This is a genomic window from bacterium, assembly GCA_035549195.1.
Classification (GTDB): domain Bacteria; phylum Oederibacteriota; class Muellerivitia; order Muellerivitales; family Muellerivitaceae; genus DASZRK01.
This window is the reverse complement of sequence record DASZRK010000040.1, coordinates 57672-111913: the sequence shown is the minus strand read 5'-3', so window position 1 is coordinate 111913 and position 54242 is coordinate 57672. Positions and strand designations below refer to the sequence as shown.

Sequence of the window (54242 nt, the reverse complement as noted above, 5' to 3'; positions counted from 1 at the left end):
CTCTTCCTTTTACAATGGGACCGTTCGGTCAAGGGAAGGGGTTGGGCGGGCCGGGATGGTTTCGTGAAGGCGCTTTCCATGGGTGCGGACGCGGTGGTGGAGATGGACGCCGACCTTTCCCACCAGCCCCGATTCATCCCGTCGATGCTCGAACCCCTGGAGAAAAAGCAAGCCGATGTGGTCATTGGGAGCCGCTACATGGAAGGGGGCAAGGATATGGACCGGCCGTTCCACCGGCAATGGACCAGCAATTTCGCCCGTTATTACCTGAAGTTCGTGCTGGGTCTTTCCCCCAGGGATCCCACCTCGGGGTTCCGGGCCTTTTCCAAGGCCGCCCTCAAGGCCATCCAAGTGGGGACCCTCCAGGCTCGGGACCCTTTCACGGTCTCGGAGATCCTTTACCGCTGCCGCTTGGCCGGATTAAGGTTGAAGGAAGTTCCCATCGAATTTATCGACCGCACCCGGGGGGAATCGAAGCTAGGCCTTTCCACCCTCCTGAAATACCTGGGCCGGGCCCTGTTGCTGCGGCTCAGTTACGATCCTTTGACCCGGACCTAAACCAACCCATCCGCTGCCGACCTTTTTCCCTGTTCTTTGGACCATGTCGGATCAGTGGGGCCTGCGGGCCGCGACATAATATTGAGCTCCCAAGGGAAGCCAGGCCAAGGACCTGTCCAAAGCCCGAAAGAGAGCCGGGCGCAGGGGCGTGAATAGGATGTACCGTTTTTCTAGGATCTCGCCGCTTTTACCCAACAAGGAACCAACCTGCCCCATTCTCAGCAAGATCGCGTCATGGTCCATTTCACAACGGGAGACGGCGACTCGGGTCAAGGGATTCAAGGGATTATGCTCATAGATGACCATAAGCCCCCCTTTCCGGGTGACCCTGCCCATCTCCTCCGTGAACCGCTGGAGACCGTCGGGTTTGACGTGATGCATGACGCAAATGGCGAAGGTCACATCCATGGATCCGGATGGAAAAGGTAGCCTGTCCCCATTGTAATGACGGTAGGTGGCTTTGGGATTGAGGGCTTTCGCCTTGCGGACGATACCCGGACTTACGTCCACCCCGTAAAGCCTATTGAACCGCCCGGTCAGATGGCGGTCCGTGATCCCGATACCGCAACCCACGTCCAGGATCCTCAGGCCCGAGGGATCCCCTACCAATCGACGGGTCAAATCCAATAGGGAGTCCACCTTGACCTTGGTGAAAAATTCAAGGTCCTGTCCAATGAAAGAAATGGACTCCTTGATCTCCTGACGATAGGTGTCCTTATGGCGTTCGAAATCCGTTCGGACCGGAAGGGTGCGTTTGGCGGGCATTCTTTTTCCCAAAATGGAATCGGATCGGGCAACTGGAATTCGGGCAATCTTATCACAGCCGGTCTGTTTTGACGGTGAAAGGTATTTTCGTTCCATTCCCGGACCGCTCATCCGTTCTCACGGGAGGGATTGTATTTGTGATAAAATCCAACGATTTACCAATAGGGCCTCATATCATCGGAAAACAAGCGCCCATCCCCCGCGAACCAAGGAGGTTCCATGCTCCGCCTGAAACTCGGCTTGCCCATTCTTTTCCTTTTCACTTCCTTCTTCGGGTCGGATTCGATCGTTTGGTCCGATCCGGCCCCCATGGAATACTTCAACAGCCTGGTCGCGGGTGGATTTGAGGCCGGATACCGGGACGGGGCGTTCCAGCGGGCACGGTTCAATAACCCCTCGGGACTCGCGTTCGATCCCGAGGGAGAAAGACTTTTTGTGGCGGACACGGACAACTCCAGGGTCCGCGTGGTTCTCTTGGACCGGAAGAACGAGGTCCAGACCTTGGTCGGGACCGGGACCTCCGGGAACATCGATGGACCCTTCGATAAAGCAAACCTCAATTCGCCCGGCCGGCTGGTGTTCGCTCCACCCGATCGACTTGTGGTTTACGACCGGGGGAGCCTTCATTTGCGGGTCTTGGACCTCCGGGCCAGGACCGTCACCACCCTTCCGGGTGACTTTCGTATCTGGGACCTGCTGTACGATTCCAAGACCGATTGCCTCTATTTCACTGAACCCGACCAGAAGGACCTCATTCGTCTCGAGCTCAAGACCTCGATGGCCGCTACGATCCTGCGGGACGACCCCAAGATCCCATCCCCCATGGCCCTCGCCGCTGGCCCGGACGGCCTCTTCGTGGCCGACCGGGATGGGTCAATGGTCTTTCGGATGAAGTGGAAGGACCTTCCCTTTCCGCTGGCCACCCCCGTGATCCCCGAAACCTTCGGGCAGGCGCATCTGGTCCAAGAGATGGCTTTTTCCGGCGGTTCGCTTTATGCGCTCCAAATAGGCGAAGAACCCTTGGTCAAGATCGGTGATCCGACCGTCCCCGTTACCCTGGCCACCGCATGGGATTTCACCATCGACAACCGCAATCAAGGGTTCGAGCCATTCCTGGCCTTCACGACCAATAATCCCGTTGGTTTCATCGCCTCACCGACCGAGGACAGGAAATTCTATCTTTCAAAACCCTTCAATCACATCGTTCGCAATGGCGTCGTCTCGTTCAAGGATTATGATTTTGGCCCCTATTGGAAATCTTTCACCAACTCGGAACCGGGCACCGTGGTCATGGATTACCTTTATCCTCCCCAGAAGCCCAAAAACACTTTCCGCATCCTATTGGCGGGGGACTCTCGGACCTATGTGGGGCCCCGGAACGTCCCCGGTCCCCCATACGATTTCAACCTGACCTACCAAGCTTTTTTGGGGACATTCCGCAATGACACCATGGGAAAGCAATTGGAGTTCTTCTTGAACACGGAAGCGGCTCTTCGGGGAATTTCGACGCGGTTCGAGGTCCTGGAATGGAACCGAAAGGACCGGAACTTAAGCAGCTACGCCCCTTATGAGATCCCGCCCATCGTAAAACGGTACGGTATCGACATGGTCCTGGCCTTGGTCAGTTGGTCCGCTTATGAGGACTATTTCATCCACCCCATGACCGCGGAGGGAATTCCTGCGGAGGATGTCGAACCCGAATACCTCCTGAAGCCCTTGGCTCAGCGGATACCACCCGGAATTGCAAAGGATTTCTACGACCGTTTCTTGAAATCGGGCGGTCGGATCACCGACAAGGCCGCTTTCCCGATGGATCGGGACGATCAATGGACGATCTATAAGAACGGGGATCAAACGATGAAGGACGATATGACCGAAATGGCCGGAAAACGTCTTGAAATGATGGCCCAACGATATTCCTCTTCTCCCACACTCCTGGGGGGGTCACCCAAGACCGTCCTTTTTTTCGTCCCCTATACGCCTTTTCCGGATAGCGCGGTCCCCTTTTGGCAGGCCGTCAGCGACCGGTACGGCTTCCCGTTCTTGGACCTGAGCGATGGATACCAAGCCCTTCGGATCGGCTATTATCCCGACATCACCCAATGTTGTAGCGGTCATTACACCGCCTATGGGGATCGGTTGATCGGTTATCTATTGAGCCATTATTTGGTGGAGGACAAGATGATCCCCTTCCACCCCCCGGCCGTTCGACCAAAGACCGATCCTTCCGAATAGCCCGACCTTCCTTCACCTGCCGGGTTCTTCCGGCAAATAATGGTTCCTGGCCAGCTCCTCCCGCAGGATCAGGCTAAAAAAATCCATGCCGTTCTCGGTGAAATGCCCCCCTTCGGCCGCGTTTTCCTTGATCGGCCAAAAACCCAGTTCGAGAGCGGTGAAATCGTCGCACAAGTCCAAGTAAGGGACCTTCGCGCTCTTGATCATTTCCGCATAAAAATCCCGGGTAGGGCCCTCCTCGAAATTGCTGATGGGATAGAACCAGAAGGCCAGACGGGGAGCGGTCCCATCGGTACGTTCCCCCGCAATCCTATCGCGCAGGAGTTCCACCGGCTTGCGCATGATCCCCATGAGCCGGGGGCGCACCTCTGGATCGCCCAGCATCCCACGCCAATCGAAGCTCCAATGGGCGGCGTCATCCTCATGCAGCAGACCGTGGTTCCGGCATAATTGGGTAAAATCCTGTATCCCGCCCGCCTGGGCCTTTTCCTTATTCGGCCGCAGGACGTATTCGGGGTCGAAAACATCGGTAGGGAGCCCCTCCTTCCCCATGGGTGAGATGAAATAGGGGTCGAAAAAATTGAACCCGCCGTCCTGGAGGATCACCACCAGGTCTATCCCGTAGTGGCGTACCAGGGGCGGAACAACATAATTAGCCCAAATGTCCAAGTTATTCCCTCCGTGATGCATGGCCCCGTTGAGCACCTCGAAATGCCGGGAGCCCCCTTCCAACGCCGCCTGGGCGTTCAGGGAGATCTCCAGTTTCTTGCAGACGCCCAGCATCAAGTTCTCCTGCTCTCCATCATGGCCCGCCCCCTCAAAGCGGCGCCCATCAGCCTCCCAATAGAGATAGCACCTCCCCACCAAGAGTATGCGGAAGGTATGAGGTGGCTTCACGGCGGGGTATTCGAAATCATGGATATGGGCCTGGTTCCAATAATCCTCACCATGGGCCGGGTCGAAATAGGCTTGGTTGAGGTCTCGGAAGGCACCCACCAAGGAGTGTGAGGTGTTGGACACGAAGAAGCGGCCAGGGGAACGGGAATCGGAGAGGAAGCCCAAGGGGTCAAGTCCCGTATCGTTCTGGAAAAGGGGTGATATCGCCCCCAGGGAAGGGTTCAACATCGGCTTTCCCCAAACCGAAAGGAATGTAACGGGCTTCGGATTAGGAAAGACCCGCACCACCGGCGCGGAAGGTTCCGACTGAAGGGCGTAAAGGGAGTCCCCCGAACCGGCCAAGGCCAACGCGTTCTGGACCAGGCCAACGGGCGTCAAGGCCAGTACGGGAGCCTGCCCCTCCCGGGCACCCAAAGCGACCTGGAAGACCTGCGTCTGTCCTTGGCCAGCCACGAAAAGTCCTTTCGTGCCGCCAAAAAGGGCCGCAGGATGTGGAATACGCGGATCCCCATCCAGGAGGGTCATGGCTTTCCTCATCCCCGGATCATAACAACGCAGTTGGCCCGCTCTGGGCTCGGTCCAAAAGATACGGGTATCCCCGGGAACACAAGCCATGTTCCAGGGAAGGTCGGTGATGAGGGGTATCGATACCCCTCCGGGAATCGCCGGGGCCACTTGCAGGGTAGAAACTTTCTGGGCGGCAATGTCAATGCGGCGAAAAAGATGGTTTCCCCGGTCATTGACGAGGAGGCTGCCATCGGGAAAAGCCAACAGGCCGCAGGGAGCGTAAAAAGTGGCGGTAGCGAAGGGTCCATCCAACGCCCCAGGGGATGCGCCCCCCGTGAGGGTCCTTACTTCATTGGAATGGTCCAAGGATATCTCGCGGATCCGGTTGTTCTGCCGGTCCGCGACGTAGAGTATGGAGCCGTCGGGGCTCATGGCCATCCCCAGGGGATCATGGAACTGCGCCGAATAGAAAGCGCCGTCAGCGAATCCAGGTTGGCCGTTGCCCGCCACCAGGTCCTGGAATTGGACCATGGGCCCCAAGGCCCAGAGGGGCGAGACCAGTGACCAAATAAGGATTGGACGGAGATTTTTCATGGGGCCTCTTGCCAGACCCAGCCGAACGGGCTTCTCTCATCCGGCCTTGGGATTAGGGCACTTCCTCGAACGCGGTGCAAGGCATGACTTCTCTTGACCCGCCTGGAGGTATCCAGTAAAGGGAAAGGCTAGAGAGGTTATTGCCGCTCCGCCAAGCCCTGAGGTCCAGGGCGTGGAGCCCCGGGGCCAGGCTGATCCGGGACTGCCTCTCACCGATCGGCTTTCCGTCGATGCGCAATTCCGCCTGACCGTCCATCTGGACGAAGAATTTGTATTCCCCTCCCCTCGGAGCTCGGAATTTTCCCGTCCAACGCCCCGCGTTCGTGGCGGCTGAGAAATCGTTCCCATTGGTGAAGTTGACGATAGGATCGTATTCCGCCAAAAAAGGCATTTCGTCCCAGACCGGACCCCGGAAATACTCCCCTTTGAGCCCCCGAAAGGGAGGAAGGTTGGTGAAGGACCCCGGGGTGACGGGCGAACCAAGGCCTTTTGCGTCGATCTGCTCGATCTTCAAGTCCGGAATGGTCCCTGCGGGCACGTCCATCTCGAACTTCACCGGATAATAGCCACGGATCATCCAACGATTTTCCGCCGCGGCCTTCTTGCCGACCTGGAAGGAGGTCCGAAACGGCGCTTCGACCTTCCATGAATATCGGCCCGGAACGGGAATATAGATCTGACCCCATAGGGCGGCACGATAGGGTCCTTTCGGAAGTCCTGAAGGGAAAGAAACGACCTGCCCCTCGGTCTTCCCCTCAACGGGCCGGTCATATCGGACCTTCAGGCCCCGTTCCTTGGCCACGGCGTCGGCCTCGACATGGTAGAAGGATTCCGCCGTGTTCCCTAATGGGTCCACCAAATAGCGGTCCCGCCCTTCCGGATAGAAATACTTCAACATGGGCACATAACCCGATCGCCCTTCTTCCATCGCGTAATAAAGGCCTCGGGATGTATCCGGGCCATGTGAGATCAAGGCTTCGGGGAACAACATGGAGTGGATATGATCCAATTGGCCGTAACCCAGGAAGTCGATGGTGTAATAATTGTAGTAGCGTGGCGACACGTAGTAATCATACGCCGCCCCGTTCCTCGCGACGATCCGGCCCACCTCGGTCTCCTGGGGCGCATACTCATGCCATCCTCCAAAACTTCGGGCCTGATCATGGAAATACACCTTGAAGTTCTGGGCGGTCATCCACCCAAGGAAGGGCGCCACCAGGGCCAGGAAGATCCATTCCCCCCGCAAACCCCAGGTTTCCCTCATCCTTCCCCAAATGGCTTCCAAAGGGGACGCCACCAGGAACGCGATGAAGGGTGTCAGCGCAAAAAGGCGGTTCGCGTGGGCGGCATCGATGGAAAGGATGCAAGGAAGGCTCATGATGAAGAACCCCGCCAGCACATAAAAAGACGGCCTTCTTCCTACTCTGGCCAGGCAATAGGCCAGTCCCAAGATGAAAAGAGTGCCGGAAACATCGTCCAACATCCGCTGGTCTTGGAGGTTGTGCCTGGCGTTGGGGTCCCCCAGGCGGTTGAACATGATCGCTGTGCGGGAAAGGACCTCCCAAAAGGGCTTCCAACTATGCTCCAGGTGGACGCGGGTGAAAATGGATAGTTCGGTTTCCCGGGTCTGGGGATTGCCCAACACAGGAAGGATCAGGAAGATCCCCGCCACCGCGAACAGAACGATATATCTCCATTTCTTGCGGATGGCAGCCCGATCCGCGATCACCTCATAGAACGCCCAGGCCAGGACCAGCAAGGGGAAGACCTTGTAGGCCTGATACGTGTAGAAACCGGCGGCGAAGAATCCGGTCGCCAATAAAGTGGCCATCAAGGTATCGCGGTCCTTCGAAGCCTTCAGGGCATAAACCATCCATCCCAGAAGCCCCAGGGCACCCACTACCGCGGCCACCGCCAGCGTCACGGATCGGGGCTTAAGGGTCCAAAAAAGGGACTGGAAGGCGAAGGGGAAGACCCCAACGACGAAAAAGAAGGCCGCAACCATGGCCACCTTGTGGAACAAAACCTGGTCCGCGTCGCGTTCCCGGCGAATGGCGTAAAGAAGAAAAGCGATCGTTCCGAACATATAGAGGGTCATCTGGACCGTGGGAAAACCATTCCTGGAAAAATTAATGTTCCATCGCATGACCGCAAGGATGAAAAGGGAAAGGAGAGCCATCCGGGGTCCGGCCAACTGCCGGAAGGTCCAATAGACCAAGGGAAAGCCAAGAAGTCCCAAAAAAGCGTAGAAAAGCTTCAGGCTGACTTCACCGGCCCCGAAGATCCCGAACCAAAAAGCCAGTTGATAGAGGGCCAAGGAGTAGGCATGGAAGATATCTTCCACATAGAAGGGCCGCCATCCCTCGTGCAGAATTCGCTGGGCCGAATAGCCCTGGAACCCCTGGTCAATGAAAAGTCCGGAAGGGATCGTGTCGATCTGATAGGCCCTGAGGAATGCCGCGATCAGCAGAACGGTTCCCAACAAACCCAGTTCCACCCTCCAGGGCAAAGAAAAGGGTTTGGAACCTTCACGCTTCCAGGGCCGGAAAGATCCCAGGAAGAGTGCCGACGCCGCCAAGAAAAACCAGGAACCTACGGCTAAAGTGGATCCGTTACCCGTCTGGACCCAAAAGGACTGACCGATACCGGCCAGGGCCAAGCCAAGGACGGCTCCCACGATCCGGGCAAGGCTGGCTGGCTTCAAGGCTCGCCATGGCGGCGAATGGCGTGAGGCTTTCCCGATCCGGGAAGACCTTGGGGAACGCCCATCCTTCCGGATCTTTCCAAGGGCGACCGGCAGGATTCCTTGAAGGTAGAAGGAAAGGCCCAAAAGCACCGCAACCACCGAAAAGGAGAAACCCATGATCATCCGGCCACGGAACAATTGCAGTTGACCGGCCGTGAAAAGGGCGAGGCACAAACCCAACCAAGCGTAAGCGACGGCAACACTCTCCAATAAGGATCCGGACTTTTTGCCGGCCAAGGTTTTCTTTCTCGTGGACGCCATTTCGACTCCCCTTTTTAAGGAAGACTTTCCGTCACAGCCATCCCGCTTTGAGACGCCAGCACATCCTCCAAAGATATCTCCACCCCCGTCAGGAAGGGATCGCCCATTGGGGACTGATAGACGGTCCAGACGGCCTTCGGATAGGTCTTTTGGATGCGGGCCTTTCCGCCGTCCGACAACCTCCATGGTTCGAAGACCAACATGACGTTCCGCTTTGCCTCAAAGGGGATTGGGATCGGAGGATCCATCCCATAGATCTTGAACCGGGCCCCACCCTTCGTCAGGAAATAAACGGCCGAGGAAAGGCAGTCCGATTCGACCATCAACTGGTCTTGGGGATAATGGTCGTTTAGGATCTTGGCTTCCTGGATGTACTTCAGTCCCCTCTCCCCCCAAGTGGAGCGATCCTTGGAAAAATGTCCGAAGATGACGTTCAAATTAAGGGCCATTGCCAGGACCAAGCCGGCGGAGGCGGACCAACCGAGCCAGTTCCAGCGGGGCTTGGGGAACAATCGATAGAAACCTGCCAACCAATCGAACCCGTTTCCGACCGCCAAAAAGACGAAAGGGATGATCGCGGAAAGTCTCACCGAGTGGACATAGGCCATCGGCGAATCATAATGTCCCAAGGCATTGGCGGAAAGACCCATGAAAAGGCCGGGCAACAACACCCAGGAGAGGGACTTCCGCAGATTGAACAAGCAGGTCCCAATGCCCAACATGGCCAAAGCACCCGTATAGGGGTCCAGGAAAGGATCGAAATAAGCGAACCGTGTATCTACTTGGGTGTTGGGGGCCCAGAGGGTCGTCAAGGTCCAAAAATAGGAGACCGGAAGGAAAAAATAGTTCCCGGTTTCCTTGGCGTGGGCCGCGATCCAATCCGCATGCACCCTTCCCCAGACCTCTCCTGGATATTGGGTCGCGTGGATCAGATAAGGTCCGACCAGCCACAAAAAAGCGAACAGGACCAGGAAAAGTTGCTTCCAATAACCCTTCAGGAAATCCCATCCCTTCACGGCCGAATAGCCCAAGATGGTCAGGGCCATCATGACCGGAATGCTCCGCCCGTTGACGTAGTTCATGACACACATCGCCGCGAAGAGGCCCGCCAAGGCAAAATAGACCCTCCGTCCCGTCCGGAACCCGTTTTCCAGGGTATAAAAAGCGCCTACCTCCGCGAAGAACAGGATGCTGTTGTGGAAGGTGGAAAGGCTGAAATAAAGGAACCACCAAGAGGCGGCCATCAGCAAGGAAGCTACCAAAGCGGCCGCCTGTCCCATCCAGAAACGACACCATTTGAAGAAAAAGAAGATCGCCCCCAGGGAAAAGAAGGCCGAAACAGAACGGGCCACCCAGCACTCGGGCCCCAATATCTTGAAGGCCGCTCCCACGATGTAATCGGGAAAGGTCGGAGTCCCTCCCCATCCGGTAACGAAGGGGGACCGTATCAACCCACCGAAGGCCACCTCAAAGGCGTCCGAAAGGTTGTTCGCTTCGTCGGCTTGGAGACCCGTTACATGGGTCCCGACGAAAGGAAGACGCATCAGGGCGGCCAGGAGCAGGACGATCGCAAGCAAGGCGCCCTCGGGGGCCGAGAAACGGAACGAACGGTCGGGGGAAGTGGCGCAACGACTCTGCACCCTGAAGGCCCAGACAAAGGTCCCGATAGCCAAGCTCCAACCAATGAGGGCTTGGCCCACATGAAGCATCCAGATCGAACCCGCCAATAATCCCAGGAGTCCCCACGGCGCGACGGACGCCCCTCCACGGGAGGGGGCCCCGGCCTTTCGGGCGCTCGGTAAAAAATTCCGGATCGGGGCTTGGACCGGAAAAGACAGGTAGATAAGGAAGGCCGCCAAAACCTGACAAGGGGCGCCGATCCCCCAGTTCGGATGGAAGCCGGAAATCAGGTGGATCCCGCACCAGGAAAGGATCAGTCCGGCCGGAAGGGCATAGCGTGCGGGCAAACGACCATTCCACCGCCCTGGAACGGGTGAAATTCTTTCCCCCGCCCGGGGACCGGATCGGGTGGTGGCCGCTTTCTTTTTCGGTGTCCGGCTCGTTTTCGGCATGCGCGTTCCTTCCAAGACGGCGAGGACCTAACGGTCCAGGATTTTATCCCTTTTTCAACGGGCCACGGGAGTGGAAAGCTCGTCCAATTCCCGGTCCCAACCCTCTTCCAAGGAACGGACCCGAACGGCCGGGAAGGAATGCTCCAAAGTGAACGCCGTCAAGAGCTCGACCGCATGCGGTCCCGCCGAGAGTTCCAACCTGGATTTTCTTTCGAGATCCCCGACGGCCCTCTGCATTTCCAGCACCTTCTTGCCATCCAGCCACAATTGGGTGTTGCAACTGGTCCGGAAACGGATCTCATAGGTACCAGGACGGGTCACCATCCAAGTTCCGTCGATCCGTCCCGTGTTTTCTCCCCGCACAAAGGAAGGGGGCAACGAATCGTTCCAACGGGCCGACCGATCCTCGAATCGGATCATGCCGCGTCCCAGTCCGAGTCCCATATAGAAACGCCTCCACCAGTAGGAAGCCGGAGTATATCGGACATAGAAATAATCCCTGGGATCCCTTTTCAATCGGTCGAAGGGAACGGTGATCCACTTCAAGGAAGTGATGGGCCATTCACTTTTCCTTTCATGCCAGGTCCCGCCGGGAAATGCCCGTTCCAATTTTTCACGGATGGGATCATCCCCACCCCAAATGATCACGGCCAAATCCTTACCCCGGGTCCCCTCCACCAGGTCGATCGGATTCGAAGCCAAGGATAGATGGGCGTCCCTCCCCTCGCAGACCAGATCCAGGGTCCCTTCGCCAAAATGCCCTTCATTGGGGGTCAAATAGACCCGATCCTGGGGTAAAGGCGGGGTATTGAGGACATCTTGGGCCAAAGCATCCGGCCAGCGCATGGCCATCCATTGCTCGAGGATCCGATAATTCGCCACCAGGGTCCAACCCGCCCAAAGGATGAATAGGGCGGTCCCCCAGGCCCTTCCATGGGCCAAGGGCGAGGAACGGAAGACCTGCCAAAGACGGTAAGCGCCCCAGGCAGCGATCAGGTAGAGAGGTAGGAGGGCGGCCATGAGCCGGTTCGAATGAGCCCCATGGGTGACAAAAAAAGAAGCATAACCGACCCAGAAAAGCCCCAGGACGCAGGCCTGGATCAGCCGGGGTCGCCCCACGAAAGCGGCCAAGGCCACTGTTCCGAAGGCTGGGACGAAAAGATCCATATAAGAATCCCCCTTCATGGGCGGCAGGTTCCAAAAGGGGTTCTCGGGATCATAGCTGAAGATCATCTGGAAACCCGTCCAGATGTTGTGGAGGACGTATTTCCAAGCCTCCCACTGGGTCAGGCCAAAGCGCGGATGGAAGATCACCATTTCATTTGGATGATCCGAATAACCAGGCTGGGACCAAAGGGGCATCAGGAGCAAGGCCGTCAAGAGGGCGCCCGAAGCCCATTTCCATATCGGTTCCCTGCCACGGCCATCCAAACCGACCTTGACATAGAGTCCGACCAAGACCAGGACAAGAAGAATGAAACCCCCTCCGTGCCCGAAGAACTGGACCCAACCCCATTCATGGGGAAGGGTGCGATTGACGTAAAAAAAGGCGAAGCTCCAGGCGATCATGACGGCCCAAGCCAAAGCCACGGGCAACGGCCCTTGGGGCCGTGTCTGGGGCCGGACCATTGACCAGAGCCACACTCCCCCGATCAGGACCGGCGTCCAAAGCCGGAAGGCCACATAGATATAGGAACCCAGTACAAGGGCTCCGCCCCATTGGAGAAAATGGCGGAGCTTGGGGTCCTTGAGTAGCCGGAAAAGGAAGAGGACCGCCAAGGCGCAGGCCAGGACATCGGCGTGAAAACCGAAATTGATCTTCGAGATCTGGATAAGGGTCTTGCTCAAGGCTCCCATGGCCATCAGGATCAATCCCGCACGGCGCCCGCCCGCCTCTTTTCCCAACAGGTAGAAAGACCAGAGGATGAGCAGGTCCACAGCCACGGATGAGAGGCGCATGGCCACGATCGCCGTGGTCTTGGGCGCCAAAGACCAAAGGGCGGCCGAAAAATAGGCGAAAAGGGGTTCCCGGGTACCGTAGGGCAATAGGACCGGCCGATCCCCCGCCACCATGATCTGAAGGGCCTCATTGGCGTATATCCAATGGTCGTTGTCGTAACAACCCGTCTGACGATGCAGATCGTAGAGCCTCAACAATGCTCCCACACCGAGGATCAGGAAGAAGATCGGCCGGCTCCACCTTGATCCCAGATCCGGCTCATGGGACGCCTCCGTGACTTGGCGAAGGAAATAGACCAATCCCACGAAGCCCATCAAGAAGAAAGGATAGAAGGGAAGATGGGCGAACCATTCGGCATAAGGGAACACGAATTTCGCATTCGGAAGGGAAAGAAGGGCCAAGAGGACAAGAGCCCAGGAGACCAGGATCCCTCCAAAGATCCCGGCGCTCAGCTTTTTATCCGTTCTCATCGACCGGGCGGTCTTTAGCTTATTACGGGCATGGACAGAACGAGGGGCCCGAGGGGAATGGCGGCGAGAAGGCATCGTCAATGACCCACGTTGGCGGTCATTTGATCCAAGGGCATCTCTTGGGAACCGCCAGGCAAGGTCACGTGGACCATCGGGACTTGATGCTCGGAAGCGAAAGCGGTGACCACTTCGATTGAATGGGGGCCTCGGGAAAGCTCCAGGTCGCAGGCGCGGACCCCACTATGATCAGGCTCCATTTCCAGGACCTTCCTACCGTCGATGAAAAAACGCATCACATTCCCGGTGCGCAGGCTGAAGTGGTATTTCCCCGACTCCGGCGCTTCCCAATTCCCCTCCACTCGCATCGAATTGTTCCAATCGATGAATCGATGGTCCGGGAGATCGTCATTCCAATGGGCCACCCGGTCCTCGTAAAGGATGAGGCCCCGGCCCAGGCCATAATAACCGTAGCAACGGCGCCGCCAGGTTGTTGAGGGCACCCGCCGGACGTGGAAGTAAGCCTTGGGATCCGCCGGGATCCGGTCGAATGGGACCCGGGTCCACCAAAGATAGGGGACGTCGTCATCCCCTTGGAGGTAATAGGTCTTTTTGTTCCAGACCACTCCCGGGAACTCCTGCTCGATCCGCTTTTGGGTTCCCGTGTCCCTCCCCCACACAAAGATGGCCAAGTCCTTGCCCTTCTCGTCGGGGGTCAGATCGATGCTGTTCGAATCGGTCGCCTGAAAAAGGTCGGAGCCGTCGGCCAACACCTCCATGGCACAGGCAGCGTAGAACCCAGGATTGTGCTCGACGATATAGACCCGGTGGTCGGGCATTTCGCTCCGGGCATGGGTCCAGACGATCGTGTTCTGGGCCTCTTGAGCCATCCACTCCCAGGTAAGTTTATGGTCCTGGATCGTCTCCCAGACGAATCCCAAGAAAAGGACCCCCGCCAGGACCGGTTTCATCCATTGAGGATGCCGGGTCCTCCTGAAAACGTTCCAGAGGCGGTTCACACCCCAGGCACCGGTCAGGAGCAGTGGCAGGTCACAGATCACATAGCGGAAGGAATGGGGGCCGTTGGATAGGGTCCCGGCGGTGGTGCTGACGAAAAAAAGGGAAACAATGAAAGCGGTGACCCACTGGGGTCGAGCGACGAAAGAGGCTAACCCGAGCAGGGCACAACCCGCGACCATGTATTCATAAAGGGAATCCCCAATGGCCGGAAGACGCGAAACGTGGTCCACCTGACCGAAAAGGAGCTTCCACGTGAAAAGATTGTTCTCCCAAACCTTTTGCCAGCCCTTGCCAGGCTCGGTGAATTTCGAGCTGAAGGCGGAGATGTCGGCTACGTGCTCGGAATAGTGGGGATGCAAATAGAAGGGAGCCATGATCAGCGCTGTCAAGATCGCCCCGGTGGCCCAGCCAAAAAGCTTGCTGAAGCCTTTCCGCCTTTCCCGCATGGCCACCTTCGCATAGGAGAATGCCAGCAGCAAGGCGAAGAGAACCGCCCCTGGACCCGCCACCAAGCGCACCAGACCGTTCTGCTCCGGGAGGAAAGAATTTTTGTAAACGAAAAGAAAGGCCCAGGCCGCTAGAAGGGCGGGCCCCAGAACGATCCGATAAGGATCAACTTTCCTTTCCTTGGGATCGTGGAAGAGCCAAAGAAAGGCCGCACCCAGGAAAACGGGGGTCCAAGGACGGAAAGGCACATAGGCGAAGGCTCCCGCGCCCAAGGCGGCGCCCCATTGGATGAAATGGGACAGGTCCGGTTTCTTCAGTAACCGCAGGAAGAACAGGACGACGGCCGCGCTGGCCAACACCGCCGTGTCGTTCCCATATTCGAATTTGGTGACCATCACCATGGTTTTGCAAATGGAACCCATCGCCAAAAGGACCAGCCCCATCCGACGTCCGCCGATCTCCTTGCCGATCAAGTAGAAGAGCCAAAGCGCCCCCAGGTCGATGAGGATGTCGGCCAACAGCACCACGATCAGACCGGTGGCCCGGGGGTCGAAAAGCCATAGGAACGCGCTCAAATAGGGAAAGAAAGGCTCCCGCCAACCCACCGGAAAGAGGAAGAAGAACTTGTGAAAATCCAGCATATTGCGGATGTCCGCGGTGATGGTGTAATGATCATCCCAATAGAAACCCACGGGTTGATGGGGACTTTCCCAGCGCAGGTAGCCGCCCAAGGCCAGGAAAGCCCAGAACCCGATCCGGGCTGCCAACGGGGATAGGTCACCTTCCGACTCCGGGAACAACGGCGCTTGCCGGAAAAGGACGACCAAAGCGATGAAGCCGATGACGATCAAAGGGACCCCGGGCAAATGGGCGAAAAGATTGTCCTTTGGGAAGACCTGGATCTGGTTATGGATGAAAGCATTTCCCGGCCGCAACAATAGGTTGTAATTGGGAAGGCTTAAAAGACCCGCCAGGATGGCCGCCCAGGCCAGGAGGATCGCCCCGAACTTCTGCAGGGAGAAAGCGGAGCGGGCACGGCCCTTGGGCGCTTCGTGTTTTTTTGCTTTCCGGGATCTACGGTTCGCCATGGTCACCTTTCCGCGGTCATTGTCCGAGCACCTGGTTGACCCCCGCCTCGGGGTTTCGGATATTCACCTGTTCGAACCAAGCGTTGACCCTCAAGAACGAAAGGTAGCGAACGTGGTGGGGGCCCCGGGTGAGGTGGATGGTCTTGGAAACATTCGAAGGATTGGTCCATTCGGAGAAGACGGAGGTCAGGACCTTTTTGCCATCCACCCACAACTGGATGGGATTGGGGCTCCGAACGGAGAACTCATAATCCCCGTCGGCGGGCGCCGTCCAATCGCCTTCCGCGGAGGCGGAATGGGCCCCCAGCCCGGGCGGCAGCGGGTTCAAGGTCGGACTGCTGTCCTCATAAAGGATCATGCCGCGTCCTAACCCAAAATAAGTGACGTAAACGCGCCGGAGCCATTTTTTCTCCGGGACCACATGGTATTGGAAGAGCTTCCCCGGTCTTTCCGGGATCTGGGAGGCCGGGATGACGACGTCATACAGGAGCGGCAGGTCGCTTGGGGCCTGATAGTACTCCCACTTGGGGATCCATTGTGCTTTGGGGAATTCTTTTTTCAGGAGCGGACCCCATTCCTTGTCCATACCCGCGACCATCACGCTCACATTCCGGCGTTCCTCGCCGGGAAGGACATCGATGACGTTCTGCTTCGCCAGCAGGTAGACCGACTTACCGTCATGGATGACGCTTTCAGTGGCCGGCGAAGCGAAGCCCATGCCATGGTACTCGGCCATATAAACCCTTTTGGTGGGGAGCTGCGCCGTGATCTCATCGGAAACAAGGATGTCGGGACGGAACATGTGCCACCATTTGTCATAGACCCGCGTGAATGTCGTCTGCCCTTCCCAGAGCCAGAAGCCCGTGAACCCCAACAAGAGCAGGACCCCCGCCCAACGCCGAATCCCCGATGCGGAAAGGAAACGGGTGGACCACTCTTCCAGGCCCCAGGCGGCCAAAAGGAGCATGGCCGGTAGGGAACCCAACAGTTTGGCGCTGGTGGGATCGATCGTGAGGATGCGTCCGACCATTCCCACCCCCACACAGGCCAACAGGAATATACGTGTCCAAGAGAACCGGGAAACCGCCCAGACCAACCCGAACAAGGCGAGGACCGCCGCTTGCAGGTCGAAGAAAGGGTCCCCTTCCACGTTCATGTCCGAACGGTCGTCGCCGGTATAAAAGAGGTCCCGAACGGAGTTCGAGGCCCGTTCCCAAACGGTATGGATGAAATTGGACCCGACCCAATGGGATGGGTCCTTCGGGATGATGGACAGGTCGCGGATCTTGATCCCGATCTCCTCGTTCATGGCCAGGGGATAGGCGAGGAAACCCGCCAACAGGACACCCAGTCCCCAGGCCGCCAGGACCCTTTCCTTCCCTTGGGTAACGCGATGGTAATAACCCAGGGTCCCGAACAAGATCACCTGGATCAGGAGCCAGACAGGAAGATTCGCCCGCCAAATCTTGGAGATGGGGTTGTCCAAGAAAATGACGAACAATCGGTCAAGAAGGAAAAGGAAAAGCCCACCCACCCCCACGATCAACAGCAAGCGGAGAGGCCAACGCACGGAACGGGCCCTTTCCTTCCAAAGGAGCCATCCCAAGGTGGTGAGCGCCAAAAAAAGCATCCAAGGGCGATAGGCGATATAGGAATAGAACCCGGCCCCCAGGATGAAGCCCCACTGTAAGAAATGCGGAAGGTCGGGCTTGCGGAAAAGCCGGAACTGGGTCCATAGGATCAACCCTACGATGAAAGGCAAGGTCAAGCCGGGCATTCCCCCCAGGTTCTGCATGATCTCGGGTTTACTGAAGGCGCCAAGCGCGGCCAGGAACAGCCCGGCGAGCCGCTTGCCGGTGACTTCCCTCCCCAATCGATAGAAGAACCATCCCGCGGCCGTATCGAAAAGGGCCGAGGTCAGCCGTTGGGCCAATAGGGCCGACATGGATGGAAAAAGGGACCAAAGTCCCGCAGCGGCATAAGGATAAAGCGGTTCCCGATGGCCAATGGCGAATGTCAGGCGGAACATATGGAGTTCCATGATGTTACAGGGATCGATGATACAGATCGCCGGATCGTCCCAATAACGGCCCATGGCCGCATTTCCCCGGTAGAGCCTCATGAAAAGTGTCAAGCCGAGGAAGAGGGCAAGTAAAGGATAAACGACCCACCGGGGCACATCGGATCGATTCGGCGATTCAGGAAGCCCCCGGAAACCCAAGAAAAGGAGAACTGCCCCGAGGAAGATCAGGAAGTTCAAGTGATTTGCGGGCAGGGAAAATGGCACCCCGATCCAGCGGAAGGCCTCGAACTGCAGGAAGGAAACCGTGATCAGGGTCGTCCCCAAGATCAAAAGGAGGAATGTTTCCAGGCTCGGTGCACGGGACGAGGAAGCGGAGCGGCTCTTTCCCTTGGGCGCCCCGGCCAAGGAACGACCTTTTCGCCCGGGAACCCGACGGACTGTTCTAGCCTTGGCCAAGTTATGGACCGCCTTCAGGTTGGTGGCGCCGTTCAGCGGACGCTATCGGGCAGTTGGTAGAAATAGACGTGGTCCCCGCCGGCACAGACCAGCGTATCCTCAGGGGTCACGGTCAGGCCCCGGTCGCCGGGGACCAGGCCGCCCTTTTCGTCCCTCAGGTCGCCGAGGTAATCCCCCTGGATGGTATAAGCCTTGATGCAGCTATAACCCTCGCTGTTGCTGGTCGAAACAAAAAGGCGTCCTTTCGCGTCAACAGCCACGGAGGCCACCCCTTTCTTGAACTTGAGGACCTTGGTGACCCGCCCGTCCTGGTCCAGGCATTGGACCCGGTGGTTCTCCGTATCGGCCACGAAATAATGTCCCTTTCCATCGGCTGCCACATCTTGGGGACCTTGGTATTCACCCTCTCCCGTACCCCGGCGGCCCCAAGTGGCGGCGACCGAGCCGTCGGGCGAGATCAGGGCGATCCGATGGCTTCCCGTATCCGCCAGCACGAAATCCCGCCCATCGAAGCCGATGCCCCGGGGTCCATAGAGGTTCTTGTTGGCCAAGTTCAGGTCCAAGACCTGCTTTCCATTCTCGTCGTACCCCTTGATGGCGGTGTTCCAGGTATCCATGACGAAAACGTGACCCTTGCCATCCGAAGTCGCGCCCGAAGGTTCGTGGAATTCCCCCGGGCCGCTGCCCGCCTTGCCCCAGGACTTGACACAATCGCCTTGGCGGTCGAAAAGCAGCAAGCGGTTCCCGCCTTGATCGACCACGAGGATCCTATCCCGTCCAATAGACGCCACACCCCATGCATTGAAATGTCCGCATGAATCGGTCGCCCCGGAGATGCTGAGCGTCGATCGGACCTTATAATCCTTCGTCACGTCCCCATGATAAAGATTCAGGACCTCCACCAGGCAGATCAGGCCCGCAACGACGATAACGGAGCGGACCAAAACGTTGCGATCCAGTCCCCCAAGCAGAGGGATGATCACGGAGGGGTTCCGTCCTTTGTTGTCCTTGGATCTGTTCTTCTTCGTGCGTTTGGTCATGGGTCTCCGATCGGGATTTGGACGTTCAGGGAGCCGCTTGTTACGGGGGAAATTTTCGCCTTCGGCGCGGAAGCCCCCGGCAACGGGCCAACAAAGCTCCAAAGGTCCCTTATGAGGAGAGATTTATACCACAAAATCCGCTGTCAAAAACTGTTTTAACGATAGACCCATCTTTCTATGGATCCTTTTCATCGGCATCATATCCCTTTAGGGGAAGGGCTTTGTTCGACGAACTTTTATATTATTTTTTCGGAAATATTCAGGGAGTACCAAGGACTTTTTGATAGCCCAAGTCGTGGTTCTCAATGGTCACCGCGGCGAAGCCGGGCAGGACCATGAGATAGGTCGAATAACGCACCCGGTGTTCCCCGGCCTTCAGGAAGACACGATGGGAAACAGGCCGGGCATCCCCTTGATGCATGGATTCGAGGGCCACCCGCCCATCCATCCAGATCTTGACCCATTCAGGACAATTGACCGAGAGGGTGTATTCGCCGTCCGCCGGAGCGGTCCAGAACCCTTCGCCGGAAACAGGCCAATCCTTCGCCCCCGCCGGGGGCGGATTGAGCCCGGGCGCAACATCCTGGAAAAACACCACACCCTGACGCATTCCCAGCCGGTCCTTGTAGACGCTCCGGACCCAATCCGTGTCATGGACCGGCAGGAATTGGAAGGCTTTCCCCGGTCTTTCCGGTATATCCGAAGCCTTGATCCGGACCCGGTAAAGGAACGGGGTCTCCTTCCGTGACTTCTGGTAATACTGCCAACCAGGCGTCCATTCGGAACGGGGAAAATCCCGCCTCAATCTTTCGATGGTCTTTTTGGAGAACCCGGAGAGGACGACCCCCACGTCCGGGCGGACCTCGCCGGACCGGATGGGAATGAGGTTGTGTTCCTGGAAAAGATAGGTCGGATGGCCGTCATGCAGGACGGCTTGGGCCGCCGCGTCGAAGAACCGGTAGGGGCTTTCCGGGGCCGGCACAAGATAGACCCGCGCCGCAGGAAGGAGCTTGTCGACCTCCGTCCCGACGCGCAGGTCGTCGTTGACGACATCGGACCACCATTTATCGAAGACGCGCACATAGGTGGCGCGGGCCTCCCAACCCCAAAAACCTAGGAAGACCAGGAGGATCAAGGCGCCCAGCACGGGCCTGCGGGGTTTCGCCCAATAGGTTCCCAACCATCCGGTCAACGCCCAACTCGCCACTAAAAGCAACGGCATCACCGCCCCTAAAAGCTTCGCACCGTGGGGATCATTCGTGAAAAGGAACGGGACGACACTGACAGGAACCGTCAGGACGAAAAAGACTTTCAACCAGCCGGGGCGCGAAAGGACCCAGACCAGGCCCAAAAGGACGAGGACCGCCGCGTGGAAATCCAGCACCGGATCCCCGACCACGTTCATGTCCGCCCGGTCCGACATCCCCAGGAACAGTCCTCGGACAGCGTTCAGGAGGCGTTGAAAAGTTCCGGAATAAAAGCCGATGGAAAGCCAACCCCCGGCATCCTTGGGCAATAAGGAATTGTTCGCGATACGGGCCGCCGCCTCGGTATGCAATGCCAATGGATGACTTAGGATCCCCGCGACCAGGGCGCCTGCCGCCCAGGCGTAAAGCCGACCCCGGAGTCCGGGAAAGGATCGCGCGGCCTGAAGAAAGACCGGCCCCAGGAGAGCCTGCCACAACACCCACCCGCCCATGCTCCCACCCCAGATACGGGAGGGAAGGTTGTCATGAAAAAGGGACAGGACGTGGTCCAAATAGAAAAGAAAGTAGAAGGCGACAAAAAAGACCAGGAAGGCCTCCGGGAGCCAAGCCGGGCCCTTGCGTAACCAAAGGTCGGACCACTCCAGGTGCGGAACGGGTTTCCAGCGAACAGGACGTGACGGACGGCCCGGGGACCTGTACACGGTCCAAAGGATCCAGGCGAGGGTCGCCACCATCAGGAAGAAGTACCAAGGACGAATGGCGTTGTAGGTGTAGAGCCCGAAAGCCAGGACCGTTCCCCATTGTAGGAAATGGCGCAGGTCGGGTTTCTTCAAGACCCGGACCTGGAACCAAAGATAAAGGCTCACGCTCAGGATCAGGGTCTGGGCGTTCTGGGCGCTCAAGTCGTGCAACAAAAGGGGTTTACTGACGGCCCCGAGACCGGCCATGATCAACCCGCCATAACGTTTTCCAGTGACCTCCCGGCCCAACCGGTAAAAGACCCACAATGCGGTCAAACTGATCAAGTTCGCCGCCAACCTCATGACGAAAAGGGCTTTCAACCCTGGAAAGAGCCACCAGATCAAACCAGCCACATCCGGGAAAAGGGGTTCGGTCGCCCCTCCGGGATAGATGATCATCCAGCGATGGAATTCCGCAATATAGTCGGCGAATCCGACGAAGTTCGCCGGGTCGTTCCAATAGGCCAAGTAAGCCTGGTCCGCCCGGACGAATCTCAGGAAGCCCGCCAGGGTCAGAATGGAAAAAAGGACCGGGTAGGCAAGGGAACGAGACAGGTCGCCCCGGATCTCGTCCAACGAAAGGCCGCGGAAACCCCTCCAAGCCAAACCCGCTCCCAACAGCAACAGGAAGGGCCAAAAGGGTCCTGGAAGGACACGGGAAGGCCCCAGCCAATTGAACCGATCGGTTTGAAGAAGGCCCAAACCGATGAAAATCGCGCCCAAGAGGATCCAGAGGGTGGCTTGGCCTAGATCGAAACCAGGAGTCCTCCGGAGCATCCAAGAAAGCCAAGGATGGCTCCACAAAGCTGTTTTATTTTTAGCGGCTTGCCCCGTTTTTTTATGGGTTCGAAGGGAAGGCAATCGGATGGACTCCCCGCTTGGGATCGACAACTTGTTCTGGACACGCATCGACGCGAACGGTCGTCATTCTATCCCATCGCCTTTATGGAATGGATCAATTTCGCAGCGTACCGTCCCACGGGGAAGCCATGCAGGGTCCTTGGGTCTGTGGTATAAAGGGTCGCCTTGATGCGCGGAGGGACCGCGCTTTTTAAAGGAACGCCGCCCGGAAAGGTGGGACCACATGCCGACGAAAGACCTCTTGAAATCCCATGCCCTCTGGCCGCACTGGGTAGCCCTCTTGGCTTTCATCTCCATCATCTCGGCCGCCCGGCTCCATACCTTCGACGAGCCCATCGAAAGGGATTTGGCGGTCTACGCGGTGACCGCTCACGGGCTGCTCCATGGCCGGGTTCTTTACAGCGATCTCTGGGACCACAAGCCCCCCGCCATCCATTTGACCTATGCCCTGGCGGAACTCGTCACCGGTTACGGTCAGCAGGAATTCTTCTTTCTGGGTCTTTTGGGGACCATCCTGACCCTCGTCGGGCTCTATCGCCTTGGATCTTCCACTCTCGGTCCCCAGGCCGGATTCTGGGCCGCCGCACTTTGGACCTGCATCTGTTCGGACATGTCCTTCGAGGCCAATCAACCAAATGTTGAGACTTTCATCAATGCGGCCTTGGTATGGACACTGGTCTATATCGTTCCCGATGGAAGGACCTCGCGGCACCTCGCCTTGGCCGGATCTTTCCTTGCCCTAGCGGGGTTCTACAAACCCCAAGCCTTCCTTTATATCATCCTTTTTCCGGCCGTCATTTGGACGGTCGAAAGGGGGGGTAAAAGGCTTTCACAAGCCCTAAGGTCCTTCCTTTGGCTCCTGATCCCTTCCTTGGTCCTTTGGGCGGTCTGCTTCCTCTACTTCTTCGCCGTGGGTCGGTTCCAAGATTTCTACGATGCCGTCTTCGTCTTCAACAAGTTCTATTCCACCCAAAGGCCGACCTTGGTGAACTTGGCCATGGGTTTTTGGCCCCAGAACCTCTTCCCCGATTTCAGCCGGTTCCTTGGCCCAACTGTCGTCCTCATTGTCCTGGCCGCGCTGGGAAGTCTGCGGCGTTTGGGAAACCTATGGCTCTTCTTCTTGGCCTATCTGGCCGGCACTTTCCTCTTCGTGGCCAGTTCAGGCCAGTTCCTGCCCCATTATTACCAATTATGGCTGCCCCTGCTGGCCCTGGGTGGGGGTATGGCCATTGTCGTGGTGGGAGGCTGGTTGAAGGGTCTAACACCCCTTCCGGCGCTGGCTTGCCTCTGGCTCATCGTTCCTCACGAGGTCGGTTTCTATTCATTGAGTTCGCACCAATGGTCGGACCGGAAATATCACGATCACTTCCTGCTCGCCTACGACCTGGCCCATTCGTTGAAGGGCATCCTCAAGCCTGGTGAAACTTTCCTCCACTTCGGCAACGAAACGCCCCTTTATTTCTATGCGGAGGCGGATCCCCCCACCGGACTTACCTATATCTATCCTTTCAAGATCGGTCCTTTGGCGGAACGGTTGAATTCAAGGTTCCTGGCGGATCAGGCGGCCCACAAACCCCAACTGGTCGTACTGGACAACATCGTTTACGCCGAATATCGGCCGACCTATTTCAAGGATTACGATCTTTGGAGGTACTACCCCATCGACAAGCGTTACGCCCTATTGGTGCGGCGCGGTGGGGAGCTTGAGGCGCGTTTGAGGCGGGAAGGCCGGTTCTTCGATCGCGAAACCGTCAACAGGGCGGACTGAACTTCCGGGACCGGCTCAATTCCCGGGGACTTGGAAGAGGAAGGCCCGGTTATAGGCGGTGAACAAAAGGGTATCGTCGGGACCCATGTTCATCGAACGGATACCTGAGAACCATTCGCCGAAACCATCCTGGTCCCTCAGGACACCCAGGGATTCCCCCGAAGGTCCGAAGACCTGGACCGAACCCGTGTCCACATCGGTGGCCGCGTAGACCCGGCCTTTCCGGTCCACCGTCATGGCGATGATCCGGCCTTGGCAAACCATGGACCGGACCGGTCCGCCGTTCTCGTCCAATACTTCGATCCGCCCGCTCTTGGCATCCGCCACGAAATAGTGGCGCTGTCCGTCGGTGGCTAAAACGGTCGGTTCCTGGAACTGACCCGGGCCGTCCCCCCGGCCCCCCCCAGGAGGCGCTGTGCTTGGTATCCGGGGTCATCCAGACAACTCGGGCGTTCCCCGTGTCCGTCGACAACAGTCGTTCCCCGTCGAAAAGGATGGTTCGGCCATCGGTCCCGGTGATCTTCGAGAAGGGGATCTGGAGGGCCACCTTGCCGCCCGCGTTGATATCCCGAAGGTCCCTTCCCGATTCCGCCACATAGATCCCACCATGACCGTCAGGCATGATACTCGAAGGATCCCGGAATCCCAAAAGACCATCCCCCTTATTTCCCCAGACGTTCAGCAATTTCCCCTTGCGGTCAAAGACCAGCAGACGGCCATTCTTGGAATCCCCCACCACGATCCTGTCCTTTCCGAGGGAGGATATGCCCGACCCTTCGAAGGGTCCGCAGGCTTGGTGCTCACCCAGGACACGGGCCAGCATCCTTACCCGGAATTCGTGGAAGGGCTGGGTATGGTGCAAATGGATGATGATCTCGTAAAGGACCACCGTCAGCAGGACGATGATGGCGACGGCCATGCCTGAAAAAATAGGGGAAGCGGTGGGAACCACGGAGACAGGGGATGAGGTCGATTTCACCTTGGCCCTTCGCGTGGCCTTCTTTCGGGTCGCCATGACGTTTCCTTCCGGACCGGTCTGATGCGTCGGGCAGTAGCATATATCACCCTTCGGGGGCCGAAAAGGAATATGCGTCCTCTTCCTGAATGAAGTTGGCGGATCATCGAAAAGTTTTTAAACTTGGACCGACATGTCCTCCACCCGCCGCCCCCGACAAAGTTGGTCCATCGTCCTTTTTTGTTATAACGAGGAGGCCACGGTCCAAGAGGTCGCTCGATCGTCCTGGAGGGTCCTTTCCCGTATCGCGGGCGCCCAAAAGGAGCTCTTGATCGTGGATGACGGGAGTACGGATGGTTCGGCGCGGATCATCCGGCGCTTCGTTCGGGCGACCCCAGGGACCCGCGCGTTATTTCATCCCGTCAACCAGGGCATCGGACGCACCCTCCGGGACGGATATTTAAACGCCCGTTATGAGAATGTCTGTGCGGTCCCCGCTGATGGGCAGTTCGACGTGGAGGAATTGCTTCCCTTCGCACGGGTCGACCAGGACACTTTCGTCTCCTTTTTCCGGAAAAATCAGGTCGGTTACAGCCCCTACCGTCGTTTACTATCGCGGACCAACCGGGCCATGAATCGTCTGGTCCTGGGGATGGAACTAAAGGACGTGAATTGGGTAAAGGTGTACAAACGCAGTAAGTTATCGAAGCTGGACCTGCGCCTGCAAAGTTCCCTGATCGAGAGCGAGATCTGCGCGAAACTGTTGGCGGACGGTGCCCGGGCCCTGCAAGTTCCCTCGATCTACCACCGACGCGTCGGGGGAAAGGCCAAGGGAGCGAGCCCGAGATCCGTCTACCGGGCCGCCGTAGAGACGATCAAATTAGCCTGGGTTTTCTGGACTTACCGGCTCAAACCCGGACGCTAGCCCTTCCCCATCGCCAACCCTTCCTTTATGCCCGCGACCACTTCATCCACTTGGGCCCCGGTCATTTCGGGGTAAAGGGGCAGGGAAAGGAGCTGGGAACAGGCTTTTTCGGCCAAGGGGAATTCCCCGAGCCCATGTCCCAAATGGGCGTAGGCCTTCTGCAGATGCACCGGGATGGGGTAGTGGATGTTGGTCTGGATACCCCTGCCGCTCAAGAATTCCTGGAGGGCGTCCCTCTTTTCCACCCGCACCGCGTAGACATGATGGACCGACCGTAGATGGGGAGGGTTTCGGGGGATCGCCAGGGGAAGCCCCTCCAACTTTTCGTCGTAGAGTTTCGCAAGACCCCGTCGGGCTTCGGTCCATTTCTCAATGTATTTCAACTTCACGCCCAGGATCGCCCCTTGCAAGGCCTCCATGCGTCCATTGAACCCCGCTAGATCGTGATGGTAACGTTTCTCGGCCCCCCAATCGCGAAGCGACCGGACCTTTTTGGCCAGGGCTTCATCATTGGTCGTCACCGCCCCTCCTTCTCCGTAGGCCCCCAGGTTCTTGCCCGGGTAAAAGCTGAAACAACCCGCCAAACCCAGGCCGCCCACCCGCTTCCCCTTGTATTCGGCTCCATGGGCCTGGGCGGCATCTTCGATCACCGGGATGCCACTTTGGTCCGAGATATCCAGGAGCGGACCCATCTCGGCAGGGCGGCCGTGGAGATGCACCGGCAGGATCACCTTGGTCCGGGGACCGACGGCCGCAATGACCTTGGCCGGATCCAGGTTAAGGGTGGCGGGATCGACGTCCACGAAGACCGGCCTCGCGCCGACATAAAGGACGGCGGCGGCGGTGGCCACGAAGGTGAGCGGCGTGGTGATGACCTCATCCCCCGGCCCCACGCCGGCGGCCAAAAGGGCCATTTGCAGGGCACTGGTACCGGAATTGACCGCAACGCAATGGCGTGTCCCGCAATAGGCGGCGAAGGCCTGTTCAAAGGCGGCCACTTCGGGCCCCAGGACATAATGTCCGCTCTCCAGCACACGGGCTACCGCCTCCCCGATCTCAGCTTGGATCGAACGGTATTGGGCCTTCAGGTCCAGGTAAGGGATCATAGGCCGAATTGCTTCCAGTCCAGGGTCACTGGGTTGCCCTTCTGGGCCATGGACCGGGAGGCCGCTTCCAGGATATGCACGATACGTAGCCCCGCCACGCCATCCGAGAGGGGGCGGGACCCTTTCAGGATCGCCTCGGCGAAAGCGTCCGCCTCCAGGCTCAGCGCTTCCGTAGTATCCAGCTTGGGGGACCAAACGTCTCCAAGCCGATAACTGACCAGCATCTTGTAAAGACCCTCCGGATCACCGGTCAGGGTGATCCCCTTGTCGTACACCTTCACTTTCTCGGTGGGTTCCACGTCGTCATAGACGATCATCTGTTTATCGCCTCCGATAAGGGTCTTACGGATCTTGACGGGCGCCAACCAATTGGCATGGATGTGGGCGATCAGGTCATCCTCGAAGAAACAGGTAAGGTAGGCGATGTTCTCCGGCTCCTTGGGCACATGGGCGATGCCGGTGGCCGAGATGGCAGTGGGCCTCCGGTCCAACAAGTGGTCCATGATGGAGAGGTCGTGAACCGCCAGGTCCCAGAGGACGTTGATATCGTGCTGGAAGAGCCCCAGATTGACGCGGACCGAATCGTAATAGTGGACCTTTCCCAGTTTCCCCGTAGCCACCATCTCCTTGATCTTGCGCACCGCCCCCGTGTAGAGGAACGTGTGGTCCACGAAAAGGACCAATCCCCTCCGGGCGGCCTCCTGGACCAATTGGTAGGCCTCCTGGGAATTGGAGGCCAAGGGTTTTTCCATGAAGACATGTTTGCCGGCCTTCAAGGCCTTCAAGCCCAGGTCAAAGTGCGTGAAAACCGGCGTGGCAATGGCGATCGCCTGCAGGGAGGGGTCCTCCAACAGATCCTCAGGACGGGATGTGGTGCGTAATGAAGGATAGCGTTTCTTGGCCTTGGCCAGGTTCTCGGGCTTTAGGTCAGCGACCATCGTGACCTGGAGATCTTCATTCTCCATGAAATTACGGACCAAATTAGGGCCCCAGTAGCCGTAGCCCACCACGCCAATGGAGATCATGATCTTCCCTTCCGGTCACGCGTGTCGCCGACCACCCTGGCAGGGATCCCCACGACGATCGCATGGTCCGGCACGTCCTTGGTCACCACCGCGCCCGCACCCACCAGGGCGCCCCGGCCGATGGTCAAGCCGCACAGGATGACCGCCCCGCTCCCCAGGGAGGCACCTTCCCGGATCAAGGTGGGTACGACCTTCCAGTCTTCCTCCGTTTGGAGTCGGCCCCCTGTCGTGGCCCGGGGATAGGGATCATTGGTGAAGAGGACCCCGTGTCCCACGAAAACTCCATCCTCAAGGGTCACTCCCTCACACAGGAAACTATGGCTCGAGATCTTACAGGAGCGGCCCACCCGGGCGCCTTTTTGGATCTCCACGAAAGCCCCCACCTTGGAATCGTCGCCGACTTCGCAACCATAGAGATTGACCAGGTCGGGTTGGGGGATCGCGACGTTCTTGCCGAGCTTGACCGATGGGGAAATGGGCATGGGACCTGCTTTTTGGAGGGATGACCGGCGAGACGACCCAAGAATAACACAAAGGGTGTGCCTCCAGAAGCCGGCCTCAGGAACCCCCTGTTTTACGGGCAGAGGCGTAGAGCAGGAGACCGTTCACCACGAAGATCTTTTCCAGCGTGAAGCCGTTCTCCGCCAGTGTCGCCCTCAGGCGGGACTTGGTGAAGTGGTGGATATGCCCACAACGGTACTTGTGGTACACGCTTCCCTTCACATAACCCATCCAAAGGCAGTTCAGGTTGAACAGGATGAAGAAGGGGCCCAGGAAAAAGTCGTAGGGAACGGTCACGAGGAAGGTCCCCTTGTCCTTGAGGATACGGCGCACTTCGCCGAGCACTTCCTGATGGTTGAACACGTGTTCCAGGACCTCCGACATCAGGACCACGTCCAGGCTCTTGGGTTTCAATCCGGTCTTGGAGAGATCGGCGGCCACCCTGAAACCGGCTAGACGCTTGTTCTTCTTGGCCCAAGCCAGCATCTTTTGGTTGATATCCACCCCGAAAACCGGCAGTTGGTGGATGTTCCAACGGCAATTGCCGCAACCCAGGTCCGCCATCTTCATGCCCTTCTTGAAGTGGTCGGACACGAACTTCGTCAAGCGTTCATAGCGGGAGCGATGGTACCAGGCCCGGAACTTGCTGACCTTGGTCTCGTCGGACATCTCGTCGTAGTAGTCCTCGTCCATTTCCCGGTATTCCACTTCGGCCATCTTGGCCGAGCTGAAGGTGGAGATACGGTTCAATAGGGCGTTGGAGGCGGCCAGAATGAAAAGGCAGGAGATCAGAGCTTCCATCAAGCCGAAGCCTTGGAACTGGAACAACCAAAGCATCACTCCCGCGCCCACGGAGACCCAGAAGCTCATGAAAAGATGCAAGCCCCAAGAAGTGCGCATGCGGATCTCTTGGTTCACATAAACAACGTTGTAATAGATGTAATGGAAGACCTGGTTCAGGAAAGTGCCTATGGCGAATGCCGGGGCCGAATTCAACCCCCGGTGGTTGACCAGGAAAAGGGTGACGGCCAGGTTGAGGGCCGCTCCCAGAAGGCCACCCAGGAAAAAGATCAGGACCGCGGGATGGCGCCAGCGTTGGACCACGTCATGATCGTGCACAGGTCAGCCTTTCTGCGCGGCGATGAAGTAACAAGCTCCCTTGCCACCGTCTGCGTTCAAGGACTTGCGCAGCCAATTGGAGGCGAACCACTTCACCGGCCCCCGGGGCCCGAGGACCCAACGGCCGAACAACGCCTTCAAGATCTTGGAAGGAAAGGCCAGGATCATCCATCGCTCATAGACGTGGAAGGTCGGGATAGGGATGATGTAATCGGTCTTGACCGTCTTGAACCCGGCCTTCTTGAGGCGTTTGGTCCAAGTGGCGGCATCGTCCACGTGGTAATGCTTGAAGGTTTTATTGAGGTTGTCGATGTACCATTTGCCAAGGCCTTTCAGGCCCATTCGGGTGAGCACGCCGCGGAAAAAGGTGTCGCTGGAATAGCATTCGCTCGGCACCGTGATGAGCAGGCGCCCCCTGGGCTTGAGGACCCGGTGGATCTCTTTCAGGGCCTTGTCCAGGTCCGGGATATGCTCCAGGACGCAGTTGCTGACCACGGTCTTGAAGGAACCCTTCGGAAAGGGGATCTCGGTGGCACTTGCGCAAAGGGCCTTTTTGTAGCTTTTGCTGGCGATCGCCCTTTCCACCTCGGCCTTGTCCAGATCGATACCCGCTTCCAAGTTGCCGCCAAAGGCCACCCGGGCCAAAAAACCATCCCCACAACCGACATCGAGTACCGGATGTTCGAGTCTCTCCTTGGAGAACCGATGGCACTCAAGTGAGCGCCAAAAGGCCATGGCAATGGGGGTTTTTTCTAGGTAATCCTTGAAAAATTCCTCGCGGCTTTTAGGGGTGGGCTTCAAGGGGTCTCCAGGGAACAAGGATCGGTCAATAACGGGCTTAGTTTACCAACAATTCCATTATTTTTTTAAGTTCCCGGTCCCCTTTTGGGCTTGGAAGCGTCAGCACTCCAGGGAAGGTTTTGGCGGCAAAGGGCCTATACTGGCCCCAACGCCCCCACAAAGGCACAGCTCTCATGGAAAATATCCAAGCGCAGTTCCAAGGAATGACCGAGGCCTTGGTCGACCGTTCGCCCTTCTTTTCCTTTTGGACCCCAACCGATGTCAGCCCCGCGCTTTCCCGGAAGTTCCTCTTGAGCTTCGACCTGCTGGTCAAGAGCTTCCCGTCCCTCATCGCGACCGGCGCGGGCCGTATGGAGGATGAAAAGGCCCGGTTGGTCCTGGCCGTCAACCTTTACCAGGAAAGCGGCGAAGGGGACTTGGAGCGCACCCACCACGCCATCTACCGGAAATTCCTCAGGACCGCCGGGTTCGACCTGACCGCCCTTCCCGAGGACCCTTTCGCCGTCCTTTGGAAGAACCGGCTGACCGACTATCTCCAACAGGCCCACCCGGGTTCGGTCCTGGGCGCTTTGGCCGCCGGGGAATTCCTCGCCCAACCGGCCCTGGGAAGGCTTTATCCCGTCCTGAAGGACCACTATCCGGACGCGGACCAAGAATATTTCACCAAGCACCTGGTCCTGGAAACGGAACACGTTGAGGAGATCACGGCCTTGCTGGCCGGCTTCGCGGGGAGCGAGACGGGCTGGAAGGAAGTGTTACAAGGGTTCGAATTCGGACTTTCGGTCTGGGAGACCTATTTCAACAACTTGGCCCATCACCTGACGGGCGCTCCCCCGCCCCACCTCATCCGCCACTGAACCGCCCGTTCACTCGAAGACGGGCAAGGGTTTGACGCGCCTGCATCCCAACTTCACTATCTCGGTGACATGCAACTGCATCATGGAGGAAAGGTAACGCTCCTGCGTGTCCGCCAGGGTCTTGCGTTCCCCGAAAGTCGAGCAGGCCAGGAGGATCAGGTCCTTGCCGTTGGCGATATGGGGCGGTTCGTCCCTCTCGATGTCCTCGATGGCGTCCATCAATTCCTTGTCGAACAATCGCTTGAAGATACTGGTCGGTAGGTCGGTCATGGAGGACAGCACGATCTCACCGGCGAACTGATTGGCCGCCGCGATCTCCGGCGCCGTCCTGGCCTCGGTCTGCACCTTCTGCATCTCGACGAGGATGGGCGGCAGTTCGAATTCATCGATGCGGGGTTCGGACCCGTAACGTTTCAATTGTTGGGCGAAGACGTCGTAATGCCTCATCTCGTCCTGGATCTGGCGGGCCAGCCGCAGTTTCAATTGGACCTGGTCTTCGGGAAGCAGGGTGATCTCCCGGGCCTGGGCCACGGTGCCGAAATACCACTCGCTCCAGGCCCTTCGCCTCATATAGGTGATGAGGTTGGCCTTGTAGGCCGCGGGATCCATTTCGATGAACTCGTAGGTGTTCCAGTCATAGAGGTCGTCCCCGATATCCTTGGCCCGGTGGTAGAGCTTCTGCATATATTCGTTGTCCGAAAAGGCCATCAGCTCCTTTTCGGCCCATTTGGAATAGGCCGGAACGGTCAGAACTTCGCCTTGCGCCAAGGTCGTCGTTTCTGTTTTTCCCAAGATCGTCCTCCATCCTTCTTTGCGGCTTTGTGTCAATGTTGGTTTATTTGAAAACATCCTCTTCGACATTGTTCCCGTACCAGATCTCCAGTCCCACCACCCCGGTCGATTCCATCTCCCCATTCAAGTGGTCCGAGGTCATGAACTGCGGGGCCTTGGAAACGTCCGAGGCCTCATGGACCACCAGGGCCACCGCCGGATCCCCGGGCAGGTGGTGGATGCTGTAGTTGCTGTTCTTGTACTTACGCCCCTCATGGTGGTGGTTCTCGGCCCGGAAGCATTTGAGCCAGAAATCGTAATCCCTTACTTCGTTGCGGGCGATGACGATCCCCCCCGCCATCTTGGGTTGGGACGTGTAAACCCTCTTCTGGGTGTCCAGCCCGTACCAAATTTGGGGGATCCGGGCTCCGGCCCTGTCCATGGCGGCCATGAACCCCGGAGAACGGACAAAAGAAACGCCCCTTTGCAGGTCGGAACTTTCGAGGGTGAGGATGAAGGTGTTCTTGGCCTTGAGATCCCTATGCAGGCTGTAGGCGGTGAACCCATTCGCCTTGAGGTCCGGGACCTGGGCCAGGAAGGCCTGCCGGTAGGCTTTCAGTCCGGAGGCGGCCTGACGGACAAAAACGATACCGGGCCGGTCCAGGGAAGAAGCATGGGACGCCCCTATCCATCCCAAAGCAAAAGCCAGCATGAAGAAGAACTTTTTCAAACTTCCCTCCCATTCGCGGTCTCGACCCCCCCGAATCTACATCCTTCGCGCCTGCATGACAATCATTCCACCTGCGTCCATTATCATGCAGAGCTTTTCGATGACCGGGATGAAAAACCTTGTTTCCATCCCCCAAACAACGGCACGCATCCTGCTTTAAAGCCTAGGGCAAGGACCGGGGGCTCGCTCCTGAACGACTGCTGGTCCACCAAACCTCAAGGAGAAATTCAATGCGCAAATATGCTTATGTGGCTTTGACGTTACTGTGGGTCTCGGGTCCAGTGGCCTGTTCGACGGCCAAGAAGCAATCCCCGGACAGCTCGACGGCCGCCATGTCGGCGAAACCCACCGCCCAATCCTCGGCCACCCCGACCGTCGCCGAAACGAAGAAAAAAACCAAGAAAGCCAAGAAGGTCCAATGAACCCCCCGGAGAAGACCATGAACAGGATCTTTTCAGCCCTGGCCGCCGTCATGTTCCTGGCCGCCGGCTGCGCTTCCCAAAAGGAGGTGCAAAGCCAGGCCATCCCGTCCCAGGCACCGGCCAGGAAGGCGGCCAAACCGGCCCAGTCCACCTATTCGGTGTCGAAAGGGGATTGCCTTTGGGCCATTTCAGGGAAGGTCTATGAGGATCCCTTCCAATGGCCCCTGCTCTTCAAGGCCAACCGGGACCAGATCCACGATCCGGACCTGATCTATCCCCAGCAGGTCTTCCAAGTGGAAAAAGGGTTGGAGGCGGAGGACATCCAAAAGGCGAAGAAACTTGCCGGGAACACGCCTCAATATGTCCCTCACAGCCAGCCCCGGGCTTCCCTCCCCATCAATTACTTCTGAAGACCGGTAATCCTCTTTTCTTCGACGTTTCCGGGGGTGGTCCACACGACGCCCCCACCTCCTTTCCACCCCTCCGTTCCTCCATTGGACGTTCCAAACCCCATCGCCGCGCCTAACGGGGCGCTTGCCCGATCTTCTCCAGGTACTCCAGGCCCTTTTGGGCCTGGGCGTCCCCGGGTTTCAGGTCCAGGACCTTTTGGAAATAGTCCGTCGCCTTGGGGTATTGGCCCAATTCCAGGGTGGCGATGGCCGCGTTGCCGTAGGCGGCGGCGTATTGCGGGTCATAGGTGATGGCCCGATCGTAGGACAAAAGCGCGTCCTTTAAGTCCCCTTGATGGTAATAGGCGTTCCCCAGGTTGAAGTTGAATTGGGGATCTTCCGGGACCCAGTTCTGGGCCCAATGGTATTGGTCCCAGGAACGGCCATAGGCCGCCCGCGCGGCCTCCACATCCGCCACTTTCGCGTGCGCGGTCAAGGCCGCCTTGGCGGCATCCCCTTTATCTTCGTAATAAAGACCCAGGGTGTTCCGGAAGACCGCGTAATCCCGATAGGTGAGGTCATGGGTCCTTCCATCCAAGGGGAAGCCGGGTTCGCCCAGGTGACGCAGGCGCAGTCCGTCCCAGACCCGGTCCGCCTTGACCTCATCGAAGGGTTCCTTCGATCCGAAGGTCACGCCCTTCCCCGTCACCCCGTAGGCCTGTATCCGCACGCCCGGCAGGGAGTTGTCCTCGATCTTATTGAAGCTCACATAAAGGTCATGCCCGGGATTCTTTTGAAGGATCCATTGGCAAAGGGTGGGGACGGATTCGGCGCCCAAGGACTGGGCCGTTCGCGGCACCTTCAGGTCCGGATGGTCCCGGTAAAGTTCCCGGCGTATCCAGTCCATCGGGAGCCCATCCATCCCGACCACCGCGATGTCTTTCCGTTTCCCCTCGACCCATTGCAGGTACCAGGACGGGAACACCAGGCTGTCCCCTTTGCAAAAATAAAAAGCGTTCCTTGGCACGGGTTTGAGGCTGTTCAGGATGAAATCATAGGAATAGGTGTAATCGCTCTGACGGGCCTGGGTAAAACGGAGGACACCCAGCCAAACGACCAAGAGGGCCAAAAGTCCCAGGACCATCTTCCCCCAAAGGGGCCGGGCATTCCCTCCCGTTCTGAGGCGGATACTCCATCCCCAGGCACAGCCTAAAAGGATGAAGAGATGGGCCGGTAGTACGTAGTCCGCGATGAGATAAAGACGGTCCTCCGAAAGGTTCAAATAGACCGCCAGGGCCCCGGCCACGCCCAGCCAGAGAAGGGCCAAGCCCTGGGCCCAGGGCTTTTCCACTTTCGCCATTTCCCAAATCCCCCAAAAGGAGATAAGTAAAAGCCCCCCGAACTCCCAAAAACTGTCGTGAAGAATGACGACCAACTGCCGCACCCAGGCGGAGACCCCGCCCGCCGCTTCCGGTCCCAGGTATTGGCTGCGCAGGAAATCGGACGTGAAATGGCGCCAGGAAGAAGGGTCACCCCAGTTCAAATGTGGATCGGCAAGGGCCCGGATGGGCAGAAGAACGTAAAGGCTGACCCCCAACAGGAACATCCCCAGAAGAAGGATCGGCCGGGAGGCGGGATGCGGAACCTCTTCCTGCGGGTCCGGTCGGACAGGAAGCTCCCGGAATAAAGGCAGCGCCAACAACGCAATACCGGGCAGGAGGGCCAGCATGGTCATCCAATGGTTGGCGAACCCCAGTCCCAGGAGGAAGGCCACCGGAAAGAGTTTCCCTTCGCGCAGGCACCAAAGGATGGCCAAAAGGAGGAGACCGGTCAGTTCATAAACGCCGGTCTTGGCGCTCAAAGCCGCCGGATAGGCGGTCTTACCCAGGATCCAAAGGAAGGAAAAGAGGGCGGCCGTCGGACCCGAAAGCCCCACCTTCGCCTTGAGGAACAGGAACAACAGCAGGCAGATGGCCGCTCCCAAGAGGGCCGAAGAGAGGTTGACCCGGAAACCCAGGGCCCCCAAGGGTAAAAGGGCCATCAAATGCCCCAGCAAGGTGTGGAGAGGGTAACCCGGCGGATGGGGGATGCCCAGGGTGACGCAGGCGGTCACCGTTTCCGGGCTGTCATCCAGGTAAAAGGTCGGGTTGAGGCCCAGCAAGGCCCAAAGGAAGGCCGACAGGAAAACGGCCCATGCCGTCAAAAAAAAAGCGCGTCCTTGGTTCACCATAGGACGCGCATTTTAACCCAAGATCCTGGCCTTTTTAGAACACGAAGCGCATTTGGGCGTAGTGGTTGTAGGCCTGGCTCAGGTCGTCGGCCCCGTAGGAATAGTCCAGGCCGAAGAACCCGGCCAGCACCCCGGCGCCCAAACTGAGGTTTTGGTTGCCGAAACCCAAACGGGCGTTGAAAAAGCCGCCCAGGGTATAGGTGGCCCCCAGCTTGATGCGGGAAGCCGAAGCATCCCCCGTGTAAAGACTGGACGAGGAGAAGATATCGTCCACTTCCCCGTTCAGCCTTAGGTCAGGAATGGGATGATAGGAAGCGGCCAAGTTCACCATGGTCGGGGCCGGATCGGACATGAAACCCGCCAGGAGCGAATTGGACGGCGCGGTCTCGCTGGCACCCTGGTGGAAAAGATCCAGGATGGAGAGACCTAAGTCCAATGGGAGATTCGGAAGCTCATAGAGCGCCCCCAGGTCGAAGCCCCACCGGGTGGTGGAGGCCGTGATCTCGTCCTTGAAGGTATCGCCGATGTTCGAATTGTTGAAACTGAACCGGTCATAGGCCATATGGCGGTTGACGATCTTGAGGTTGGCGCCCACCGTCAGACCCGGCAGTTCCTTCTCCACCGGCTGGAAGCTGTAGGTGGCCATGGCCACGGTGTCGATATAGACCAGGGCCGTCAGGATCCCCATGTCGTCAGTGAGATGGTTGAGGATGTTCTTGCCCAAAGCCTCCGTGTCCACACCCGACAAGGTAGATCCCACATTCTGCTTAAATGTGTCCAAGCTCTCAGTACCATTCTTCAATGCGGCGATGTCGGAAGAAACGGAGGATTGTTGGGAAGACGACAAAGATTCGTCCAAACCCGCCTGGATACTGTTGGACATTGCATTGTAAACCGCTTGGATATTGGTATCTGAATTACTGTCCAAGGGAATGCCAAGAATTGCTTGACTCAAATTTCCCTGCCAGACTTGGGTGAAGGCGTGGGTGCTGTTATAGACCTGTATCCCAAAATGCTTATCGAGCCGCACCGCGACATTGCCACCCACACCCGCTTGGACCGCCTTGTCGGTCAAATGTTTGAGGAAATCTTGTATTTCACCTAAGCCTTGATTGACCTCGGCCGAGTTGGATGTGTTATACCCGTCGGCAATTGACTTGAAGGCACTATCAGGATTGAAGTTGAGGTTATCGAGATAGTCGATCAGGCCAAATACATCGTTCGAGATGTTCAGGCCCAGGGAAAAGGCTTCCACCCCATGGGGCGCCCGGCCCAAAAGGGCGGGGTTGAAGGCGGTGGCGTTAAAAAGGGTCCCATCGGCACCGACCGCGTTGCCCATTCCGACCGCCACGATGTTCACCTGGGAGGGGGGCAGCTTCAGGACGGCGGGGGCCTGGGCCAAAGCCAGGACCGGCATCAGGATCACGGCGAAGGCGGCCAACAGGGTTCGTTTCAAGTTCCTCTCCTTGGGTGGGATGCGGAATTATAGCATCCCCGGAGCGGCGCTACCCCTTTAGGGATTTCAGGATCCTCTCGCCTTCCTTGTCCTCGATGACCCGAAAAGCAGGGTCTTCCAAACGGGCATAAAGGACCTCCGCTTCCTTGATATGGAACCAAAGCCCATGGAGCGCCAAGCTCCCGTCCTGGACACGCCGGGCCACCCGCTCATAGGTCATCAAGTGCTCCAGTTGAAGCAGGACGTTCTGCTGGGAGACCGCGTTGACCAGCGCCGGGCCGGCCAGCCCCGGTTCCCTCTTCTTGACCCGGGCCAGGGCCTCTTCCCCGCGACGCAACCAGGCCTTCAGGAACGGCAACGGGACATTTTCCCGCCCCTCGCAGATGGCCTTCACCGCGCCGCAATCCGAATGGCCGCAAACGATGATGTGCTTGACGGAAAGCTTCTCCAGGGCGAACTCCAGGGCCGCCAATTCGGACTCGTCGGTGGGGGTGGCCGTTCCCGTCTCGTTGGGGGTGACGAAATTGCCGGCGTTGCGGAAGACGAAAAGGTCGCCCGGATCGGTGGAAGCGAACACGTTCACCGCCATGCGGCTGTCGGAGCAGGCGATGAAGAACACGTCGGGCTTCTGGCCCAACGCCAGTTGGGCGAAGGTGTCCTTCACCTGTTCCCGCTTGACGCGGTGGAAATCCATGATGCCTCGGATGAGTTTTTCCACGGGGCCTCCCTTGTTTCGGTGTTGGGGATTTTAAACTATCACGGGACCGGGAAGGAACGAGGACCGGTCAAAAAAGGATGGCTCGCAGCTCCGAAGGGACCCCGTCCCGGATGAGCTTCAGGACCTCCTGGGAGGTCTTCACCTGTAGGGCCGCCTTGGCGATCTCCTTGGCCTTGGCGTGGGGCATCATGCGGATGACCTTCTTCACCTCGGGGATGACGGAGGCGCTGGCCGAGAATTCGTCCAGGCCCATCCCCAGGAGCAGGGGCACGAGCTGGGGATCGCCCGCCATCTCGCCGCACATGCCCACCCACTTGCCCGCATTATGGCAGGCATCGATGGTGGTCTGGATGAGGCGAAGGATGGCCGGGTTCAGCGGGTCGTAAAGATAGGCCACCGATTCGTTCACCCGGTCCACGGCCAGGGTGTATTGGATGAGGTCGTTGGTCCCGATGGAGAGGAAGTCCAGTTCCTGGATGAGCAGGTCGGCCATCACCGCCGCCGAGGGGATCTCGATCATGGCCCCCACCTCGATGCCCGAGCGGAAGACCTTCCCTTCCCGTTTCAGTTCCTGGATCGATTGGTTCAACAACACCTTGGCCTCCCGCACCTCCGACAGGGTCGAGATCATGGGGAACATGACCTTGATGGGCCCGTGGACCGCCGCCCGCAGGATGGCCCTGAGCTGGGCCTTGAAGATGTCGGGGCGCTTGAGGCAGAGCCGGATCGCCCGGAGCCCCAAGAAGGGGTTGGATTCGTTGAGCGGGTTCAGGTGGGTGAGGAACTTGTCGCCCCCCAGGTCGAGGGTGCGGATGATGGCCGGGCTGACCCCCGCCTTGACGGCCAACTGCTTGTAGGCTTCGTATTGCTCGTCCTCCGAGGGGATCTCGTCGCGGTCCAGGAAGAGGAACTCGGTGCGGAAAAGGCCGATGCCTTCGGCCCCATGCTGGAAGATGTCGTCCAGTTCCTGGGGGATCTCGATGTTGGCCGCCAAGGTCACCTGGTGCCCATCGGGCGTGGTGGCCGGGAGCGACCGCAGGGCTTCCAGGCTTTTCTGGAAGGCCTCGTAGCTGTCCTTGAGCCGCTGGTAGTCCTTGAGGGTGGTGGGAAGGGGGTTCACCACCAGCAGCCCCTTGTTGCCGTCCAGGATCAGCAGGTCGCCGTCCTGGACCTCATTGGTGAGGTTCTGCATCCCCACGATGGCGGGGAGCCCGAGGGACCGGGCCACGATGGCCACGTGCGAGGTGCGGCCCCCGACGTCCGTGCAGAAACCCTTGATGACATCGGTGGACATGTTGACCGTATCCGACGGGGATAGGTCGTTGGCGATGACGATGACCTCGCGATCGAGCTTCTTGAGCTGTTCCTTCTCGACCCCCGAGAGGTTCTTCAGCAAGCGGTTGCCCACGTCCTGGATGTCCCCGCCCCGCTCCCGGAAATAGCTGTCGTTGAGGGATTCCATGACCGCCCGGAACTTCTCCAGGGCCTCCACCAGAAGGAACTCGGCGTTCAGGCGGCGGGTCTTGATGGCGTTGGGGATCTCCTCGCCGAAAAGCGGGTCGTCCAGCACCACCTGGTGGGCCTGGAAGATGGCGGCATGCTCCTCCCCCAGTTTGGCCTTCATCTTGTTCTCGAGCTCCGCGATCTGGGCCCGGGTCTTCTGCAAGGCTTGCCGGTAGCGGATATCCTCCGGGCCGGTCTCCTCGGTACGGAGGTTGCGGCGGGAGGCCGTCAGGCCCTGGGGATGGTAAAGGAAGGCCGGCCCGATGGCGATGCCGCCGGAGGCCGGGATCCCGTTGTAGATCTTCTCCGCCACAGGGGCTCCTTACTCTTTTTCGCCGAAACGGTTGGCGAAAAGCTGCCGGAGGGCCGTCATGGCGTCCTTGGCGTCCTCGCCCTCGATGGTGAACTCCAGCTCGGTCCCCTTGGCCGCGGCCAGGGTCATGAGCCCCATCAGGCTCTTGGCGTTCACGTTCTGGATGCCGTGCTGGATGAAGACCTGGCTCTTGAACTTATTGGCCACTTTCACCAATTCGGCGGCGGCCCTTAGGTGGAGCCCCAGCTTGTTGATGATCGGCAGTTTTTCGGTGACTTTCATGTGGTCCTCTTTGCAACAGGATAACGAATCACGACTTGGCCCCCAAAGACCTTCTCCCCAAAAAACATCAAGGCGCCCCCGGCGGCGCGCCATGGCCGCTCAAAAGGGGCCAAAAAGCCAGCATCAAGGCGAACAGGACCACCGCGTAGAACATCTGGCTGGGACTGATCTTGCGGTGGAGGGCGAAGGTGAAGAGCCCTACGATGGCCGTGAAGAAGGCCAGCCGCAGGAGGAAAAGCCCCACCTGGGTCCCCGGGATGGAAAGGTTCACGAAAACGATCAACACGCCCAACAGCAGGATGGAGGCCAGGCGCAAACCCCGGATCGCTTCTTGGAACCCGAATTTGCGCAAGGAGAGGACCACCTGGTCCCCCATGCGGTAGCCCTGGAGGAAGCCCACCAGGCGCAGTCCCACATGCCCGATGTTGTAGACCGACAGGAAAAGCAGGGGCATGATCCAGAACTGCCCCTCGACCGGGAAGGACCTGGAAATGACCAGGGTGACGGCAATGAGGGCGCAATAGGGGCGGATGGTGGCCCAGAAAAGGTTGTCCCCCATGGCGGCGATGGGACCCATCATCCCTACTTTGAGGGCGCTGATCTCCTCCTCCTTCTGCTTTTGCTGGGCGGGCGGCAGTCCCTGTTTCTCCTCCTCCATCTTGAGCACCGCCCCCAACACGAAGGAGGCCATGTAGGGGTGGGTGTTGAAGTATTCCAGGTGCCGGGTCATGGCCTGGGCGCGGTCCGCCGGGTCCTTGTAGGCCTTCTTGAGCACCGGAAGCAGGAAAAAGGTGACCCCATAGCTCAAGTAGCGTTCGTAGTTCCATAACACCTGCAGGTGGAACTGGCGCAGGAAACATTTGGCCAGGTCCAGCCATGTCACCTTCGCCGGTCCGGAAGCCTTGGCCGCGCTCATCGGTTCCCCTCCCCCCGGCTGGCGAAGTAAAGGATGAGGAAGAACCCGGCCACCAGGGCGATGGCCACCAGGTAGATGCCCGGCAGGGTCGAAAAGACCGCCAGGGTCAGGATGGCGCCGATGGAAAGGAAGAGGACCGGCGCGTTCTTGCGTTCCACCAACAGGTCGATGACCGCCGAACAGCCCAGGGCCAACAGGAGCCAATGGGCGTAATAGAAGCCCTCCAGGACCCGGCCCTCTAGGACCTGCCCCAGGATCCCGTAGAGGTGGGAGCTCCAATGGGCCAGCGTCAGGCAGGCCAGCGAGACCAGGAATCCCTTCACCCATTGCTGGGCCAGCACCAGGTAATTGATCCATTCAAAGGTCTGCAGGTGTCCGTTGAAGGCCATGCGTTGGGCGAAATGGAGCCATCGGACGTGGAACTTACGGAGCAGGATCTCCACCTCCGTGCTCCCCAGGGCCAGCGGGATGGCCACCCCGAGGGCGAAGGTCATGACCGCTTCCGGCTGGGAGGTCTTGGAAAGCTCGCAGGCCAGGGCGACGGTCGTTCCCGAGAGCATGGTCAGGTCCAGCGGCAGGTGGGCCCCGACGGGAAGGTCGTTGATCCAGATGAGCTCGATCAAGGCGCCCAGTTCTAGGCCGATGTCCGGCCGGCCCAGCAGCCAGCCCACGACGGGTCCGGTGACGATGGGCCGCGAAACCATGAATTGGCCGAAGGCCGTCTGGTCCAGGCTCAGGAAGGCCAGGACCAGGGCGACCCACAGGCCGTGTTCCATCATCACGGGCGCCACCCTTTCAACTGGGTCGTCACGGTCGTCTCGAAGGACTGGCCCGGGGCCAATTGGACATCCCAGCCCAGGAGCAGGCAGGAACCCTGATAGACCTTCTCGAACCCCCCTTCGGATTGGGAGATGGTCTCAACGGGGTAGCGGAAGAACAAGGCCGGCTTCTCGGTCTTGAAAAGAGCCTCCAACTCCAGCCATCCGTCGCGAAGGCCCATGGCCGTCACGTTCTTTTCCTCGCCCACGCTCACCATGCGGGAATCCGCCAGGGTGTGGCCTTCGACGAAGTAGTTGCGGTCGGGTGCGTCCCCGGCCAGGAGGGTCAGGTTCCATTCGATGAAGAACCGGAACTCCAGGAGGCGCCCCCCCTTGTTCTCCAGGCGGTACTGGGCCTTGAGGTCGAAGTCGCCCGGCTTGAAGGCGAGGCGCTTCTCCAATCCCAGGGATTCGCCCATGACCCGGCCATCGCGGGACAGGTCCACCCGGGCGGGCTGGCCTTTCTTCTTGGGCGCCTGGACCTTGGAAAGGAAGGGGCTTTTCCGGAAATCGCCCCATTCCTCGAAACGCTGGGTCAGGAGCGCCTCCACCCCCGTGCCGGGAGCGGTGAAATGCTCGGTCAAGCTCGCCCGGCGCGCCTGGTCGTAGAAGAGCTTCTTGTCGAGGTCGGGTTCCTTCATGCGGACCATGTCGTGGATGCTGGCCACCCCGCCCTGGGCCTGGGCTTGGTTGGCGGCCGTCAGGAGCTTGCCGTGATAGGCCTCCTTACGGCGGGTCAAGGTATCGCTCAGGTTGATGGGCTTGGGGAGGTAGTCCAGTTCGGTCAGGACCCCGCCGGTCCCGGGCTCCAGCACCGCGTGGTACCCATCGCTTTCCAGCACGATCTCGTCCTTTCCATCCTTGTTGAAATCGGTCTCCAGGACCCGGAGGCCGAAGGGGGGTGGGGGCAGCAGGCTTTCAGCGGCCTTCTCCGCCTCGATGAACTCGCGATAGACGGCGAAGCGCAGGTGGTTGAGGTAGAGCCCGCCGAAGACGCCATGCCAGTAGGGACAGTTGCATTCACCCCGGTAAAGGGCCTGGGTGGCCTGGGCCAGGACCGCCTTTTGCTTCGGGGTCGCCTTTTTGCCCAGGCGTTCCCGGGCCGCCTCGACCTTGGCCGAGACCCACAACAGTTTCTTGTGCATCTGGTTGCTCTCATCGTATTTCGCCAGGAAGTTCCGCCAGAAACCGCCCTTGAGGTATCGGTCGAACCGGGGCATCTCGCCCCGGTCCCGCACTTCGTGGCGGATATGCTCGAACTCCTCGGCGGCGTCGGCGGGCAGGGACCATTCCCCCATCTCCGAATAGGAGCCGGTCGGGAGGTTCAGGTTCCCCAGGGGGGCATGGGCTTTCGCGTACTCGGCGAAGGTGGTCACGTGGATCCAATCGCCGTTCTGTTCCAGGGCGTTGAAGAACCGCTCCAGCCACCCCTCCTCATAGACCCATTTATAGGTATCGGGCCAACCCCCGAACTTCTCGCCGTCGTCCATCAGCACGACCGCCCGGTCGCCTTCCTCGGTGGCCACCGAACGCAGGTAGTCCAGGGTCTCCTCCACCGCCCGGAACGGCACCAGGTAGCGCATCTTTTCCGAGATCGGGAAGACCCCGGCGGTGAGGCCCTGTTCTTCCATGAGGTAATAGCCGAAGGTCTGGTCCTCGCGCAGGCCCGCCGCCTTGAAATGGGCGTCGTCCATCACGATGTATTTCACCCCCGCCTCGGCCAGGCTCTTGGTCAGGTGGGGTTCCCAGACCCTCTCCGCCGTCCACATGCCTTGGGGCTCGACCTGGAAGTGTTCCTTCAGATAATCGGTGAGCATGCGGATCTGGCCCAGCTTATCCCGGTCGGGCAGGATGGACAGGATGGGTTCGTACATGCCGCCGGTGAAGAACTCGACCTGCCCCCTTTGCGCCATCTCCTTGAGCATCTTGAAATAGGCCGGGCGGTTCGCCTCCAGCCATTCCAGGAGAGGCCCGGTCACATGGAAAGTGCATTTGACCTTGGGGTGGCGGTGGAGGATGTGCAGGAAAGGCTCGTAGGATTGGTGATAAAGGGCCTCGAAGACCTGGCCGAAGTTGCCGACGGGCTGGTGGTTATGCACGCCGAAGATGAAATTGACCTTTTTCATTTGAACCCCTTCAAAGAATGAGAACCATGACCGCGAAGAAGCGAAGAAAAAGAAGTTGTCCAAACGCTTTTTTCACCGCCTTCGCGTCTTCGCGGTGAAAAAAGGCCTTTTGCCTTAGAGGCCTTTCAGGTCGGGGATGAACTTCTCGAGCATTTCCTTGGTGTCCCCGGGCACGGCCCGGACCTCCAATTCCACGCCCATTTTCCTCAGTTGAACGAGCGCCCCCACGTCCTCGGGGCTCACACAGACCGTCTTGCTGACCTGTTGTTTGCCCTCGCAATAATGCATCCCGCCCACGTTGATGGAGGAAACGGTGCCCCCCGCTCCCAGGTAGGCCAGCACATCCTTGGGATTGGAGAAAAGGAGCAGGGCCTTTTCAGGGCCCATGTCCTCCCGGCACTTCTGGGCGGCTTCGGCCACCGAGAAAAAGCTCACCTTGAGCCCGGAAGGGACCGCCATTTCCATGAGGGTCCGTTGCATGCTGTTGCCGGCGATGGGATCGTTGACCACGACCAACCGCTGGATCCCCAGGGCCTTGACCCACCCCACCACCACTTGTCCGTGGATGAGCCGGTCGTCGATTCGAAGGAGTTGGATATCCATGGTTATTTCTTGATGATCTCCTGGGAAGTGAGGATGCCTTCCCGGGCGGACTTTTGGACCTCTTGGGCGAGGGCGGGAGGGTCCAGGTCCTCCCAGCGGGAAGCCGCCTGGATCAACATGGCCAGGTTGATGCCCGTCACGACCTGCAAGGGGCGCTCTTGGGCCAGGCGGAGCCCCACGTTGAAGGGGGTCCCCCCGAAAAGGTCCACCAGCAGCACCGCCCCCTTCTTCCCGGGGTCCACTTGGTCCAGGGCGGCGGTCACCTTGGCGAGGAATTCCTCCAGGCCTTCCTGGGCCTCCAAGGACACGGCCCGGAAACCCTCCGGGACCCCCAGGATGGTCCCCAAGGTCCCCAAGAGGGCCTTGCCGAACTCACCATGGGTCGCGACGACCACACCGGTCATTCCATCTCCTTTGGGAAGCAACAACGGATACAGGACAAAAGGTTAGAAAGAAACCCCCGCGATATCAACCGAAACAAGGCCCGGAAGCGGGGCCTTTCATGGATTTTCCAGGGGAATGGCTACATGACCAGCAGGCGGATGATGGCCCGGCCCAGTTTTTCGGGGTTGTGGCGCACGTAGTCGTTCTGGTCCAGCAGGTTGGCCCGGCGCAACTGGACCCCCAGGGCGTGGAGGGCCTCCTCGTCCACCGTCACCGGTTCCTGTCCGTAACTCTCATATCGGGCCAGCAGGTTGGCGGGGACCCGCTCCTTGTTGGCGATGACATAGTGGACGAACCCCGGGCCCGTATGGCGGAAGAGGGCCTTCACGTGGTCGGCCACCGTCATCCGGTCGGTCTCGCCGGGTTGGGTCATGACGTTGCAGACGTAGACCTTGACCGCCCGGGACAAGGCGATGGTCTCGGCCACCTCGGGGATCAGCAGGTTGGGAATGACCGAGGTATAGAGGCTTCCCGGGCCCAGCACGATGGCATCGGCCTCCAGGATGGCCTTGAGGACCTCCGGATTGGGTCGGACCTTTTTCTCCTTGAGCATCATCCGTTCGATGGGGGCCTTGGCCAGGGGCACCTGGGACTCGCCCGTCACCACCCGTCCGTTGGTGAGCTTGGCCTGGAGGGTCATGGGGTCGAAGGTGACCGGCATGACGGTACCGCGGGTGGCCAGGACCCGGCTGGATTCCTCCACCGCCCGGCCGAAGTCCCCCGTGATCTCCTTCATGACGGTGATGAAGAGGTTCCCGAAGCTGTGGCCCTTGAGGTCGCCGTGGCCCCTGAACCGGTATTGGAAGAGTTCCTTGAGCAGGGTCTCCTGGTCGGACAGGGCCACGATGCAATTGCGGATGTCGCCCGGGGGCGGCGTCCCGAAATCCCGGCGCAGCCGGCCCGAGCTTCCCCCATCGTCGGCCACGGTCACCACCGCGGTGAGGTTCGTCGTGTAGTTCTTGAGGCTGGAAAGGACGTTGGGCAGCCCCGTTCCTCCCCCGATGGCCACGATGCGGGGCCCGCGCTTGAGGCGGCTCTTCTGGAGGGCCTGGCTGAGGAATTCTTTCTCCCGGGCCGGGGCGTACATGGTCACCATGGAGAACTGGAGGCGCCCGACGGCCATCCAGATGCCCCAAACCCCCAGGGCTATGGCGAAATAATCGACGAACTTCAGGTGTTTCAGGTGGCTCTCCACCTCGCTGAAGAGGGCGGGATGGATGGCGATGCCGCCGGTGTGGGGACTGATGACGCCGGAGAAACCGACGTAAAGGACCACGATCGAAAGGAGCAACAGGATGACCCAACGCTTGAGGCGAAGGCCGGGAAAGAACCAGGTGGGACCAAGCATCAGTCGGCGGCCTTGCTGCCGGGCAGGCCCCGGCCCTTCTCATCCGCCATGATCCGGGTGACCCGGTCGGCGAACTCCTGGGCGGTGAAGTATCCCAGCTTCATGAGGCGGTTGTTCATGGCGGCCACTTCGATGATGACGGCCAAGTTCCGGCCCGGGCGGACCGGAATGAGGAACATGGGGATCTCCACGTCGAAGATCTTGTGGGTGGAGGGAGTGAGGCCGAGCCGGTCGTATTCCTTCTTGTTGTCCCATTCCTCCAGCCGGATGACCAGCTCGATGCGCTTCTTGTCGCGGATGGCGCCCACGCCGAAGAGGCTCTCCACGTTGATGATCCCCAGGCCCCGGATCTCCATGTGGTGCTTGATGATCTCGGAGCGGGCCCCCATGAGGATGCGGTTGGCCAGCCGTTTGATGTAGACCAGGTCGTCGGCCACCAGGCGGTGGCCCCGCTCCACCAGGTCCAGCGCGCACTCGCTCTTGCCGATGCCCGAATCGCCCAAAAGGAGGATGCCCACCCCATAGACGTCCAGCAGGGTGCCGTGGATGGTGGTCTCGGGCGCGAATTCCTCCTCGAGGAAGACCGAGATCTCGGAGACGAACTTGGTGGTCGGGGTCGGGGTGGAAAGGACCGGGATCTTGTGCTTGCGGGCCTCCTCCAGCATTTCCTTGGGGACCGCCATCTTGTGGGTCACCACCACGCAGGGCAAGCGGTAGGACATGAGGGTCGTGAGGATCTTCTTGCGCTGGGCGGGTTTGAGGGTCTTGAGGTAGTGGATCTCGGTCTTGCCGAGGATCTGCAGCCGCTCATGGGGGAACCATTTGAGATAACCGGTGAGGGCCATTCCCATGCGGTTGATGTCGACGGAGACGATGTAGCGGTCGCCCATGCCTTCCTCGACGACCGGCGTCAGGCGGAGACGTTCCTTGGATTGCTGGAAAAAGGACTCGACGGAGATCTTCTTCATAACGCTCCAGGCCTTCCCGTCGCTGACCTTCGCTTCAATGCTTCAGCTTCTCTTCTTCCTGGATGATCTTGATGACATCTTCCGGGCTCTTGGCCGAAAGGAGGGATTTGCGGAAATACTTGTCCTTGAGCAGCGAGGAGATGCGGGCCAGGGCCTTCAGGTGGGCGCCGGCGGCGCCCTCGGGAGCCACCAGCATGAAGAAGATGTTCACCGGCTCGCCGTCGAGGGAGTCGAAGCTGATGCCGTCCTGGGAAAGCCCGAAGGCGGCGGCCAGGTCGGAGACGGTATCGGACTTGCCGTGGGGGATGGCGATCCCCTGGCCGATGCCCGTGGAACCCAGTTCCTCGCGTTCCAGCAGCGTCTGGACCATCTTTTTCTTGTCCTTGATCTTCCCGGACTTGAAGAGCACTTCCACCAATTCCTTGATGGCGTCCTTCTTGTTCTTGGACTCCAGCGACAACTTGATGGCGTCGACCGACAAAAAATCCAATATCTGCATTCCCCGCTCCCCTCAGGTCAATATTCGGGTTCGATCAACCCGATGTTCCTGTCCTTGCGCTTGTAGACCACGCTGGTCCTCTCCGTCTCGGCGTTCGAAAAAACGAGGAATTCGTCCTTGGAGGAGGACAACTGCAGGGCCGCCTCCTCGATGGTCATGGGTTTCACGGCGTAGGTCTCGGACCGGACCACCCGAGGGCCCTCGCTTTCGCGTCCCTCGGACATCCCGCTCCGGATCGCCGAGGCCCGGGCCTTGGGCGTTTCCACCCGGTATCGGTCCACCCGCTTGTCCTTGCTCTTATGGGCCTGTTTCTCCAGCCGCTGGGCCGCCGCGTCGATGGAGGTGTACATGTCGTGGGAAGAGGCCTTGGCGCTCAGCTTGAGGTTCTTGGCGGTGAGGGTGATCTCGCAGAGGTGGACCTTCTTCTCGAAGTTCAACACCACGTGGGCTTCCTTGATCTTGCCGACGTAGCGTTCGACCCTCTGGATCTTCTCCTCGATATGGGTGCTGAGGCCTTCGGTGAGTTTCTGGTGGCGGCTGGTGATATGGACTTTCATTCCGGTTCCTGTGGAGGTCGTCATGGGGAGGCTCCCTTTCGCCCTCTCTTGGCGAAAAAGCCCTAGAAAGAGCAGTTATTCTAACATTCGAGGTTCGGAAGTCAATCAAGGGGCTTTCCGCCCCGCGCCTCCTTTCCTTCCCATCCTGCACCACCCGCCGCCTGGGAAATATGATTTGTAGCAAGGTGATTTGTCTTCAGAATTTCTTTCGTTGCGAAGCCGGGGGGATCCGGAGCTCTTCCCGGTACTTGGCGATGGTCCGGCGGGCGATGTTCAGCCCCTGCTCATTGAGGACCTGCATGATCTTCTGGTCGGAGAGGGGATGCTGGCCCGGTTCCTGGGCCACCAACTCCTTGATCTTCTCCTTGACCGAGAGGGACGACACGTCCAGGCCGTCGGTGGACTCCAATCCACTGGTGAAGAAGAACTTCAGCTCGAAAAGACCCCGGGGGGTCTGCACGTATTTCTGGGTGGTCACCCGGCTGACGGTGGATTCGTGCATGCCGATCATGTCCGCCACCTGCTTGAGGGTCAGGGGCTTGAGGGCGCTGATGCCGATGTCCAGGAAATCCCGCTGAATGCGGAAGATGGCCTCGGTCACCCGGTAGATGGTCTTTCGCCGCTGTTCGATGTTCTTGATGAGCCACATGGCCGACTGGATCTTTCCCTCGAGGAACTTCTTGGCCTCCTTGCCGTCCAGGGCCTTCTTGTCCTTGAGCATCCTCCGGTAATAGGGGGAGATCCGCAGTTTCGGGAGCGGGTCGTCGTTGAGGACCACCACATAGTCCCCCTCGATGAAACGCACATAGACGTCCGGTGTGACGTATTTGGTGTCCGATTCCTGGTAGGCCCGTCCCGGTTTGGGTTCCAGGGTGGCGACCAGTGCCATCGCCTCCCGCAATTGCTCATCGGTGCACGAGAGGGCCTTGGTGATCACGGCGAAGCGGCGTTTCTCCATATCCTCGAAATGATCGTGGATGACCTGGTAGGCGCGTCGCGCCGTCTCGCCCGTCTTGTTCTCCAATTGGAGCAGGAGGCACTCCCTGAGGTTCCGGGCGGCGACGCCCGGCGGGTCGAAGCCCTGGAGGATGGCCAGGACCCTTTCCACTTCGTGGGGGTCCACCCCCTGCGAGGCGGCGATCTCCTCGACCTTGGCGGTCAAGTAACCGTTCTCGTCCAGGTTGCCGATGAGCACCTTGCCCAGCGCCGTCTCCTTCTCGTCCTTGGCCACCAGGGAAAACTGCCACTCCAGGCTGTCGGCCAGGGTCTCGGGGCGGGTGATGGAGGCCTCCACGAAATCCCTTTTTTCCTGTTCGGCCGCGCTGCTTTCCCGTCCGCCATAGGACCCTTCGGAAGCTTCGTCGTATTCCTGGCCTTCCTGGTACATGTCCCAGGTCTCTTTTTGGAACCGGTCCCCTTCCTGCATGTTCTCGACCAGATCGGTGGTGTGGCGGTCCCGGGCCAGTTCCATGATCTTGTCGTTCTCGGGATTGGGGACGTCCGAGGGGGGAGCGTCCATGGGTTCGGTGGGGTCGGCCTTATCGGTGGTCTCGGCGGTGGTCTCTTCGGCCTCTTCCTCGAGGGTCGGGTTCTCGAGCATCTCGCGGTCGATCCACTCATTGAGCTCCAGGGTGGAGAGTTGGAGGATCTTCATGGCCTGTTGCAGCATGGGCGTCATGACCATGCGTTGGGACATCTTTTGGTTCATACCCATCTGCTGACGCATCGAAGGACCTTCCTCAGGCGGGCTCGGGGTGTGGGGTAGCCGGTAGCAAGAATTATACCGGTTGGGGATAGTGGTCGTAGATTAAAAGATTGGAACGGCCAAAAGCGTCAAAGGGCGAAATAGAGGACGAGATTCCCCAGGGTGATGGTCCCCGCGGCCCACAAAAGACCCTTGGCGGTGTATTTGAAATTCTTCTTCCGGTAGAACCAATAGGCCGGCAGGACGAAGACCCATTGGGTCGCCCCGTAAAAGGCCAGCAGGGTCAGGGGGATATTGGTCCAGGCACTGGTCGGGCCGTTCGGTCCCCATTGGGACCAGGAGATGAAGCAGGCATAGGCCAACAGGAAGACCGAGCCCATGATGGCGAAGGTGATGCCCACTCCCTCCCACAAGCGCTTGTTGCCGTGGTGCTCCTTATAAGTGGAATAGATCGGCATGGCTACTTTCCTCCAAAAGCTTCCTGCCATCCGGGTTCGAACTTGGTCCGGTCCCATTGCCGGATCCAAAAATCCAGGTCGAAAGGCTGGGGGAATTCCAGGTCTCCCGGCGCGTAGGCCCGACCCCCTTTATACACCATTTTCAGCGTCCGGAAATTCTGAGGGTCCTTGAGGGGATCGTGCTGGTAAAGGGCCAGGTCCGCGAACTTCCCCTTTTCAAGGGACCCCAACCGTTCTTCCTCCCCCAGCACCTTGGCCGCTTCCGAGGTGGCCATCTTCAAGCATTGGCTGGGAGTGATCCCCGTGCTTTGCAGGTCCCGCCATTCCTTGGTGGAAACGCCGAAAGGCATGTGGGGATTGCCCGCGTCGGTCCCATAGGCCACCTTGCCGCCCAGTTCCAGGAAGCGTTCCAGGTTCTTTTGGCACTGGTGGTGCCCGGCCTTGAAACCGTGCTGACAGAACTGGCCGAAGGGATGGTCGGCCTTGCGCTTCCATTCCTCGGCCCAACCCGCGTGGGCATGGATGGTGGGAAGGATGAGGACCTTTTTCCTCACCGCCTCCTTCCAAAGGTCGTCGGAGACAGGGCGCGCGGGGATATGGGCCAATTCCCCCACACCCGACTTGAGGCAGACCTCGAAATCCTGTTCGTTGGTGATATGGGCGGTCACCCTTTTGGAAAGTTCCTTGGCCGCCTTCACGATGGAAACGACCTCGGTCTCGGAAAGGACCGGCCCCAGCTCGTGTTCCATCCCGATCTTCACCACATCCACGCCCATCCCGACGATCCTCTTCACCTTGTCCTGGGATTGGTAACGGCCCTGCACGGGGGCGGAGACCTTGGGCCCCCAGACGTTCTCGGGATAACCCTGCGGACAGGTCAGGACAGGACCGGAAATGTAAAGCCGGGGCGAGGCGATGAGACCGGAGCGTTCCCGGGCCTTCCAGGCCATGCCCTCGAAGAGGTCGCTGGCCAAGTCCCGGACGGTGGTGACGCCGTTTCGAAGGAAGCTTTCCAAGGTGGTCTCGTCCACCAGGCCGTGGACATGCAGGTCGATGAGGCCCGGAAGGACGAAAAGACCCTGCCCATCCACGGCGGTCCGGGCCTCGTAGGCGGGCGCCTTGGAATGAAGCCCTACATATTCCAGTTTTTCGCCGGAAACGAGAAGGGTCGCACGGGACAAGGGCTTGTCCTTGACCCCGTCGTAAAGGGTGACGTTCTCGATGGCGGTGTGGACTTGGAGCATTCAAATTCCTAAGAATTTTCTGTCATTGCGAGGGCTTGGTTCCCGAATAGGGAACCGTATCTGCCTGAAGCAATCCCAGTTTAAATAAGCCTCTTCCCAAGGAAATATATTTGGAACTGAGGTTGCTTCGTCGTTTTTGACCACCTATTCAGTGGTCACTCCTCGCAATGACAGATTTACTTATTTAAAGATGCCGTTCAACAGCCAGGCTAAACGGACCCCGGCCTTTTCCAATTGGCGGTAGGCCGTGGCCTTCATTGTAGGGGAATAGAACTTTTCCGGCAGGTCCCTTCCCCACCGGTTCTTGTCCGGCAAGGGCCCCGAGGGCAGGCCGGGGTAAATATCGTTTTGAGCGATGCGAAAACTCTCCCAACCCCAGTCTTCCGCCTTGCCCTTACACCAATCCCGCTCTTCCTGGGGCGTTATTTCTTTTTCCAGTTTTCGGGCCAAGAAATGGGGATTAGGACGTCGGTTCGGTTGGAGCAAGTCATCCCACAAGGAGTGAAGGTTCACCCATTTGTAGCGTTGGGCGGTGCCATTGGGGCCATGCCAGCGGAACCACTTGTCGTTCCCGCCCCGGTCCTGGTCATCGGCGCAATGGAGGGGTTGATGGATGTCCCCCACGAAATGCACCAGGTATTTCAGGGCTTCCCTTTTTTCCCCGAGGGAGGCATTCCCATTGGAAAGGACCGAAAGGTCCCTTTCGATCTGTTCCACCACGCAATCGTGGTTGGGACAGGCATCGGCCATGTCATAGGCGGTTTGCGGCTGGCGGATATCCAGGTTGAAGTAGTGCCACGGGGCCGTTTCGGGTTTGTCGTGGGCCATTCGGTCGGCCCAGGTGGAAACGAAGGAAAGGGTCTCCCGCTCCAATATCTCTTGAATGGCCTGCCGGGCCCTTGGCGTGATCCGGTCCTGGGCGATCAGGGCGACGGTCTCATGGCCCACAGCGCCCCATGCACTTACCTGTCGAGGGAATAAAAGTAGGATCGAAAGAAAGAGAAACCTCAAATCGTCTTGACCGGAACTCCCGGCTTGGCGTACTTGGCGATGAACTGTTCCACCAACTCATAGGCCTCGGCATCGGAATATTGAACAGGCGGGGTCTTGAAGAAATAAGAGGACGGACCTTCCTGGGCACCGGCCAATTTGGAATCGAGCGCCAGCTTGCAGCAGCGGATGGCGTCGATGGCCACGCCGGCGCTGTTGGGCGAATCCCAGACCTCCAGCTTCAGCTCGACCGAGACCGGGATATTCCCGAACTCCCGGCCCTCGAGCCGGATATGGGCCCACTTGCGGTCGTTCAACCAGGGCACGTAATCGGAGGGGCCGATATAGATGTCCTTGGGGTCGATGGGGTGGGACAACTGGCTCACGACCGAACCGGTCTTGGAGATCTTCTTGGACTCCAGCCGCTCCCGTTCCAGCATGTTCTTGAAGTCCATATTGCCGCCGAAATTGAGCTGGGAGGTGTGATCGAGCGTCACGCCCCGGTCCGAGAAGAGCTTGGCCAGGACCCGGTGGATGATGGTGGCCCCCACCTGGGCCTTGATGTCGTCCCCCAGGATCGGCAGGCCTGCCTGCTCGAACTTCTTGGCCCAGCCCGGGTTGGAGGCGATGAAGACCGGCATGCAATTGACCACACCGACCCCCGCTTTCAGGGCCTCGGCCATGTAGAACTTGGTGGCTTCCTCACTGCCCACCGGCAGGTAATTGATGAGCACGTCCGTCCGGGTGTCCTTCAGGACCTGGGCCACGTCCACGGGTTTCCCGGGGGCTTCGGTCACGACCTCGCGGTAATACTTCCCCAAACCGTCCAAGGTCGGACCTCGCTGGACCGTCACTCCCAGCTTGGGCACATCGGAGAATTTGATGGTGTTATTGATGGGGGTGAAGATGGCTTCGCCGAGGTCCTTGCCGACCTTGTTGATATCCACGTCGAAAGCGGCGGAGAACTCGAGGTCGCCCACATGGTATTGGCCCAAGCGCACGTGCATGAGGCCCGGGACGAACCCGTCTTCCTCGGCATTGCGGTAGAACTGGACGCCCTGTAACAGGGAAGAGGCGCAGCACCCCACGCCCACGATGGCCACTCGGATCTTCGGCATAAAGGACAACCTCCGGGAATTGGGACGATTCTACCGCTTTTTACGGGTCTTGAGCGATACCCAAACTCGATGGACCCTCTGACCCACCGTAATTAATGAAAAAAACCCTATCAGCCAAAGCACTGGGATCAACTGGTGGAAGAGGAGCCCAGCGATGAGCATCAGGATGCGACCCGTGCGGGGCAGGACCCCGACCTCGCACTCGATCCCTAGCCCTTCCGCCCGGGCCCGGGTATAGGAGACCAAAAGGGAGAGGGTGAAGACCGAGAAAGAGAGCAGGACACCGGTCTCATCCGAGTGGCGGCTGTAATAAAGAACGAATCCCCCAAAAACGACCGCCTCCGAAAACCGGTCCAAGGTCGAATCCCAGAAGGCCCCGAAGGAGGTCCGAAGCTTTTCATTGCGGGCGATGGAACCGTCGAGAACATCGAAGAATCCGCAAGCGAAAAGCCAGAGCCCCGCGGCGACGGAACGGTCCTGGAGCAGTTCATAGGGGACCATCAAGGAGACGACCACGCCCATCCCGGTGACCAGGTTGGGGCTCAAGCCCATCCGGGCGAGGCCCCGGGTCACGGGCCTCCAATGGTCGTCGATCCAGCCTTTGACGGTGTATTTCCGGGGGGACACAGGTC

The 54242-nt window shown here is 59.1% G+C and carries 46 protein-coding genes (1 of these 46 only partly in view); 8 read left to right on the top strand and 38 right to left on the bottom strand.

The window, feature by feature from the left end:
* A partial coding sequence (locus VHE12_08600; protein HVZ80843.1) for a glycosyltransferase occupies positions 1 to 558 on the top strand: 558 nt, incomplete at its 5' end.
* A 51-nt stretch (positions 559 to 609) separates the two neighbouring features.
* On the opposite strand, the gene VHE12_08595 is transcribed toward VHE12_08600, so the two are convergent.
* A complete protein-coding gene (locus VHE12_08595; GenBank protein HVZ80842.1) occupies positions 610 to 1323 on the bottom strand; it encodes a methyltransferase domain-containing protein in 714 nt (237 codons plus the stop codon).
* Positions 1324 to 1542: 219 nt separating this feature from the next.
* Between VHE12_08595 and VHE12_08590 the strand changes: the two genes are divergently transcribed.
* A complete protein-coding gene (locus tag VHE12_08590) occupies positions 1543 to 3558 on the top strand; it encodes a hypothetical protein (GenBank protein ID HVZ80841.1) in 2016 nt (671 codons plus the stop codon).
* A 12-nt stretch (positions 3559 to 3570) separates the two neighbouring features.
* Here the strand turns inward: VHE12_08590 and VHE12_08585 are convergent, their stop codons facing one another.
* The 8 genes from VHE12_08585 to VHE12_08550 form a co-directional block, all read right to left on the bottom strand.
* Positions 3571 to 5556, bottom strand: coding sequence for a hypothetical protein (locus VHE12_08585; GenBank protein ID HVZ80840.1), 1986 nt, complete (start codon positions 5554 to 5556; stop codon positions 3571 to 3573).
* Between the two features lie 52 nt (positions 5557 to 5608).
* The gene (locus VHE12_08580) at positions 5609 to 8539 is read right to left on the bottom strand and encodes a PA14 domain-containing protein (protein HVZ80839.1); all 2931 of its coding nucleotides are present in this window, start codon (positions 8537 to 8539) and stop codon (positions 5609 to 5611) included.
* Between the two features lie 38 nt (positions 8540 to 8577).
* A complete protein-coding gene (locus VHE12_08575; protein ID HVZ80838.1) occupies positions 8578 to 10290 on the bottom strand; it encodes a glycosyltransferase family 39 protein in 1713 nt (570 codons plus the stop codon).
* A 399-nt stretch (positions 10291 to 10689) separates the two neighbouring features.
* Positions 10690 to 13065 carry a PA14 domain-containing protein gene (locus VHE12_08570; protein HVZ80837.1) on the bottom strand — a complete coding sequence of 792 codons (2376 nt, stop codon included), beginning with the start codon at positions 13063 to 13065 and terminating at the stop codon, positions 10690 to 10692.
* 77 nt (positions 13066 to 13142) lie between these two features.
* On the bottom strand, positions 13143 to 15617 hold the full coding sequence (locus tag VHE12_08565) for a glycosyltransferase family 39 protein (protein ID HVZ80836.1): 2475 nt from the start codon (positions 15615 to 15617) through the stop codon (positions 13143 to 13145).
* Positions 15618 to 15633: 16 nt separating this feature from the next.
* Positions 15634 to 18045 carry a PA14 domain-containing protein gene (locus tag VHE12_08560; protein ID HVZ80835.1) on the bottom strand — a complete coding sequence of 804 codons (2412 nt, stop codon included), beginning with the start codon at positions 18043 to 18045 and terminating at the stop codon, positions 15634 to 15636.
* 83 nt (positions 18046 to 18128) lie between these two features.
* Complete coding sequence (locus tag VHE12_08555; GenBank protein ID HVZ80834.1) at positions 18129 to 19136, bottom strand: NHL repeat-containing protein; 1008 nt, start codon at positions 19134 to 19136, stop codon at positions 18129 to 18131.
* A gap of 259 nt (positions 19137 to 19395) precedes the next feature.
* Positions 19396 to 21807, bottom strand: a complete 2412-nt coding sequence (locus VHE12_08550; protein ID HVZ80833.1) for a glycosyltransferase family 39 protein — start codon at positions 21805 to 21807, stop codon at positions 19396 to 19398.
* Positions 21808 to 22168: 361 nt separating this feature from the next.
* On the opposite strand from VHE12_08550, the gene VHE12_08545 reads away from it, so the two are divergent.
* Positions 22169 to 23713 carry a glycosyltransferase family 39 protein gene (locus VHE12_08545; GenBank protein ID HVZ80832.1) on the top strand — a complete coding sequence of 515 codons (1545 nt, stop codon included), beginning with the start codon at positions 22169 to 22171 and terminating at the stop codon, positions 23711 to 23713.
* Positions 23714 to 23728: 15 nt separating this feature from the next.
* Here VHE12_08545 and VHE12_08540 read toward each other — a convergent pair whose 3' ends face one another.
* A complete protein-coding gene (locus tag VHE12_08540) occupies positions 23729 to 24040 on the bottom strand; it encodes a hypothetical protein (protein HVZ80831.1) in 312 nt (103 codons plus the stop codon).
* Between the two features lie 466 nt (positions 24041 to 24506).
* Here VHE12_08540 and VHE12_08535 point away from each other — a divergent pair, with 466 nt between their 5' ends.
* Complete coding sequence (locus VHE12_08535; GenBank protein HVZ80830.1) at positions 24507 to 24638, top strand: hypothetical protein; 132 nt, start codon at positions 24507 to 24509, stop codon at positions 24636 to 24638.
* Between the two features lie 223 nt (positions 24639 to 24861).
* A complete protein-coding gene (locus VHE12_08530; protein HVZ80829.1) occupies positions 24862 to 25593 on the top strand; it encodes a glycosyltransferase family 2 protein in 732 nt (243 codons plus the stop codon).
* Here VHE12_08530 and VHE12_08525 read toward each other — a convergent pair.
* The 5 genes from VHE12_08525 to VHE12_08505 all read right to left on the bottom strand — a co-directional run bounded on the left by VHE12_08525 (position 25590) and on the right by VHE12_08505 (position 30145).
* On the bottom strand, positions 25590 to 26699 hold the full coding sequence (locus VHE12_08525) for a DegT/DnrJ/EryC1/StrS family aminotransferase (protein HVZ80828.1): 1110 nt from the start codon (positions 26697 to 26699) through the stop codon (positions 25590 to 25592). The two genes, VHE12_08530 and VHE12_08525, sit on opposite strands and share 4 nt — an antisense overlap.
* Positions 26696 to 27724: a Gfo/Idh/MocA family oxidoreductase gene (locus VHE12_08520; protein HVZ80827.1), complete on the bottom strand. Its 1029-nt coding sequence runs from the start codon at positions 27722 to 27724 to the stop codon at positions 26696 to 26698. Before VHE12_08520 ends, VHE12_08525 begins: the two co-directional genes overlap by 4 nt.
* Positions 27721 to 28206 (bottom strand): acyltransferase, encoded by a 486-nt coding sequence (locus VHE12_08515; GenBank protein ID HVZ80826.1) that lies wholly within the window; start codon positions 28204 to 28206, stop codon positions 27721 to 27723. Before VHE12_08515 ends, VHE12_08520 begins: the two co-directional genes overlap by 4 nt.
* A gap of 76 nt (positions 28207 to 28282) precedes the next feature.
* A complete protein-coding gene (locus VHE12_08510; GenBank protein HVZ80825.1) occupies positions 28283 to 29344 on the bottom strand; it encodes a methyltransferase domain-containing protein in 1062 nt (353 codons plus the stop codon).
* Between the two features lie 3 nt (positions 29345 to 29347).
* Positions 29348 to 30145 (bottom strand): class I SAM-dependent methyltransferase, encoded by a 798-nt coding sequence (locus VHE12_08505; protein ID HVZ80824.1) that lies wholly within the window; start codon positions 30143 to 30145, stop codon positions 29348 to 29350.
* Positions 30146 to 30318: 173 nt separating this feature from the next.
* Here VHE12_08505 and VHE12_08500 point away from each other — a divergent pair, with 173 nt between their 5' ends.
* The gene (locus VHE12_08500) at positions 30319 to 31002 is read left to right on the top strand and encodes an iron-containing redox enzyme family protein (protein HVZ80823.1); all 684 of its coding nucleotides are present in this window, start codon (positions 30319 to 30321) and stop codon (positions 31000 to 31002) included.
* Positions 31003 to 31011: 9 nt separating this feature from the next.
* Here the strand turns inward: VHE12_08500 and VHE12_08495 are convergent, their stop codons facing one another.
* Together VHE12_08495 and VHE12_08490 are read right to left on the bottom strand one after the other, a co-directional pair.
* Positions 31012 to 31794 (bottom strand): ferritin-like domain-containing protein, encoded by a 783-nt coding sequence (locus VHE12_08495; GenBank protein HVZ80822.1) that lies wholly within the window; start codon positions 31792 to 31794, stop codon positions 31012 to 31014.
* Positions 31795 to 31837: 43 nt separating this feature from the next.
* The gene (locus VHE12_08490) at positions 31838 to 32503 is read right to left on the bottom strand and encodes a hypothetical protein (GenBank protein HVZ80821.1); all 666 of its coding nucleotides are present in this window, start codon (positions 32501 to 32503) and stop codon (positions 31838 to 31840) included.
* 230 nt (positions 32504 to 32733) lie between these two features.
* Between VHE12_08490 and VHE12_08485 the strand changes: the two genes are divergently transcribed.
* A complete protein-coding gene (locus VHE12_08485; protein ID HVZ80820.1) occupies positions 32734 to 32925 on the top strand; it encodes a hypothetical protein in 192 nt (63 codons plus the stop codon).
* Positions 32922 to 33335: a hypothetical protein gene (locus tag VHE12_08480; protein HVZ80819.1), complete on the top strand. Its 414-nt coding sequence runs from the start codon at positions 32922 to 32924 to the stop codon at positions 33333 to 33335. The genes VHE12_08485 and VHE12_08480 overlap by 4 nt, the downstream gene beginning before the upstream one ends.
* Before the next feature lie 112 nt (positions 33336 to 33447).
* On the opposite strand, the gene VHE12_08475 is transcribed toward VHE12_08480, so the two are convergent.
* The 21 genes from VHE12_08475 to lptB all read right to left on the bottom strand — a co-directional run.
* Entirely contained in the window at positions 33448 to 35541 is a 2094-nt protein-coding gene (locus VHE12_08475) for a DUF2723 domain-containing protein (protein ID HVZ80818.1), read from the bottom strand.
* 37 nt (positions 35542 to 35578) lie between these two features.
* Positions 35579 to 37000, bottom strand: coding sequence for a conjugal transfer protein TraF (gene traF / locus VHE12_08470; GenBank protein HVZ80817.1), 1422 nt, complete (start codon positions 36998 to 37000; stop codon positions 35579 to 35581).
* A 49-nt stretch (positions 37001 to 37049) separates the two neighbouring features.
* A complete protein-coding gene (locus tag VHE12_08465) occupies positions 37050 to 37718 on the bottom strand; it encodes a carbonic anhydrase (GenBank protein HVZ80816.1) in 669 nt (222 codons plus the stop codon).
* 67 nt (positions 37719 to 37785) lie between these two features.
* Positions 37786 to 39534 (bottom strand): phosphoenolpyruvate--protein phosphotransferase, encoded by a 1749-nt coding sequence (gene ptsP, locus VHE12_08460; protein HVZ80815.1) that lies wholly within the window; start codon positions 39532 to 39534, stop codon positions 37786 to 37788.
* A 9-nt stretch (positions 39535 to 39543) separates the two neighbouring features.
* Positions 39544 to 39816, bottom strand: a complete 273-nt coding sequence (locus tag VHE12_08455; GenBank protein ID HVZ80814.1) for an HPr family phosphocarrier protein — start codon at positions 39814 to 39816, stop codon at positions 39544 to 39546.
* A gap of 67 nt (positions 39817 to 39883) precedes the next feature.
* Positions 39884 to 40732: a PTS system mannose/fructose/sorbose family transporter subunit IID gene (locus VHE12_08450; GenBank protein ID HVZ80813.1), complete on the bottom strand. Its 849-nt coding sequence runs from the start codon at positions 40730 to 40732 to the stop codon at positions 39884 to 39886.
* Positions 40729 to 41511 carry a PTS sugar transporter subunit IIC gene (locus VHE12_08445; GenBank protein ID HVZ80812.1) on the bottom strand — a complete coding sequence of 261 codons (783 nt, stop codon included), beginning with the start codon at positions 41509 to 41511 and terminating at the stop codon, positions 40729 to 40731. The genes VHE12_08450 and VHE12_08445 overlap by 4 nt, the downstream gene beginning before the upstream one ends.
* Positions 41511 to 43676: an alpha-amylase/4-alpha-glucanotransferase domain-containing protein gene (locus VHE12_08440; GenBank protein ID HVZ80811.1), complete on the bottom strand. Its 2166-nt coding sequence runs from the start codon at positions 43674 to 43676 to the stop codon at positions 41511 to 41513. The genes VHE12_08445 and VHE12_08440 overlap by 1 nt, the downstream gene beginning before the upstream one ends.
* Before the next feature lie 114 nt (positions 43677 to 43790).
* Positions 43791 to 44279 carry a PTS sugar transporter subunit IIB gene (locus tag VHE12_08435; protein HVZ80810.1) on the bottom strand — a complete coding sequence of 163 codons (489 nt, stop codon included), beginning with the start codon at positions 44277 to 44279 and terminating at the stop codon, positions 43791 to 43793.
* Positions 44280 to 44281: 2 nt separating this feature from the next.
* Positions 44282 to 44683, bottom strand: coding sequence for a PTS sugar transporter subunit IIA (locus VHE12_08430; protein ID HVZ80809.1), 402 nt, complete (start codon positions 44681 to 44683; stop codon positions 44282 to 44284).
* Between the two features lie 119 nt (positions 44684 to 44802).
* Positions 44803 to 46071, bottom strand: a complete 1269-nt coding sequence (locus VHE12_08425) for a gluconeogenesis factor YvcK family protein (protein HVZ80808.1) — start codon at positions 46069 to 46071, stop codon at positions 44803 to 44805.
* The gene (gene hprK / locus VHE12_08420) at positions 46071 to 47039 is read right to left on the bottom strand and encodes an HPr(Ser) kinase/phosphatase (GenBank protein HVZ80807.1); all 969 of its coding nucleotides are present in this window, start codon (positions 47037 to 47039) and stop codon (positions 46071 to 46073) included. Before hprK ends, VHE12_08425 begins: the two co-directional genes overlap by 1 nt.
* Before the next feature lie 34 nt (positions 47040 to 47073).
* A complete protein-coding gene (locus tag VHE12_08415; protein HVZ80806.1) occupies positions 47074 to 47538 on the bottom strand; it encodes a PTS sugar transporter subunit IIA in 465 nt (154 codons plus the stop codon).
* Between the two features lie 17 nt (positions 47539 to 47555).
* Positions 47556 to 48095, bottom strand: coding sequence for a ribosome-associated translation inhibitor RaiA (gene raiA, locus VHE12_08410; GenBank protein ID HVZ80805.1), 540 nt, complete (start codon positions 48093 to 48095; stop codon positions 47556 to 47558).
* A 196-nt stretch (positions 48096 to 48291) separates the two neighbouring features.
* Positions 48292 to 49821, bottom strand: a complete 1530-nt coding sequence (gene rpoN, locus VHE12_08405) for an RNA polymerase factor sigma-54 (GenBank protein HVZ80804.1) — start codon at positions 49819 to 49821, stop codon at positions 48292 to 48294.
* Positions 49822 to 49928: 107 nt separating this feature from the next.
* Positions 49929 to 50258, bottom strand: coding sequence for a hypothetical protein (locus VHE12_08400; protein HVZ80803.1), 330 nt, complete (start codon positions 50256 to 50258; stop codon positions 49929 to 49931).
* Positions 50259 to 50260: 2 nt separating this feature from the next.
* The gene (locus VHE12_08395) at positions 50261 to 51502 is read right to left on the bottom strand and encodes an amidohydrolase family protein (protein HVZ80802.1); all 1242 of its coding nucleotides are present in this window, start codon (positions 51500 to 51502) and stop codon (positions 50261 to 50263) included.
* 180 nt (positions 51503 to 51682) lie between these two features.
* Positions 51683 to 52450, bottom strand: a complete 768-nt coding sequence (locus tag VHE12_08390; GenBank protein HVZ80801.1) for a S1/P1 nuclease — start codon at positions 52448 to 52450, stop codon at positions 51683 to 51685.
* Between the two features lie 59 nt (positions 52451 to 52509).
* Positions 52510 to 53610 carry an inositol-3-phosphate synthase gene (locus tag VHE12_08385; GenBank protein HVZ80800.1) on the bottom strand — a complete coding sequence of 367 codons (1101 nt, stop codon included), beginning with the start codon at positions 53608 to 53610 and terminating at the stop codon, positions 52510 to 52512.
* 30 nt (positions 53611 to 53640) lie between these two features.
* The gene (locus VHE12_08380) at positions 53641 to 54237 is read right to left on the bottom strand and encodes a CDP-alcohol phosphatidyltransferase family protein (protein HVZ80799.1); all 597 of its coding nucleotides are present in this window, start codon (positions 54235 to 54237) and stop codon (positions 53641 to 53643) included.
* A 4-nt stretch (positions 54238 to 54241) separates the two neighbouring features.
* On the bottom strand, position 54242 holds a 1-nt sliver of the coding sequence (lptB, locus tag VHE12_08375; GenBank protein ID HVZ80798.1) for an LPS export ABC transporter ATP-binding protein. 737 nt of this gene lie beyond the right edge of the window; just 1 of its 738 coding nucleotides falls inside the window; its start codon lies off the right edge, out of view — the gene reads right to left on this strand; the stop codon is cut by the window's right edge — 1 of its three bases falls inside, at position 54242.

What these genes read in the sequence shown, in the direction of transcription:
- VHE12_08595 (HVZ80842.1), bottom strand. Translation starts at nt 1,323, where the DNA reads ATGCCCGCCAAACGCACCCTTCCGGTCCGAACGGATTTCGAACGCCAT.
- VHE12_08590 (HVZ80841.1), top strand. Translation starts at nt 1,543, where the DNA reads ATGCTCCGCCTGAAACTCGGCTTGCCCATTCTTTTCCTTTTCACTTCC.
- VHE12_08585 (HVZ80840.1), bottom strand. Translation starts at nt 5,556, where the DNA reads ATGAAAAATCTCCGTCCAATCCTTATTTGGTCACTGGTCTCGCCCCTC.
- VHE12_08570 (HVZ80837.1), bottom strand. Translation starts at nt 13,065, where the DNA reads ATGAGAACGGATAAAAAGCTGAGCGCCGGGATCTTTGGAGGGATCCTG.
- VHE12_08565 (HVZ80836.1), bottom strand. Translation starts at nt 15,617, where the DNA reads ATGGCGAACCGTAGATCCCGGAAAGCAAAAAAACACGAAGCGCCCAAG.
- VHE12_08555 (HVZ80834.1), bottom strand. Translation starts at nt 19,136, where the DNA reads ATGACCAAACGCACGAAGAAGAACAGATCCAAGGACAACAAAGGACGG.
- VHE12_08545 (HVZ80832.1), top strand. Translation starts at nt 22,169, where the DNA reads ATGCCGACGAAAGACCTCTTGAAATCCCATGCCCTCTGGCCGCACTGG.
- VHE12_08530 (HVZ80829.1), top strand. Translation starts at nt 24,862, where the DNA reads ATGTCCTCCACCCGCCGCCCCCGACAAAGTTGGTCCATCGTCCTTTTT.
- VHE12_08525 (HVZ80828.1), bottom strand. Translation starts at nt 26,699, where the DNA reads ATGATCCCTTACCTGGACCTGAAGGCCCAATACCGTTCGATCCAAGCT.
- VHE12_08520 (HVZ80827.1), bottom strand. Translation starts at nt 27,724, where the DNA reads ATGATCTCCATTGGCGTGGTGGGCTACGGCTACTGGGGCCCTAATTTG.
- VHE12_08515 (HVZ80826.1), bottom strand. Translation starts at nt 28,206, where the DNA reads ATGCCCATTTCCCCATCGGTCAAGCTCGGCAAGAACGTCGCGATCCCC.
- VHE12_08500 (HVZ80823.1), top strand. Translation starts at nt 30,319, where the DNA reads ATGGAAAATATCCAAGCGCAGTTCCAAGGAATGACCGAGGCCTTGGTC.
- VHE12_08485 (HVZ80820.1), top strand. Translation starts at nt 32,734, where the DNA reads ATGCGCAAATATGCTTATGTGGCTTTGACGTTACTGTGGGTCTCGGGT.
- VHE12_08480 (HVZ80819.1), top strand. Translation starts at nt 32,922, where the DNA reads ATGAACCCCCCGGAGAAGACCATGAACAGGATCTTTTCAGCCCTGGCC.
- VHE12_08455 (HVZ80814.1), bottom strand. Translation starts at nt 39,816, where the DNA reads ATGAAAGTCACCGAAAAACTGCCGATCATCAACAAGCTGGGGCTCCAC.
- VHE12_08450 (HVZ80813.1), bottom strand. Translation starts at nt 40,732, where the DNA reads ATGAGCGCGGCCAAGGCTTCCGGACCGGCGAAGGTGACATGGCTGGAC.
- VHE12_08445 (HVZ80812.1), bottom strand. Translation starts at nt 41,511, where the DNA reads ATGATGGAACACGGCCTGTGGGTCGCCCTGGTCCTGGCCTTCCTGAGC.
- VHE12_08440 (HVZ80811.1), bottom strand. Translation starts at nt 43,676, where the DNA reads ATGAAAAAGGTCAATTTCATCTTCGGCGTGCATAACCACCAGCCCGTC.
- VHE12_08435 (HVZ80810.1), bottom strand. Translation starts at nt 44,279, where the DNA reads ATGGATATCCAACTCCTTCGAATCGACGACCGGCTCATCCACGGACAA.
- VHE12_08430 (HVZ80809.1), bottom strand. Translation starts at nt 44,683, where the DNA reads ATGACCGGTGTGGTCGTCGCGACCCATGGTGAGTTCGGCAAGGCCCTC.
- VHE12_08425 (HVZ80808.1), bottom strand. Translation starts at nt 46,071, where the DNA reads ATGCTTGGTCCCACCTGGTTCTTTCCCGGCCTTCGCCTCAAGCGTTGG.
- hprK (HVZ80807.1), bottom strand. Translation starts at nt 47,039, where the DNA reads ATGAAGAAGATCTCCGTCGAGTCCTTTTTCCAGCAATCCAAGGAACGT.
- VHE12_08415 (HVZ80806.1), bottom strand. Translation starts at nt 47,538, where the DNA reads ATGCAGATATTGGATTTTTTGTCGGTCGACGCCATCAAGTTGTCGCTG.
- raiA (HVZ80805.1), bottom strand. Translation starts at nt 48,095, where the DNA reads ATGAAAGTCCATATCACCAGCCGCCACCAGAAACTCACCGAAGGCCTC.
- rpoN (HVZ80804.1), bottom strand. Translation starts at nt 49,821, where the DNA reads ATGCGTCAGCAGATGGGTATGAACCAAAAGATGTCCCAACGCATGGTC.
- VHE12_08400 (HVZ80803.1), bottom strand. Translation starts at nt 50,258, where the DNA reads ATGCCGATCTATTCCACTTATAAGGAGCACCACGGCAACAAGCGCTTG.
- VHE12_08395 (HVZ80802.1), bottom strand. Translation starts at nt 51,502, where the DNA reads ATGCTCCAAGTCCACACCGCCATCGAGAACGTCACCCTTTACGACGGG.
- VHE12_08385 (HVZ80800.1), bottom strand. Translation starts at nt 53,610, where the DNA reads ATGCCGAAGATCCGAGTGGCCATCGTGGGCGTGGGGTGCTGCGCCTCT.